Source organism: Pseudarthrobacter sp. rb (assembly GCF_056389225.1).
In genome coordinates, this window is sequence record NZ_JBWJAR010000004.1 from 57,194 (window position 1) to 114,864 (window position 57,671).

General features: G+C 66.4%; 49 protein-coding genes (1 of these 49 cut by a window edge). 20 read left to right on the forward strand and 29 right to left on the reverse strand.

Annotated features, from left to right (window positions below):
* Window positions 1-177: the 5' end (the start) of a glycerol-3-phosphate dehydrogenase/oxidase gene (locus ACWRN3_RS07025; RefSeq protein ID WP_324642567.1), read on the reverse strand. It extends 1,563 nt beyond the left edge of the window; 177 of the gene's 1,740 nt are visible here — the first part of the coding sequence; the start codon lies at window positions 175-177; its stop codon lies beyond the left edge, outside the window.
* Window positions 178-282: 105 nt separating this feature from the next.
* Complete coding sequence (locus ACWRN3_RS07030; protein ID WP_159631434.1) at window positions 283-1,419, reverse strand: GuaB3 family IMP dehydrogenase-related protein; 1,137 nt, start codon at window positions 1,417-1,419, stop codon at window positions 283-285.
* Window positions 1,420-1,582: 163 nt separating this feature from the next.
* On the opposite strand from ACWRN3_RS07030, the gene ACWRN3_RS07035 reads away from it, so the two are divergent.
* From ACWRN3_RS07035 to ACWRN3_RS07060, 6 genes are all read left to right on the forward strand, one after another.
* Window positions 1,583-2,497: a WXG100 family type VII secretion target gene (locus tag ACWRN3_RS07035; RefSeq protein WP_476740215.1), complete on the forward strand. Its 915-nt coding sequence runs from the start codon at window positions 1,583-1,585 to the stop codon at window positions 2,495-2,497.
* Window positions 2,498-2,532: 35 nt separating this feature from the next.
* On the forward strand, window positions 2,533-3,165 hold the full coding sequence (locus ACWRN3_RS07040) for a hypothetical protein (RefSeq protein WP_255172778.1): 633 nt from the start codon (window positions 2,533-2,535) through the stop codon (window positions 3,163-3,165).
* Complete coding sequence (locus tag ACWRN3_RS07045) at window positions 3,162-3,809, forward strand: hypothetical protein (protein ID WP_476740216.1); 648 nt, start codon at window positions 3,162-3,164, stop codon at window positions 3,807-3,809. The genes ACWRN3_RS07040 and ACWRN3_RS07045 overlap by 4 nt, the downstream gene beginning before the upstream one ends.
* Window positions 3,810-3,838: 29 nt before the next feature.
* Complete coding sequence (locus ACWRN3_RS07050; protein WP_476740217.1) at window positions 3,839-4,456, forward strand: hypothetical protein; 618 nt, start codon at window positions 3,839-3,841, stop codon at window positions 4,454-4,456.
* Between the two features lie 69 nt (window positions 4,457-4,525).
* A complete protein-coding gene (locus tag ACWRN3_RS07055; RefSeq protein ID WP_476740218.1) occupies window positions 4,526-5,092 on the forward strand; it encodes a hypothetical protein in 567 nt (188 codons plus the stop codon).
* 8 nt (window positions 5,093-5,100) lie between these two features.
* A complete protein-coding gene (locus ACWRN3_RS07060) occupies window positions 5,101-5,604 on the forward strand; it encodes a hypothetical protein (protein WP_476740219.1) in 504 nt (167 codons plus the stop codon).
* A gap of 35 nt (window positions 5,605-5,639) precedes the next feature.
* On the opposite strand, the gene ACWRN3_RS07065 is transcribed toward ACWRN3_RS07060, so the two are convergent.
* The 4 genes from ACWRN3_RS07065 to ACWRN3_RS07080 form a co-directional block, all read right to left on the reverse strand.
* Complete coding sequence (locus tag ACWRN3_RS07065; protein ID WP_476740220.1) at window positions 5,640-7,499, reverse strand: ABC transporter ATP-binding protein; 1,860 nt, start codon at window positions 7,497-7,499, stop codon at window positions 5,640-5,642.
* A 27-nt stretch (window positions 7,500-7,526) separates the two neighbouring features.
* Entirely contained in the window at window positions 7,527-9,044 is a 1,518-nt protein-coding gene (locus ACWRN3_RS07070) for an HNH endonuclease signature motif containing protein (protein WP_476740221.1), read from the reverse strand.
* A gap of 128 nt (window positions 9,045-9,172) precedes the next feature.
* Window positions 9,173-10,684, reverse strand: a complete 1,512-nt coding sequence (gene guaB, locus ACWRN3_RS07075; protein ID WP_159631427.1) for an IMP dehydrogenase — start codon at window positions 10,682-10,684, stop codon at window positions 9,173-9,175.
* Between the two features lie 223 nt (window positions 10,685-10,907).
* Complete coding sequence (locus ACWRN3_RS07080; protein ID WP_476740341.1) at window positions 10,908-12,980, reverse strand: acyltransferase family protein; 2,073 nt, start codon at window positions 12,978-12,980, stop codon at window positions 10,908-10,910.
* Between the two features lie 124 nt (window positions 12,981-13,104).
* Between ACWRN3_RS07080 and ACWRN3_RS07085 the strand changes: the two genes are divergently transcribed.
* Entirely contained in the window at window positions 13,105-14,073 is a 969-nt protein-coding gene (locus ACWRN3_RS07085; RefSeq protein WP_324642573.1) for a DUF389 domain-containing protein, read from the forward strand.
* Between the two features lie 9 nt (window positions 14,074-14,082).
* Here the strand turns inward: ACWRN3_RS07085 and ACWRN3_RS07090 are convergent, their stop codons facing one another.
* Window positions 14,083-15,606, reverse strand: coding sequence for an ATP-dependent DNA ligase (locus ACWRN3_RS07090; protein ID WP_476740222.1), 1,524 nt, complete (start codon window positions 15,604-15,606; stop codon window positions 14,083-14,085).
* A gap of 70 nt (window positions 15,607-15,676) precedes the next feature.
* Between ACWRN3_RS07090 and ACWRN3_RS07095 the strand changes: the two genes are divergently transcribed.
* A complete protein-coding gene (locus ACWRN3_RS07095; protein WP_476740342.1) occupies window positions 15,677-16,279 on the forward strand; it encodes a dihydrofolate reductase family protein in 603 nt (200 codons plus the stop codon).
* Window positions 16,280-16,423: 144 nt separating this feature from the next.
* On the opposite strand, the gene groL is transcribed toward ACWRN3_RS07095, so the two are convergent.
* From groL to ACWRN3_RS07110, 3 genes are all read right to left on the reverse strand, one after another.
* A complete protein-coding gene (gene groL, locus ACWRN3_RS07100; protein WP_255172786.1) occupies window positions 16,424-18,034 on the reverse strand; it encodes a chaperonin GroEL in 1,611 nt (536 codons plus the stop codon).
* A gap of 79 nt (window positions 18,035-18,113) precedes the next feature.
* On the reverse strand, window positions 18,114-18,407 hold the full coding sequence (gene groES / locus ACWRN3_RS07105) for a co-chaperone GroES (protein WP_003805290.1): 294 nt from the start codon (window positions 18,405-18,407) through the stop codon (window positions 18,114-18,116).
* Between the two features lie 254 nt (window positions 18,408-18,661).
* Complete coding sequence (locus ACWRN3_RS07110) at window positions 18,662-19,042, reverse strand: hypothetical protein (protein ID WP_476740223.1); 381 nt, start codon at window positions 19,040-19,042, stop codon at window positions 18,662-18,664.
* Window positions 19,043-19,096: 54 nt separating this feature from the next.
* Here ACWRN3_RS07110 and ACWRN3_RS07115 point away from each other — a divergent pair, with 54 nt between their 5' ends.
* Entirely contained in the window at window positions 19,097-20,335 is a 1,239-nt protein-coding gene (locus ACWRN3_RS07115; RefSeq protein WP_476740224.1) for a THUMP-like domain-containing protein, read from the forward strand.
* A gap of 6 nt (window positions 20,336-20,341) precedes the next feature.
* Here ACWRN3_RS07115 and ACWRN3_RS07120 read toward each other — a convergent pair whose 3' ends face one another.
* Window positions 20,342-21,160 (reverse strand): shikimate 5-dehydrogenase, encoded by an 819-nt coding sequence (locus ACWRN3_RS07120; protein WP_476740225.1) that lies wholly within the window; start codon window positions 21,158-21,160, stop codon window positions 20,342-20,344.
* Window positions 21,161-21,203: 43 nt separating this feature from the next.
* Window positions 21,204-22,652: a glycoside hydrolase family 3 N-terminal domain-containing protein gene (locus ACWRN3_RS07125; protein ID WP_476740343.1), complete on the reverse strand. Its 1,449-nt coding sequence runs from the start codon at window positions 22,650-22,652 to the stop codon at window positions 21,204-21,206.
* A gap of 374 nt (window positions 22,653-23,026) precedes the next feature.
* On the opposite strand from ACWRN3_RS07125, the gene ACWRN3_RS07130 reads away from it, so the two are divergent.
* Window positions 23,027-24,178, forward strand: a complete 1,152-nt coding sequence (locus tag ACWRN3_RS07130) for a glutamate--cysteine ligase (protein WP_324642580.1) — start codon at window positions 23,027-23,029, stop codon at window positions 24,176-24,178.
* 172 nt (window positions 24,179-24,350) lie between these two features.
* Window positions 24,351-25,028: a CPBP family intramembrane glutamic endopeptidase gene (locus tag ACWRN3_RS07135; protein WP_476740226.1), complete on the forward strand. Its 678-nt coding sequence runs from the start codon at window positions 24,351-24,353 to the stop codon at window positions 25,026-25,028.
* An 11-nt stretch (window positions 25,029-25,039) separates the two neighbouring features.
* Here the strand turns inward: ACWRN3_RS07135 and tsaD are convergent, their stop codons facing one another.
* From tsaD to ACWRN3_RS07165, 6 genes are read right to left on the reverse strand one after another with little or no spacing between them, the layout of a single operon-like run.
* On the reverse strand, window positions 25,040-26,131 hold the full coding sequence (tsaD, locus tag ACWRN3_RS07140; protein ID WP_476740227.1) for a tRNA (adenosine(37)-N6)-threonylcarbamoyltransferase complex transferase subunit TsaD: 1,092 nt from the start codon (window positions 26,129-26,131) through the stop codon (window positions 25,040-25,042).
* On the reverse strand, window positions 26,128-26,598 hold the full coding sequence (gene rimI / locus ACWRN3_RS07145) for a ribosomal protein S18-alanine N-acetyltransferase (RefSeq protein WP_476740344.1): 471 nt from the start codon (window positions 26,596-26,598) through the stop codon (window positions 26,128-26,130). The genes tsaD and rimI overlap by 4 nt, the downstream gene beginning before the upstream one ends.
* 44 nt (window positions 26,599-26,642) lie before the next feature.
* On the reverse strand, window positions 26,643-27,314 hold the full coding sequence (tsaB, locus tag ACWRN3_RS07150; protein WP_476740228.1) for a tRNA (adenosine(37)-N6)-threonylcarbamoyltransferase complex dimerization subunit type 1 TsaB: 672 nt from the start codon (window positions 27,312-27,314) through the stop codon (window positions 26,643-26,645).
* Window positions 27,308-27,895 (reverse strand): tRNA (adenosine(37)-N6)-threonylcarbamoyltransferase complex ATPase subunit type 1 TsaE, encoded by a 588-nt coding sequence (gene tsaE / locus ACWRN3_RS07155; RefSeq protein WP_476740229.1) that lies wholly within the window; start codon window positions 27,893-27,895, stop codon window positions 27,308-27,310. Before tsaE ends, tsaB begins: the two co-directional genes overlap by 7 nt.
* Window positions 27,892-29,130, reverse strand: a complete 1,239-nt coding sequence (gene alr, locus ACWRN3_RS07160) for an alanine racemase (RefSeq protein ID WP_159631416.1) — start codon at window positions 29,128-29,130, stop codon at window positions 27,892-27,894. The genes tsaE and alr overlap by 4 nt, the downstream gene beginning before the upstream one ends.
* Before the next feature lie 55 nt (window positions 29,131-29,185).
* The gene (locus tag ACWRN3_RS07165; protein ID WP_255172795.1) at window positions 29,186-30,277 is read right to left on the reverse strand and encodes a carbohydrate kinase family protein; all 1,092 of its coding nucleotides are present in this window, start codon (window positions 30,275-30,277) and stop codon (window positions 29,186-29,188) included.
* A 91-nt stretch (window positions 30,278-30,368) separates the two neighbouring features.
* Here ACWRN3_RS07165 and ACWRN3_RS07170 point away from each other — a divergent pair, with 91 nt between their 5' ends.
* The 4 genes from ACWRN3_RS07170 (at window position 30,369) to ACWRN3_RS07185 (ending at window position 35,960) form a co-directional block, all read left to right on the forward strand.
* Window positions 30,369-31,781, forward strand: a complete 1,413-nt coding sequence (locus ACWRN3_RS07170; protein WP_476740230.1) for a family 4 glycosyl hydrolase — start codon at window positions 30,369-30,371, stop codon at window positions 31,779-31,781.
* Between the two features lie 76 nt (window positions 31,782-31,857).
* A complete protein-coding gene (gene mshA / locus ACWRN3_RS07175) occupies window positions 31,858-33,123 on the forward strand; it encodes a D-inositol-3-phosphate glycosyltransferase (RefSeq protein WP_476740231.1) in 1,266 nt (421 codons plus the stop codon).
* Window positions 33,124-33,240: 117 nt separating this feature from the next.
* Entirely contained in the window at window positions 33,241-34,917 is a 1,677-nt protein-coding gene (locus ACWRN3_RS07180) for a formate--tetrahydrofolate ligase (RefSeq protein WP_476740232.1), read from the forward strand.
* A 461-nt stretch (window positions 34,918-35,378) separates the two neighbouring features.
* Window positions 35,379-35,960, forward strand: a complete 582-nt coding sequence (locus ACWRN3_RS07185) for an endonuclease domain-containing protein (protein WP_476740233.1) — start codon at window positions 35,379-35,381, stop codon at window positions 35,958-35,960.
* 83 nt (window positions 35,961-36,043) lie between these two features.
* On the opposite strand, the gene ACWRN3_RS07190 is transcribed toward ACWRN3_RS07185, so the two are convergent.
* The 8 genes from ACWRN3_RS07190 to glmS form a co-directional block, all read right to left on the reverse strand.
* Window positions 36,044-37,129 carry an inositol-3-phosphate synthase gene (locus ACWRN3_RS07190; protein WP_141159814.1) on the reverse strand — a complete coding sequence of 362 codons (1,086 nt, stop codon included), beginning with the start codon at window positions 37,127-37,129 and terminating at the stop codon, window positions 36,044-36,046.
* Window positions 37,130-37,291: 162 nt separating this feature from the next.
* Window positions 37,292-38,332: an L-glyceraldehyde 3-phosphate reductase gene (mgrA, locus tag ACWRN3_RS07195; protein WP_476740234.1), complete on the reverse strand. Its 1,041-nt coding sequence runs from the start codon at window positions 38,330-38,332 to the stop codon at window positions 37,292-37,294.
* Entirely contained in the window at window positions 38,329-40,119 is a 1,791-nt protein-coding gene (gene treZ, locus ACWRN3_RS07200) for a malto-oligosyltrehalose trehalohydrolase (RefSeq protein ID WP_476740235.1), read from the reverse strand. Before treZ ends, mgrA begins: the two co-directional genes overlap by 4 nt.
* Window positions 40,116-42,443, reverse strand: a complete 2,328-nt coding sequence (gene treY, locus ACWRN3_RS07205) for a malto-oligosyltrehalose synthase (RefSeq protein WP_476740236.1) — start codon at window positions 42,441-42,443, stop codon at window positions 40,116-40,118. The genes treZ and treY overlap by 4 nt, the downstream gene beginning before the upstream one ends.
* Entirely contained in the window at window positions 42,440-44,698 is a 2,259-nt protein-coding gene (gene glgX / locus ACWRN3_RS07210; RefSeq protein WP_476740237.1) for a glycogen debranching protein GlgX, read from the reverse strand. The genes treY and glgX overlap by 4 nt, the downstream gene beginning before the upstream one ends.
* 69 nt (window positions 44,699-44,767) lie before the next feature.
* Window positions 44,768-46,351: an NAD(P)H-hydrate epimerase gene (locus tag ACWRN3_RS07215; RefSeq protein WP_476740238.1), complete on the reverse strand. Its 1,584-nt coding sequence runs from the start codon at window positions 46,349-46,351 to the stop codon at window positions 44,768-44,770.
* Window positions 46,352-46,366: 15 nt separating this feature from the next.
* Window positions 46,367-46,714 (reverse strand): holo-ACP synthase, encoded by a 348-nt coding sequence (locus ACWRN3_RS07220; protein ID WP_159631405.1) that lies wholly within the window; start codon window positions 46,712-46,714, stop codon window positions 46,367-46,369.
* Between the two features lie 241 nt (window positions 46,715-46,955).
* Window positions 46,956-48,848, reverse strand: a complete 1,893-nt coding sequence (gene glmS, locus ACWRN3_RS07225; protein ID WP_476740239.1) for a glutamine--fructose-6-phosphate transaminase (isomerizing) — start codon at window positions 48,846-48,848, stop codon at window positions 46,956-46,958.
* Window positions 48,849-48,953: 105 nt separating this feature from the next.
* On the opposite strand from glmS, the gene coaA reads away from it, so the two are divergent.
* From coaA to mscL, 3 genes are read left to right on the forward strand one after another with little or no spacing between them, the layout of a single operon-like run.
* On the forward strand, window positions 48,954-49,949 hold the full coding sequence (coaA, locus tag ACWRN3_RS07230) for a type I pantothenate kinase (protein WP_255172805.1): 996 nt from the start codon (window positions 48,954-48,956) through the stop codon (window positions 49,947-49,949).
* Window positions 49,950-49,954: 5 nt separating this feature from the next.
* Window positions 49,955-50,812, forward strand: coding sequence for a M15 family metallopeptidase (locus ACWRN3_RS07235; protein WP_476740240.1), 858 nt, complete (start codon window positions 49,955-49,957; stop codon window positions 50,810-50,812).
* Window positions 50,813-50,836: 24 nt separating this feature from the next.
* Window positions 50,837-51,241, forward strand: coding sequence for a large conductance mechanosensitive channel protein MscL (gene mscL, locus ACWRN3_RS07240; protein WP_255172807.1), 405 nt, complete (start codon window positions 50,837-50,839; stop codon window positions 51,239-51,241).
* Window positions 51,242-51,303: 62 nt separating this feature from the next.
* Here mscL and glmM read toward each other — a convergent pair whose 3' ends face one another.
* Complete coding sequence (glmM, locus tag ACWRN3_RS07245; RefSeq protein WP_476740241.1) at window positions 51,304-52,665, reverse strand: phosphoglucosamine mutase; 1,362 nt, start codon at window positions 52,663-52,665, stop codon at window positions 51,304-51,306.
* Window positions 52,666-52,848: 183 nt separating this feature from the next.
* On the opposite strand from glmM, the gene ACWRN3_RS07250 reads away from it, so the two are divergent.
* Both ACWRN3_RS07250 and ACWRN3_RS07255 read left to right on the forward strand, forming a co-directional pair.
* Window positions 52,849-54,084 (forward strand): bifunctional glycosyltransferase family 2/GtrA family protein, encoded by a 1,236-nt coding sequence (locus ACWRN3_RS07250; RefSeq protein WP_476740242.1) that lies wholly within the window; start codon window positions 52,849-52,851, stop codon window positions 54,082-54,084.
* Between the two features lie 209 nt (window positions 54,085-54,293).
* Window positions 54,294-56,000 (forward strand): glycosyltransferase family 39 protein, encoded by a 1,707-nt coding sequence (locus ACWRN3_RS07255; RefSeq protein ID WP_476740243.1) that lies wholly within the window; start codon window positions 54,294-54,296, stop codon window positions 55,998-56,000.
* 417 nt (window positions 56,001-56,417) lie between these two features.
* Here the strand turns inward: ACWRN3_RS07255 and rpsI are convergent, their stop codons facing one another.
* Window positions 56,418-56,921 carry a 30S ribosomal protein S9 gene (gene rpsI, locus ACWRN3_RS07260; protein ID WP_159631395.1) on the reverse strand — a complete coding sequence of 168 codons (504 nt, stop codon included), beginning with the start codon at window positions 56,919-56,921 and terminating at the stop codon, window positions 56,418-56,420.
* Window positions 56,922-56,959: 38 nt separating this feature from the next.
* A complete protein-coding gene (rplM, locus tag ACWRN3_RS07265) occupies window positions 56,960-57,403 on the reverse strand; it encodes a 50S ribosomal protein L13 (protein ID WP_015937805.1) in 444 nt (147 codons plus the stop codon).
* Between the last annotated feature and the right edge of the window lie 268 nt (window positions 57,404-57,671).

The following is a 57,671-nucleotide window of genomic DNA, read 5'->3' on the forward strand; positions in this document are numbered from 1 at the left end:
GCCAACGCTCAGCCCGCGGGTCACGGCGTCAAGCGCAGCCCCCGTGCCAACGATGCCGCCGCCGACGATCAGGATGTCAAGTTCCTGGCCCGGTTCGGTGGTGGCGCGCAGCCGCTGGATGGATGCTTCCCTGGCTTCCGGGCCAAGGACCCCGCCGTTTGCAGGAACACTCTTCATTGAACGCCTCCAGTGCCTCTAGTGCCGGTAGTAAACCCACACTACTTGCTAGGGGCGTGCTTTGGGCAGGGCGGGAGGGCGTCCGCCCCGCCCTGCCGGGGCGTGTCAGTTCCCTGCGTACGGCGACACGACGACGTCGACCCGCTGGAATTCCTTCAGGTCCGAGTAGCCGGTGGTGGCCATGGAGCGCCGCAGGGCGCCGATGAGGTTGGATGTGCCGTTGGTGTGGTGGCCGGGTCCGAAGAGGACTTCCTCCAGCGGGCCGACGGTGCCGACGTTGGCGCGGTCTCCCCGGGGCAGCTCGGTGTGATGGGCCTCCTGGCCCCAGTGCCAGCCCTTGCCGGGGGCTTCTTCTGCCCTGGCCAGGGCGCTGCCCAGCATGACGGCGTCGGCGCCCATGGCGATCGCCTTGACGATGTCACCTGAGGTGCCCATGCCGCCGTCGGCAATGACGTGGACGTAGCGTCCGCCAGACTCGTCCATGTAGTCCCGGCGGGCGGCGGCGACGTCGGAGATGGCTGAGGCCATGGGCGAGTGGATGCCCAGGGCACGGCGCGTGGTGGTGGTTGCACCGCCGCCGAAGCCAACCAGTACGCCCGCAGCGCCGGTGCGCATGAGGTGCAGCGCCGGAGTGTAGCCGGCAGCGCCTCCGACGATGACGGGGACGTCGAGTTCGTAGATGAACTGCTTGAGGTTCAGCGGTTCGTGGTCCTTGGAGACATGCTCCGCCGACACGGTGGTGCCGCGGATCACGAAGATGTCGACGCCGGCCGCGAGGACCGTCTTGTAGTGCTCCTGGGTGCGCTGCGGGGTGAGGGACCCGGCAACGGTGACGCCGGCGTCACGCATTTCGGCGAGCCGGGACGTGATGAGCTCGGGCTGGATGGGTGCCTGGTACAGCTCCTGCATGCGCGTGGTGACGGCCGGGCTGTTGGTTTCATCCTGGAGCGCCGCGATCTCATCGAGGATGGACTGCGGATCCTCATACCGGGTCCAGAGGCCTTCCAGGTCCAGCACGCCGAGGCCGCCCAGCTTGCCCAGGGCGATAGCGGTGGCCGGTGACATGGCCGAGTCCATGGGGGCCGCGATCACCGGCATCTCGAACTGGTACGCATCGATCTGCCAGGAGACGGAGACGTCCTTGGGGTCGCGGGTGCGACGGTTGGGGACGATTGCTATGTCATCCAGGGAGTAGGCACGACGCCCACGCTTGCCACGGCCGATCTCGATCTCATAAGTCACTGCTCTAGGTTATCCCAGTGGCTTCGGTGGCTTTGCCTGGGCCGTCCCTGGCCGTGTGCAGATGGGCAGGGGTGCCCATGGCAGGGCAGTCGGACGACACGTAGCCTAAGGGCCGGGGGCATCGGTGAACGCTCCCGTGCCGATCTTCCGAGGAGAACCAACCATGGCCCCTGGCCTCTACGGCGCTGACATTGAGCAGTTGCGTTCCCTGTCCAAATCCATGGACCGTTCCGGGTCCCGCCTGATGGATACGGAACGCCAGATCACCAGCCTGGTAGCAAGCATCGAGTGGAAGGGCAACGACGGCGGGCGCTTCCGGCGCGAGTGGAGTGACACCTGGCGCCCCATGATGAGGCAAACGTCCCAGTCTCTGCTGGACGCTTCGAAGACGCTCCTCACGCAGGCTGACGAGCAGGAACAGGCCAGCACCGGCCGGGCCGGACCATCTGGGGGTCCCGTGGGCCCCTCAACCCCCGGAGTGCCGGGCACCGCGGCGCCCGGGCCGTTGGACGCCGTGCTCGGCGTTGCCGCAAGTCCCGGGTGGTGGGGAGCCAACACTGCGGTGACCACGGCTGGGCTTTATACGGACGATCTTATGGCCACCATGGCCAAGGGCGGCCTTCTCACAAAACTGACCGACTGGCCTTGGCTCACCGCGCAGTACGCCCAGGTTCGGGGCATTGGATACGTCCGCGGAACACAAGTCCTCAACGGCACGTCCATGCTCGGACGCCTGTCGGGCGGGCTGGGGATTGTCACGGGTGGGGTCCAACTGCTGCAGGGTATGGAGACCCGCAATACCGGCATGGCGGTCGACGGCGGCATCTCCGCCGTCCTTGCCGCCGGAAGCTTTTTTCCAGGGGCCGGCCCGTTCTTCACCGTGGCCGGCATCGCCTGGGGCGGCCTGGGCCTGCTCGCCTCGAACCTCGGTTACGGCTCGGCCTCCGAAATGGTGGCAGATGCGGCCACAAAGACCGTTGATGCGGTGGCCGACGGCGCCAAAAAGACCGTCGATGCCGTTGCAGACGGAGCTAAGAAGGTGTGGGGCTTGGCTCACCTGACATCCAGGCTTCCCTAGACTAAAACCCGAGACCTGTCGACCCTAAGGCTGCTGTGACTACCCAAGAAGACGCACCCCTGCTCATCACCGAACACGAACTGATCGCCCTGATTGCCCTGGCCGGAACCACCGGCGCCCTGAAATGCCAGAGTCTTTTCCGGCTTGACCAATCCGCCGGGGCACCGCTTGAACAGGCCGGGGTGGCCACCCTCCTGGAACGCGGGCTCATGACCATCGAAGCGGAAAGCCTGGTACCCGCAGGGCCGGCAATCGGTGTGGCGGGAGTCCTGGCGGATTCCGATGCGTGGCTGGAGGTGGCCCTGGTGACGCCCAAGGCTGAACACGTCTATTTCCTGTTCGGGTCAGGCAACGGGGCTTTGGTCCTCAGCCTCAGCAAGTACGGTGTCCATGAACTGCGCCCCGTGACCGACGCTGACGGAATGTTCACCACCGCCATCGAAATGGTCCGTTTCTATCTGGGCACGGCGCCGGACGGGCTGCCCGCGGCCGGCACGCTCCGCCGGCACCTCGCGGACGGCACCTTCCACGCCGTCCACGTCAAGGCGGCGGCGGACGGTTCCCTGGAGATCGTCATCGGCGATGACGCACAGCCTGCCCCCGCGGCGCTGGGCGCGGAGGACCTCAGGGACCGGCTGCGCCAGGGACTGGGCCTGCTCCCGGCATGACACAGCACATTCCTTACCCCGCCGATTTGCCCGTGCATTCGCTCGACTACTGGCTCTCCCCCGAACTGGCCAGGATCAGCCCGCCGGATGCCCCCTCCCGGCTCCGCGAGCTGGCCGATGCCCAGGGCACCCTGGCCGCCGGCTGGAGCGGGGCGATCGCCGGCGGCCCCGTCCTGGCCCTGGCAGGCGCCTTCACCTCCGTGATGTCGGGGAATCCCGCGGCAGCGCTTGTCTTGGTCCCGCTGGGGGCCATCCTGGTGCTGCTGGGCCTCTTCGGGTGGAAACGGGTCCGATCCGTCCTGCCCCGGACTGACAAGGCCCTGATCACCCGTGGCCCCGGATCTGCCCGCGGCGGCATCGGCATGGTGTCGTTCCTGGCTGTCGTTCTCGGCGGGATCATTTACCTGTACCTGCCCTCCGCCATGGCAAAGGGTGCCGGTGAGGTCACAATCGTGGTGGGCATCTACGTGCTCCTCCTGGCCCTGCTGGTCGCGTGCATCATCGTCCCGTCCGCGGTCCTGGGCCGGGCCCGGGAGTCATTCCGCGTGCGGGTGCAGACCAACCCGGGCCTTCGAAGGGCAGTCGAGGAGGACCTGGCAGTCTGGCGCGATCCGTACGGCAACGCCGCCTACGGGCCGCTGTGAGGCGCCGCGCTTCCGGTTACAGTGGCGTGGTGAGCAGCCGCTGGACATTTGACGGGCACATCGCCGGGATTGGCACCGCCACCGGGCTGCGCGCCGTGGTGGGCATGTGGCAGGACTCCCCCTTTGGGTCGTTCGCCGATGTCATGGTGCAACAGCCTTCCGGGCACCGCCTGCTGCTGGCACCCACACCCGACGTGGCCGGCTTTATCGCCGCCACCTACAGCTTTGACGAGGTGCAGGTGGTTGACGTCGCCGCCTCGCTCGACCGCCACAACTTGACGATCGACGCCGGCCCGCTGGCGATCCGGGCCATCACCGGCGCGAGGACCCTGCTGGGAACAGCGCTGCGGGCAGTGCCCCGGCGCCTTGCAGTCCATCCCCGCTGGCTCGCCGCGGTAAACCCGATCGCTGCCCTCGCCGCACCCGGTGCCCGCACCTATGGAACTGCCGGCAGCGGGAGGGCGGAGTTCTATGGGGTGACGGACCTGCACCACGTGACGTCCGCCGTCGTCCGCTGGAATGGTGCCGATGCCGGAGCGCTGGCACCCATCCGGCCAGCCGTCACGTTCGGCTTCAGCAGCGTCCCTCCCCGCCCGAGCATCGCCCGCGTGCGAACCACCGTGGTGGACGGCAGGCACGGAGGATAGATCCGCCCATCGCTGCATGCGCGGGCCTGTATTAGCCTTGGCACCGGAAAAGTGATTTGGGGGAACAGCGTGGCACCAGGCGATGACTCAAGGGCATCGGCTCCTTTCGGTTCCGGCATCAGGGATCTGGGAGGGGTGCCGGACGCGACGGCTTACGGCTACCCCCAGCGCCGGTCCTGGATCTTTTTCGCCTGGTGGTACCCGGCAGTGCTGGCCATCGCCGGCCTGCTCTACGCCGTGCTCGCGCTGGCACTGGGCCAGAGCGCCGAAACCGGCATCGTTATGGCCGTTCTGGGGGCAGTGCTGGCTTCCACGGGTTGGGCCTTGACCGCCTGGCTCCGGTTCACCCGCAGGCCGCTGCGCCCCGCTTCCGACCTTCTGCGGGTGGAGCGGGGGATCCGGGGCACCCCAGTGATGGTCTGGACTATTCTGGTCGCCACCACGGCCGCCGTCGTGGCCTTGATCCTGTTCACCCCCAACGGCGCCTCTCCGGAAAATTTGCCGCTGCTCGGGCTGCTGGTCACGGTTCCCCTCGGCTCGGCCGCCGGCCTGCTGCACACCCGCCGCCTGATGTGCAACAGCGCCGGACTCTACGCCCGCTGGCTCGAACGCCGTTCCCTGACGGAGCATTCATGAGGGGTGGCGTGGCTTCGCCCAGCACTGAGGACGCACCGCAACTAGCCCTGGGCCACGCCCACCGGCGGGTCCGCGTCTTCTGGTTTTGGTGGATGGGTATGGACTTCGCCGTACCCGGCGCGGTTCAGGCGATTATATTGGCCGGCACTGGCCAGAATCCCGGGAATGGACTCGTGACGGGATTCCTGGGCTTGGCCATCTCGGGCGCAGGCTGGCTACTGGCTGTGGGGCCACGCTTTACGCGCAGTGCACCCCGCCCGGCCAACGACGCTAACCGGGCCGAGCAGTACATCCGAATTGTTCCCGGAGCCGTGATCGGCATGGTGGTGGCGATGCTGGTGATGGTTTCACTCCTGATGGTGGCCACGCCGCGCGGAACCTCACCCGACGTCCTGCCCATCCTTGCGTTCCTGGTTGCGTTTCCCCTGGCAATTGGAGCAGGGATGCTGTACTCGCGGCACCTGCATCAGCACAGGGACCGTCTATATACCGCCTGGTTGCGGCGCCGCTGACGCAACCACGCGGCTCACAGTCTCCTGCAGCCGTATCAGACTCCTTCAGGTTCCTCCACGGAAAGCTGGGACTCGAACATCCTGAAGTACCGGCCGCGCAGGGCCACCAGTTCCTGATGGGTGCCTTTCTCCACAATGCAGCCATCCTCCAGCATGTACACCACGTCCGCCTTCTCGATCGTGGCGAGCCGGTGGCTGATGGCGATGATGGTGCTGCTGCGGTCCGCGAAGAGACGCGTGAAGATACGATGCTCCGCCAGGGCATCAATGGCCGAAGTGGGCTCATCCATCACCATGAAGGACGCGTCCCGGTAGAAGTTCCGGGCCATCGCCAACCGCTGCCACTGGCCGCCGGACAGGCCGCTTCCCTTCCGTCCCCGAGGATCCTCCATCCAGTTGCTCACGTGGTTGTCCAGGCCGTTGGGCAGTTTGTTGATGAATTCGAGCGCTTCGGCGTCGGCTGCAGCCTTGCGGACGCGGGCGTCGTCGCGCGGCGAATCAACGTCGCCGAAGTAGATGTTGTCGGCCGCAGTGGCGAACTCGTACTTCAGGAACTCCTGGCTGAGCACGGCAAGGTGGCGGTGCCAGGAGGTGACGTCGACGGCGGCGAGATCCACGCCGTCGAGCAGTACCTGGCCTGAGTCGGGCCGGTAGAGCCCGGCGAGGATCCGGATCAGCGTGGACTTGCCTGCACCGTTCTCCCCCACGATGGCGATGTGCTGGCCTTGGCGGATGGTGAGGCTGATGCCCTTGATCACCTCGATCTCGCTGCCTGTGTACGTGAAGCGGATATTCTTCAGCTCCACTTCCCTGGGTGCCTCCAGGAGGGGCGGGGCATGTTCCGAGTGCACGGGCATGGCCATGAACAGCTCGTAGTCCTTCAGGTTGGCCAGGTCTTCATCAATAGAGCTGAGCGAGGACACGAGGTTGTTTGCGGTGGACAGGGCACGGCTGACGATCTGCTGGACGTAGAGGAACTGGCCCACCGGGGCTGCGCGGGCAATAATCCGGCCCACCACCCAGATCAGGGACACCACTTCGGCACCGTACTGCAGCGCGTCCGCCGCCAGCTGTTTGGGGATGTACCGACGCTGGTAGTCGAGGCGACGGCGTTCGTCCGCGTCCCGGAGCCGGGAACGTAGCTCCATGAGGAAACCGACGATGCCGTAGAGCCTCATTTCGGCAATGTGCTGCGGGCGGAGGAGGTTGGTCTCGATCATGCGGCGCTGGCGGCGCGAGTCCACCTGCGTGTTCCAGTGCGCAATCTGTTCCCTGGACAGCTTGAACTGCAGGTACACGCTGGGCACGATGGCCACCAGGACGATGACGGCGATCCACCAGCTGACCAGCAGCAGGGCGCCTACAGCCAGGATGACCGAAACAAGCTGGGTGAAGATCGCGGCAATCCGGTCCAGGACGCGGGCGTAGGAGTCGGAGAACCGTTTGGCGCGGTCGTAAAGGTCCACCGTCTCCTTGTCGTCGTAGCGCCAGAACTCCAGGGAGAGGAAGCGCTCGTACATCTGGTCCCCCACGATGGCGCCTACTTTGAAACTCATCAACTGCTGGATGTAACGGTCCACGCTGTTGAAGGCGCCCCAGAACAGACCCAGCGCGGCAGTGACGATGACGTAGACGATGGCAAGGCGCCCCGCTCCGCCGTCGCCCGCGTACGCTGCCGCCAATGCTGTGGTGGTGAGGGACGCGTAGAAAGTGGTGACCAGCGGCAACACAGCGGAGATCAGGGAACCGAGCACCTTCATGACCACCGCGCCCGGGGAGGCACGGAAGCTCACCCGGAGCACTTGGGCCACGGCCTCGGCATAGGGGCGCAGGGCAAGCCGCTTTTGCGGGTCGCGTTTAGGGGTCAGTTCCGCCGGATGGCGCGGTTGGGACATGGAATCAGCCTAGTGCCGGGCGGTCCGTCATGATGTGGAATGGAGACAGCGCAGCAGGGCATCTTCGCCTGGCGAGTGTGCCATGTAGTGGAAGTCCGGCCGCCCACCAACCAACCGATGTGCTCCCCCGCTGTAGATTGCCGCTCTCATCCACTCCGGGCCCAGCCATTGTGGCCAGTGGGTTGGTTCGGCATCCTGGTGTTCGGGCTTGTAGTGCCTGCCTGTGGGTGACGTCCAGCCGGGCGGATTGTTTTCGGTTGCGGGGTCGGGTGTCCATTGGCCGTGGTGTTTGAGCCGGTGGTGCTTGGGGCAGAGCTGTGCCAGGTTGCTGACGTTGGTGGTGCCGCCGTGTTCCCAGGCGGTGAGGTGGTCGGTGTCGTTGTCGGGGGTCTTGTTGGTGCAGCCGGGGAAGGTGCATTTGGCATCGCGCATCCTGATCCAGCGTTTGATGGTTTCGGTGAGCCGGTAGTTTTTCCTGCCGATTTCCAAGGGTGCCCCGTCCCGGGGGTCGACCAGGACCCGGTAGAAGGAGTCAGCCCCGTCCGAGACGAGATTGCGTGCCACGGATGCCGGGATCGGCCCGAAACCATCCAGTACGGCGGGTTCATCGGTCTGGCCGAGGAGGGAGAGCACGGGCACGGTGACCAGGACGTCGGCCCGCGGGGTGGGGACCTGTCCGACCTCCATGGGTTTCCCGGTTTGTGTGGTATGCCCGGCGCCGAGGAGGAGGGATGCTGCGATGTCGGGGCGGAGTTGGGTGAGGGTGCGGGGTTCGTCCGGGCCTTGGAGGCCGCGTGCGGTGGCGGTGGTCCGGTTCCAGATGGCACAGGCGGTGTCCCCGGGGAGGTAGAGGGAGACCCAGGCCATGCCGTCCCGGTCGGGGGTGTATTCCATCCGCCGGTCCGCCGCACCCTTTTCATGGCGTTTCTCGATGGAGTCGGGATGGTGGCGTTCCCGCCACCCACGGACCTTGGCCCGGAACCGTGACGGGACGAGCTCACCGGGGGCGGCAGCGCGGGCGGGGTGGGGTGCGTCGGGGTCGAAGAAGTGCGCCACCAACCCGGCGGCACCAGCGGCATCGAGGCTTTCGGTTTCGTCGGCGATGATCTTTGCGTGCTGCCAGGACATCACGCCGGCGGCCAGTGCGTCCATGACGGGTGGCAGGGAACAGACCCTGCGGGATTGGTCCACGAACGCGGCCGCGGCCGCGGAACTGATGGTCAGGACCCCGGCGATCTCCTCCATCACCGACATCCCGGCGTAGGTGCGGTCCTGCACGGAGGCGTCCGGCGGTGTCATGGCCTGCTGGAACTCCACTGCCTCGGCAGCGTCCTGTGCCTGCCCGGCCGCGAGTTGCGCCGTGAGCCGGGACCGGAGTTCCATCCTTTCCAGCCGGATCTCATACCGGCGCTGCAGCACATCAACACCGGAACCCGCACCCACTCTGGCAGCTATAAATGCGTCTTCACGGTCCAGCGCATCCAGGGCATCAATAGAGGCACGAACACCCTCCAAAACCACCCCAACCCCACCGCTGGATTCCATATGGACATCATGCAGCGGGGGTCCGACATTCAGGCCGACAGCACCCTCCGGTACCCAACAACAAGAGGAGGCGGGAAAATCCCGCCTCCTCTTTCAAACGCCTCAGCGTGAATAAAACCCTTCGCCGTTTAGCGCGAGCCGTAGTTCGGCGCCTCGACGGTCATCTGGATGTCGTGCGGGTGCGATTCCTTCAGGCCGGCGGAGGTGATCCGGACGAACTTGCCGCGGACCTTCAGCTCGGGAATGGTGGGCGCTCCGGTGTAGAACATGGTCTGGCGCAGGCCGCCCACCAGCTGGTACGCCACTGAGGACAACGGGCCACGGTATGCCACGCGGCCTTCGATGCCTTCGGGGATCAGCTTGTCGTCACCGGAGACGTCGGCCTGGAAGTAGCGGTCCTTGGAGTAGGAGGTGTTCTTGCCCCGCGACTGCATGGCGCCCAGGGAGCCCATGCCGCGGTAGGACTTGAACTGCTTGCCGTTGACGAAGATCAGGTCGCCCGGAGACTCGTCGCAGCCAGCCAGGAGGGAGCCCAGCATGACTGTGTCGGCGCCGGCCACCAGGGCCTTGCCGATGTCGCCCGAGTACTGGAGGCCGCCGTCGGCGATCAGCGGCACGCCGGCCGGAATGGCAGCCTTGGCGGATTCGTAGATGGCCGTGATCTGCGGGACGCCCACGCCCGCCACCACACGGGTGGTGCAGATGGAGCCGGGACCAACGCCCACCTTGATGCCGTCGGCGCCGGCGTCAATCAGTGCCTGGGCACCTTCACGGGTGGCAGCCTGGCCGCCGATAACGTCCACGTGCGCAGCGACGGGATCGGACTTCAGCCTGCGGATCATGTCAAGGACACCCTGGGAGTGGCCGTTGGCGGTGTCCACGAACAGTGCGTCCACGCCGGCGTCCACCAGGGTCATGGCGCGCTCCCAGCCGTCGCCAAAGAAGCCGATGGCGGCACCCACCCGGAGGCGGCCTTCATCGTCCTTGGTGGCCAGGGGGTACTGCTCGGCCTTGGTGAAGTCCTTGGTGGTGATCAGGCCCTTGAGCCGGCCCTGCTCGTCCACGAGCGGGAGTTTTTCGATCTTGTTGGTGGCCAGCTTGTGCGAGGCTTCCTCGCGGCTGATGCCCACGTGCCCGGTGACCAGGGGCATCTTGGTCATGACGTCGCTGACCAGCCGCAGCGGGAAATCGGACTCCGGCACAAAACGGGTGTCGCGGTTGGTGACGATGCCCAGAAGGCGGTTGTCCTCATCCACCACGGGGAGGCCGGACACGCGGTAATGGGCGCAGAGATCATCGAGTTCGCGCAGCGTTGCCTCGGGGCGGATGGTCAGCGGGTTGGTGATCATCCCGGACTCGCTCCGCTTGACCCGGTCCACCTGGTCCGCCTGATCGGCGATGGACAGGTTGCGGTGCACCACGCCCAGGCCGCCCTGGCGGGCCATGGCGATGGCCATGCGGGACTCGGTGACCGTGTCCATCGCCGCGGAGAGCAGCGGGGTCTGAACGGTGATGCGCTTGGAAATTCGTGAGGACGTGTCTGCCTCGGACGGGATGACGTCGGTGTGGCCCGGCAGGAGCAGGACGTCGTCATAGGTCAGGCCGATGAAGCCAAAGGGGTTGTGTTCGGGCTCGGTCATGAGTGCGCCTCTTACCTTGGTTGCTGGGTCACGGGTAGGGGTTGCAGCCGATGACCAGCCCGTAATTACGGAACTGGCCTGTGCAGACGATCCTGCGGGAGCGCCGTGCAGCACGGCGTTCCGGGGGCAGAAAGTGTTGAGTAAATATTAGAACCTCGGCGCCAATCCCCCTATTCCACGCCGGCAATGTGAGCAACCCCACGGGCCCGGCAGGCGGAATGGTTCAGCTCCAGCCGGTGGCGGCCAGCAGCCGCTGCTCGAACATCGGGATCATGGTTTCCACATAGGTCCTGGTGAGGTGGTTGTCGTCCTTGTAGACGTACACGTTTCCCACCACGGCCGGGCAGACGCCGCGCGCGCAGATGAAGTCGCTCATGTCCATCAGGTGCAGCCCCGGCAGTTTGCCGCGGTAGTTCTCCAGCGGTGACGGCTCCACCAGGGACTCTGCCAGCGGCGGGTTGCAGGCAGGGGCGCTTGCCCCGTTTCGCTGGGCACACTGCGGCATGTTGAAGGTGAACCGGGGGTTGTCCCGGATGCCCACGATCTCGATTCCCGCATCAGCAAAGGGCCGGACGCCCTCGAGGTAGCCGGGCACTTCGGTCTCGAACGGGGCCTCCTCGTGGGTCAGTGAGGCCACGGTGAACACTGCGTCCGGCCGGTGTTCCAGGACATAGGCGGAGCTGGCGCGGTTGTAGGCGTTGCATTCGGCGTTCCTGGTGTCCGATTCGGCGCCGAAGCGGCAGGCAGGCATCAGCAGCGTTATCAGTTCCCAGCCACGGGCCGCTGCCACGGGCGCCAGGGCGGCGAGGTACTGCTGGGCGTGGGAGTCGCCCAGGACCACGATCCGCCGGGTGGCCGGTTCCTCCGGCAGCTCCTGCCGGCAGCCCTCAAGGACCGGATCGCCGGTGGCGTTGGCTCCTGTGCAGGGTGAATCGATGCCGGCCCAGTCGTTGTCGAGTGCGGTGGGTCCGGGGATGGTCCGCGCCCTTGGTGCGGGCGAGTTCTCGTTTTCCGGGGTGAGCACCAGGGCACCTGGCGTCAGCTCCCGCGGTTGGGCCGCCGTCGCGCTTTCCTCTGCGGTGAGCGTCGTCTGCCAAACCGCGACGGGCCCGGCCAGGACGGCGCCGCAGGCGACGATGACGACGGCGGTCCGCCAGGCGCGCAGCTTGGGCCAGTGCCAGTCGCGCAACGGCTTTTCCACGAAGCGCGTGGTCAGGACGGCAAGCACGATGGAGGCCCCGACGATGCCAAGACCCTGCTTGAGGTTCGGCGCTTCGACGCCGGTGGCGGCCAACACCAGCACGAGCACCGGCCAGTGCCAGAGGTACAGGGCGTAGGAGTTGTCCCCCAGCGCGACGGCGGGCCGACTGCTGAGGAGGCGGTCCACCCCGAACCGGCTGCCCGACTGGCCCGCGACGATGATCGCTGCTGCCGCAAGGGTCGGCCACAGGGCCACATATCCGGGGAAGGAACGGTCAACGGTGAGGACCAGCCCGCAGGAGACCATGGCGGCCAGGCCGGCCCATCCCAACGCCACGCGCAGGACGCGGCCGGGCTTGAGGTACGGCAGCGCCAATGCCAGCAGGGACCCCAGCGCAAACTCCCAAAGGCGGGCCCGGGTATCGAAGTAGGCGTACGCCTGGTTGGTGGCGGTCTGGTCAATGGAGTAGGCCAGGGACACCGCAAAGACCGTGCCGAACACCAGCGCCAGCAGGCCCCGGTACGTCAGCCATTGCAGGCGGGGCACCCTGCGGAGCCCGGCCAGCACGGCTGCCGTGGCGGCAAAGACCAGCGGCCACAGGATGAAGACCTGGCCCTGGATGGACAGCGACCAGAAGTGCTGCAGGGGGCTGGCACCGGCGTGGTCCTGCGCGTAATAGTCCACGGACAAATCGGCAAGGAGCCAGTTTTGGCGGTACAGCAGTGACGCCCAGGCCTGGTCGAGCACCTGCGGCCACCGGCCCTGCGGCAGGATCAGCCAGGTGCCGGCGAGCACTCCGAGAATCACCACGACGGCGGCTGGCAGCAGTCGCTTGAACAGGTGCAGCCAGTGCGCCAGGAGCCCGAAGGGTTTGCCTGATTCCGCCTTGCGGACGAAGGACAACGTGAGCAGGAAGGCCGAAACCAGCAGGAAGATGTCCACGCCGCCGGACACGCGGCCCAGCCAGACGTGGTAGATGACAACCATGAGGACGGCAAGGGCCCGGAGACCCTGGACCTCCGGCCGGAAAGTGGGCTTCCGCTGGCGGGGTGCGGCGCCGGGGCTGGGCTCGGGTGCCTTCGGGGTTTCCGTTATCGACACTAGAACCTCTCACAACGCCCGCCAGCCAAAACCCCAAGCCTAGCCAACGCGCTGTGCAACAGCCAATCACGCCGCCGGTTCCAGACTATGCTGGCCCCAGTCGTGGAAGGGAGCGGGCGTGGTTGTCCAGCTGCGGATTTGTGTGCCCGGGGAGCTGTCCGACGTGACCCGGCAGACCTGCTGCGACCAGCGCGGAACGGCAGAAGTCGCTGTGGTCCGGGGCGCCTCCGTGGTGCCGGAGGGCGATGTCATTGAAGTCCTGATCGCCCGGGAATCAGTGGAGGAACTTCTCGAAAAGCTGGAGATCCTCAAGGTCCGGGACCTGGGTTCCATCGCCATGGCCACACCGGAATTCGTCCTGTCCCGGAACGCTGACCGGGCCGAGCGCGCCGCCCCGGGCGAGGGCGCGGACGCCGTGATCTGGGAGGATGTCACCCGCCAAACGGGCGAGGACTCCCGGTTGACCTGGAACTTCCTTGCCTTCCTGGTGCTGGCAACCCAGCTCGCCGGAATCGGCATTGTGACCGACTCCCCCATCGCGATCGTGGGCGCCATGGCAGTGGGCCCCGAGTTCGGACCGCTGGCCGCGCTCGCGGTTTCGATCGCCACCCGGAAGTGGAGGCTCGGCCGCCGGGCTGCGGTCGCCCTGGCCGTGGGCTTCCCGGTTGCCATGCTGCTGGCGGCGCTGACGGCGTGGCTCTCGATCCCGCTTGGCCTCTTCCCGCGCGATGCCCTGGACAAGGGATCCGCCGTCGAGTTCATCTACCATCCTGGGCCGTATTCGTTGATCGTTGCCATCCTGGCCGGAATCGCCGGAATGCTTTCCATCATCGGCCGCCGGTCCGCAGCACTGATCGGCGTGTTCATCTCCGTGACAACGGTGCCGGCCGCCGGGTACGTGGCGGTGGCTTTGGTGCTGGGCGAATACCAGAAGGCCGCCGGTTCCGCCCTCCAACTGCTGCTCAACCTCGTGGGCATCGTGGTGGCCGCCCTCGCGGTGCTGCTCTTTTACCGGGTGGTCGCACGGCGCCTGCCCGATGGGGTGGCGCGCAGCCTGAAGCGCCAGCGGACCGGGACGGGCCGCTGACCGCTTGCCCTAGGAACGCAGCAGGGCGCGCAGGGTTTGGATGGTGTCCGCTTCCGCCGGGGCCTTGTCGTCCCGGTAGCGTTTGACGCGCGCGAACCTCAAGGCGATCCCGCCCGGGTAGCGAGGCGACTGCTGCACGCCGTCGACGGCTATTTCGACGACGGTGACCGGTTCAACCCAAACAGTGCCTGCCGTGCGCCGCACCTCAAGCTCCTGGAACCGCTCCGTCTGCCAGCGCAGCAGTTCATCGGTGAGTCCCTTGAAGGTCTTGCCGACCATCACGTAGCCGCCGGGTTTGCCGAACTCCCCGGTGGGGTCAAGGGCACCCAGGTGCAGGTTGGAGAGCATTCCCGTGCGGCGTCCGGAGCCCCATTCGCAGGCGAGCACTACCAGGTCATAGGTGTGGACCGGTTTCACCTTCACCCAGTTGGATCCACGCCTCCCGGCGGCGTAGGTCGATTCGATCGCCTTCACCACCACGCCCTCGTGGCCCGCGGCGAGTGCATCCCGCGACACCCGTTCGGCAACGGCCGGATCAGCCGTGACCTCCCCGGGAATCCGGTGCGCGGGCGCAACGCGTTCCAGGACGTCGATGCGGGTGGACAGCGGTTCGTCCAGCAGGTCACGTCCGTCGATGTGCAGCACATCGAAAAACCAGGGATGGAGCAGCGTTTCCCGGACTGCATCAGCGCCGAAGCGGGACATCGTTTCCTGGAAGGGCCGCGGGGCGCCGTCCTCATCCAGGGCGAGTGTTTCGCCGTCGAGGATCACGTCCTGCACGGGCAGCCCGCGGACCAGGTCAACCACCTCGGGCAGCCGGTGCGTCACCTCCGCGAGGTTCCGGGTGTAGATGCGCACGTCGTTGCCGGAGCGATGCACCTGGATGCGGGCGCCGTCGAGCTTGTATTCCACCGAGGCCTCCCCCGTGGCTTCGAGGGCTGCCCCGGCACTGCCCGCGGTGGCGGCGAGCATGGGCTGCACCGGACGCCCCACCACCAGGCCGACGGCGTCAAGCTCATCCGGGGTGCCGGTGAGCGCCAGGAGGGCGGTCCCGCCGAGGTCCCCGGAAAGCATTGCCGCACGCCGTACCGCCTCGACGGACCTGTCTGCGGCGCGGGCAATGGCATCGGTCAGCACTCCTTCCAGGGCGCCGGTGCGCAGTTCCCCGAGCAGCACGCCGGCAATGAATGACTGCTCCGACGCGGTGGCCGCTCCCATCAGCGTCCCGAGGATGGACGCCCGCCCCGCACCCGACCCGCTACCCGCTGTTGCCAGGAGCCGGTCCAGCGCGGCATCAAAATCCGCCACGGTGAGGCTTGGCTCCGCGGCGGGTTCTTCCTTGGCCGCCGCCACGGCGCTCCAACCGACGCCAACCCGGCCCTGACGGGGCTTGGCACTGAGCAAACCCACCGCCGTCGGGATCTCCGCGGGTTCCAGCCGGCGCAGGAGGCGGGCCAAAGCATCCACTTTCGCGAGCCGGGACCGGGTCGATGCGACGGTTTTCGTGGTGTCCACGAGCTCAAGGAGCAGCATGGCACCATCCTGCCACGGGCACCGGACAGGGACACTGGACACAGCCCCGGTGCGGGTCCACAATGTGCGCGTGGGGATCATCGTGGCGAACCTGTTCATCACCCTCGACGGCGTTTACCAGGCGCCGGGCGGCCGTGAAGAAGACCCCGAAGGCGAATTCGCGTTCGGCGGCTGGCAGGCGCCGGTGTCCGACGACGAGGCCGGCGCGTCGATAGCGGACGAGATCAGTCGGATGGATGCCCTCCTCCTCGGCCGGAAGACCTATGAAATCTTTGCGTCCTACTGGCCGCACCAGTCCGGTGACATTGCCGATGCCCTCAACCGAGTGCCCAAGTTCGTTGTCTCCGGCACGCTGGCGGACCCGGACTGGGCCGGCGCCACTGTCCTGCCGGATGCCGCGGCCGCGGGCGGCCTCCGGGACGGGTTCGGGCAGCTGCACATGTTCGGCAGCGGGGTCCTGATCCGGTCCCTCATGGCGGCAGGAGTGCTGGACCGGCTCCACCTCTGGCTGTACCCGCTGGTCCTGGGCCAGGGAAAGCGTCTGTTCGATGAGGGAACGGTGCCCTCCACCTTCACGCTGGCCGAGCCGGCCCGCAGTTTTCCGAAGGGGGCGGTGTCGCTGGTGTACGAGCGCGCGGGAGAAGTGGAGACGCAGGAGATGGCGGCCACCTAGTCCCCACCGTCCCCTAACCTCGCTTCGCTCGGCCAGGGAGCCCTGGCGGCGTGGGCCCACCCACCGTCCCAGACAACAACGCAAAAGGCTGGCCCGGCAGATGCCGGACCAGCCTTTTCAGCGGTAAGCCGCCAGGGCGCAGCGTTAGTGGCTGTGGCCTGCGTGCTCGTCCTCTTCGGCCGGCTTCTCCACGACCAGGGTCTCGGTGGTGAGAACCAGGGCGGCGATGGAGGCCGCGTTACGGAGGGCTGCACGGGTGACCTTGACGGGGTCGATGACGCCGGCGCCGATCAGGTCCTCGTACTCGCCGGACTTGGCGTTGAACCCGTTGTTGGTCTCGAGGTCTGCAACCTTGGAGGTGACGACGTAGCCGTCGAAACCAGCGTTCTGGGCGATCCAGCGCAGCGGCTGCACCAGTGCGCGGCGGACGATGCCCACAGCAGCGGCGGCGTCGCCTTCGAGGGCCTTGACGGAAGCGTCCTCATCCAGTGCCTTGAGGGCGTGGATCAGGGCGGAGCCGCCGCCGGCAACGATGCCTTCTTCGAGGGCAGCGCGGGTGGAGGACACAGCGTCCTCGATGCGGTGCTTCTTTTCCTTGAGCTCAACCTCGGTGGCAGCGCCGACCTTGATGACTCCGATGCCGCCGGCAAGCTTGGCCAGGCGTTCCTGGAGCTTTTCGCGGTCCCAGTCGGAATCGGTGCGGGTCAGCTCGGCGCGCAGCTGCGCAACGCGTGCAGCGACGTCCTCGGCAGAACCGGCGCCGTCCACGATGGTGGTGTTGTCCTTGGTGACGGTGATGCGGCGGGCGGTACCCAGCACCTCCAGGCCCACGGAGTCCAGGCTGAGGCCCAGTTCCGGGGAGACAACCTGCGCACCGGTGAGGGTGGCGATGTCCTGCAGCATGGCCTTGCGGCGGTCGCCGAAGCCGGGAGCCTTGACTGCTACGACGTTCAGGGTGCCGCGGATGCGGTTGACGATCAGCGTGGACAGGGCCTCGCCCTCAACGTCCTCGGCGATGATGAACAGCGGCTTGGAGCTCTGCAGTGCCTTCTCGAGCAGCGGCAGGAATTCCTGGATCGAGGAGATCTTGCCCTGGTTGATCAGGATGAGCGCGTCCTCGAGGACTGCTTCCTGGCGCTCCGCGTCGGTGACGAAGTACGGGGACAGGTAGCCCTTGTCGAACTGCATGCCCTCGGTGAGGACCAGTTCGGTCTGGGTGGTGGAGGACTCTTCGATGGTGATGACGCCATCCTTGCCCACCTTGCCGAAGGCCTCGGCGAGCAGCTCGCCGATTTCGTCGCTCTGCGCCGAAATCGCCGCAACGTTGGCCACCTGGGTGCCCTCGACCGGGCGGGCGTTTTCCAGCAGGCGGGCAGCCACGGCCTCAACCGCGACCTCGATGCCACGCTTGATCTGGCCGGGGGCAGCGCCGGCTGCAACGTTGCGCAGGCCTTCCTTGACCAGGGCCTGTGCCAGGACCGTGGCGGTGGTGGTGCCGTCGCCGGCAACGTCGTTGGTCTTGGTGGCTACTTCCTTGGCCAGCTGGGCGCCAAGGTTCTCGTAGGGATCGTCCAGTTCCACTTCGCGGGCGATGGTGACGCCGTCGTTCGTGATGGTGGGGGCACCCCACTTCTTGTCCAGGACGACGTTGCGGCCGCGGGGGCCGAGCGTCACCTTGACGGTGTTCGCGAGCTTATCGATGCCGGCCTCAAGGGACCGGCGGGCAGCGTCGTTAAACGCAAGCTGCTTTGCCATGGTTTTGTCCTTTCAAAGACAGAAACCCCGCACTGCCGGCCAGCGTGAGCATGGCCGGCAGCACGGGGATCCGGAAGAATTACTTGACGACGATTGCCAGGACGTCGCGGGCGGACAGCACGAGGTACTCGGTGCCGCCGGTCTTGACTTCGGTTCCGCCGTACTTGGAGTAGATGACGACGTCGCCAACTGCTACGTCAACGGGAACGCGGTTGCCATCTTCGAAGCGGCCGGGGCCTACTGCGACAACTTCGCCTTCCTGCGGCTTCTCCTGTGCGGAGTCCGGGATGACCAGGCCGGAAGCCGTGGTCTGCTCGGCTTCGAGCGGGCGAACAACAATACGATCCTCAAGAGGCTTAATAGAGACCGACACTCGGACCTCTCCTTTTCGTCAGCAAATTCGTGGACTGGAAAGCTTTCCGCCGTAGCTGGCAAACCGTCGTCGCGGTGCCGGCAGCAGCCTGGCTGGCAGCTCTTCATGTGTTAGCACCCTCCTAGGGAGAGTGCTAATGAAGACTCTATGTAAGGGTTAGCACTCGGTCAAGGTGAGTGCCAACGTTTCGTCATGGGCGTACAGCCTGGAGTGGACGACGGCGGGTAACCGGGGACCGAAAGGACGCTCTGTCGCTACCGGCCCAGGTCGTCGAAGTCCACGTCCTCGCCGCCCTCCGTGTCGCCGCCGCCCTGCTTCCGTCCCCGGAAGAGCACCCAGCCGGACACCGCTGCGGCGAGCAGCGCGGCAACGAGGAAGAAGATGCTCCCAGCCCGCGCGCCGTCGTACAGCCCGCGGATGTCCCGGGCCTCCTGGGTGTTGTCCTGGACGTCGTTGCCGCCCACGGAGTAGACGGTGGCGTTGAACGTATCCAGCAGGAAGATGAACACCAGCAACGCGATGGAGACCACGGCCACGACGGCGGCCGCGATCAGCACAGGACGGGCGAACCTGGCCGGATGGCGGTCGCCGGACTCGTGGTCGCCGGTCTCGCGGGGGGCTGCGCTCTCATCCATGGATTCAACACTATCCGCATCCCGGCCACGCGCTCCTCCACTAGGCTGGAACCCATGGCTCACGCTCCCCAGGACCAGATTGCACAGGACCAGATCGCACCATTGCTGACCCCCGAAGGCTGGGAGTTGCTGGCGTCCCTGGGCCCCTACCGGGACGAGGACTCGTTCGAGCTGAACTCCGCGCTCCGGAAAGCCGGGCACCCGCCCGCGCTCGTGTCCGCCGTCCTGACCCAGTCACGGCTGCGCACCAAGGCAGAGGGGAAATTCGGGGAGTTCGCCCGGCAGATGCTGTTCACCCAGGCGGGCCTGGAGCAGGCCACGCGCCTCAACGTCGCCGCCCACCACGCCCAGCGGTTCGCTGCCGCGGGGATCAGCCGCGTGGCGGACCTGGGGTGCGGCCTCGGCGCCGATTCCCTGGCGCTGGCCTCCCTGGACATCAACGTCACGGCCGTCGAAATGGACGAGACCACCGCGGCGTGCGCCACGGTGAACCTCATCCCGTTCCCCAACGCCACGGTGGTGCACGCCGATGCGGAATCGGTTCCGCTGGACGGGATGGACGGCGTCTGGCTGGACCCCGCCCGGCGGGTCACCTCCACCTCCGGCACCAAGCGGATCTGGGACCCTGAGGCATTCTCCCCGCCGTTGTCCTTTGTGGAATCACTGGCTGCCCAGGGCAAGGCCGTGGGAGTGAAAATGGGCCCGGGCATGCCGCACGAATCCGTGCCTGCGGGCTGTGAGGCGCAGTGGGTATCGGTGGCCGGGGACGTCACGGAGGTGACCCTGTGGTTCAACGCCGTGCGCAGGCCCGGGGTCCGGCGCGCTGCCCTGGTCCTGGGGCCGCAGTCTCCGGCGGAACTGACCAGTGCCGAGGACTTCGGCGCCGGCCCGTCAGCGCCGGTGGGCCCGGTGGAGGGATACCTGTACGAACCCGACGGCGCCGTGATCCGCGCGGGACTGGTGGCAGACGTGGCACTGCAGCTCGGCGGGCACCTGGTGGACGAACACATCGCCTACATCTGCGCTCCCGAACTCCTGGCCACCCCGTTCGCGCGGGCCTACAAGGTCCTGCAGGTCATGCCCTACAACGTGAAGGCGCTCAAGGCCTGGGTGAAGCAGGAGGGCATCACCGTGCTGGACATCAAGAAGCGCGGCACCGCGGTCACCCCCGAAGAGCTGCGGAAGCAGCTGCTGCACGGCGGAAAGAACGCCAGGAAGGGCGGCAAAACGGCCACCTTGGTCCTGACGCGCCTCGGTGAGGACCGGGTGGCCATCGTGGTGGAACCCGCCTAGCTTCACCTACTGGGCGCGCATGAACTCCTCGGCCGCCCGCACCTGGTCAGGGGTGGGCCGGACGCCTGTGTACAGGACAAACTGCTCCAGTGCCTGGATGGTGGCCACCTCGGCCCCCGTGATCACCGGCTTGCCGGCGGCACGGGCGGCCCGGATGAGCGGCGTTTCGGCAGGCAGCGCCACCACGTCGAAAACCAGGCGGGCCGCCTCGATGGCCTCCACCGGGAAAGCCACGGTGTCCGCTTCCGTCCCGCCGGCCATCCCCAGCGGGGTGACGTTGATGATCAGGTCAGCCGTCCCGCCGTCGATCGCTGCACGCCATTGGAAGCCGTACTGGTCCGCGAGCGCGCGCCCCGCGGCCTCGTTCCGGGCCAGGACGGTGACGTCCGTGAATCCGGCGTCCCGGAGGGCGGCAACCGTGGCCTTGGCCATGCCGCCGGCGCCCTGCACCAGCACCGAATAGTCCGTGGGGACTGCATTGGTGGCGAGGAGTTGCTCGATCGCGGTGTAGTCGGTGTTGTACGCCTTGAGGTGCCCGTCCGTGTTCACGATGGTGTTCACCGAGTCGATGGCCTTGGCGGAAGGGTCCATCTCGTCCACCAGGGCGATGACGTCTTCCTTGTACGGCATGGAGATGGCGCAGCCACGGATGCCCAGCCCGCGGACGCCGGCGATGGCCTGTTCGAGGTTGGTGGGCGCGAAGGCCTTGTAGATCCAGTTCAGGTCCAGCTGTCCGTAAAGGTGGTTGTGGAACCGGGTCCCGTTGTTGCTGGGACGGGCCGAGAGCGAGATGCAGAGGGTCATGTCTTTATTCAGAATGGGCACCAGACCATTAAACGCGTTCCAGCCGGCGTGGGCGTCCAGGGACTTAGGGGCAGCCGGTTCCCGCGGGGAAAGGCCCGACGGCGGCGGGCAGCTTCCCCGGAGCGGGCGCCTTCCCTGCCAGCACGGCGGCCAGCGCGTCGAAGGCGGCGTCGGTGCGGCCATAGAGTGCCACCTTCACCGGCGCACTGGACCCCTGGAGCGGCCACGGAGCGTCGAGGGACACGGCGATGTCCCCACCGGCCGGTTTTCCACCAAACCCGATGAGGTTGACCAGCGGCCCTGATCCTACGGTGAGCCCGGCGCGCGCTGCGGCGGCTTCGAAGCGCTCCCGGTCCCCCGGTCCCCCGCCGGCCACCCGCACGGAACCGGGCACCAGGGGTCCGCTGCAGGGACCGGATACAACGGTGACGGCCGACGCCGAGACCTGGGCGGACAGGGCTGCCCCGCTTCCGGCCGGTGCACCTGCGCCCGCTGTTCCGGCAGGCGGGGTGGTCCGGGCATGCCAGATCATCATGGTGGCCACGCGCTGCGCTGCCTCATCCAGGCGTGCGGCGGGAAGTGTGCCGGCAGCCAGGGCCTGGACGATGGCGGCGTGCGCCTGCTCCACGTCCGAAGGCATCAGCAGCAGGTCGGCACCGGCGGCCAGTGCCTTCACTGCAGCCGCGCCGGACGGGTACTGCTTGTCAACGGCACCCATGTTGAGGGCGTCGGTTACGGCCACGCCCTTGAAGCCCAGGCCCCTGAGCGCCGCGTAGCTCGGCGCCGAGAGCGACGCCGGCACACCAGGTTCCAGCGCGGGTACGGCAATGTGCCCGGTCATGACAATAGGGAGGCCCGCGGCGACGGCAGCTTCGAAGGGTTTCCAGTCCCGGCCCCTGAGCACGTCGATGCCTGCCGGCTGGACGGGGAGGCTGAGGTGGGAATCCGCCGTCACCGAGCCGTGCCCGGGAAAGTGCTTGACGGTGGGGAGCACGCCGGCGTCCAGCATGCCTTGGGAGAAGGCGGCGCCCTGGGCCGCCGCCGCGGCAGGGTCGCCGGACATGGAACGCGCCCCGATGGTGGGGTCTGTAGGACCGACGGTCACATCCGCGTCCGGGGCGAAGTCGAGGTCGAAGCCCAGCGGCACCAACTCACTTGCCAGGCCCTTGCCGGCCGTGCGCGTCAGGTTCAGGTTGCCGGCGGCCCCGTAGCTCATGGGAGCGGGCCACTCGGTGAGGGGCGGCCCCAGGCGTGCCACCGAGCCGCCTTCCTGGTCCACGCTCATGATCCCCGGCCAGCGCCGTCCGTCGGCGGCAACAGCCTGCTGCAGCCGCTGGTTTACGGCGGCCATGGCGGCCACGTCCACCTTTCCCTGCGGGTCGCGCGGCACATTGTCGCCCATGATGATCGATCCGGCCAGGTGCAGGCGCTGGATAAGCGCCGCATGGGCTTCCACCTGGTTGCCCTTGAAGAACGGAAGCAGGACCTGCCCGGCTTTCTGCTCAGGCGACATCGCCGCAACGGCCGCAACGGCGGCGTCCTGGTCCCGCTGCTCCGGGCCCCACCCCAAAGGCCGGGAACCCGGGTCAGGCGACGGGGAAGCCGCAGGAGGTGCCGGCGTCGTACTTGCTGATGCGGTGGGGGACGCCCCGGCGGGCGGGGCGGAGGATGAGGGCGGTGCGGCGCTTGGGGCGGCTGAACAGGAGGCCAGCGCCATTACGGACAAGGCCAGGAGGAGAGGGAAGGATTTGGCAGGACTGTGACGCAGGGGGAACGGTGCCATCAGTACGATGCTACCCCTGCACTAGACTTGAACCACCCGTTCGCCTGCCGGCTGCAGCCTGTGAGCGGCATCAGCCAGCGGCAAACCGGACAGTAAGGAAACGTGTGAAGATCGACTTCGCGTCATCGAGGCAATCCACCCTCGGTGTTGAGTGGGAGCTTGCCCTGGTGGACGGGAAGACGGGCGAACTCGCTTCCGTGGCCAACCAGGTGCTCCGCGGCGTGGCGTCGCGCCACCCCGAACTCAACGAAGACGACGAACATCCGCACATCAAGCAGGAACTGCTGCTGAATACGGTGGAACTGGTCACGGGCATCTGCGAAACGGCAGCCGAGGCCAAGGAGGACCTCAGCCGGTCCGTCGCGGCCGTCCGTGAAATCACCGATCCCATGGGCGTGGAGCTGTTTTGCGCCGGCAGCCACCCGTTCAGCCCTCCGCAGCTGCAGCCGGTGACGGACAAGGCACGCTACGCCAAGCTCATTGACCGGACCCAGTGGTGGGGCCGGCAGATGGTCATCTACGGCGTCCATGTCCACGTGGGGCTGGACCGCCGGGACAAAGCGCTCCCCGTCCTGGACGGCCTGGTCAACTACTTCCCGCACTTCCAGGCGCTCTCCGCGTCCAGCCCGTTCTGGGGCGGTGAGGACACCGGGTATGCCTCGCAGCGGGCCCTGATGTTCCAGCAGCTTCCCACCGCGGGGCTGCCCTTCCAGTTCAAGTCCTGGGAGGAATACGAGTCCTACGTCCAGGACATGTTCACCACGGGCGTCATCGACACCATCTCGGAAATCCGGTGGGACATCCGGCCGGTGCCCGCCCTGGGCACCATCGAGATGCGGATCTGTGACGGCCTGGCCACGCTGGAGGAAGTCGGGGCCATCGCGGCGCTCACCCAGTGCCTGGTGGATGAGTTCTCCACCACCCTGGACAACGGCGGAACCATCCCCACCATGCCGCCGTGGCACGTCCAGGAGAACAAGTGGCGCGCTGCCCGGTATGGCCTGGACGCCATCATCATCCTCGACGCCGCGGGCAAGGAGCAGCTGGTCACCGACCACCTGCTGGAGACCCTGAACCGGCTTGAACCGGTTGCGGCCAAGCTGGGGTGCCCCGACGAGCTGGCCGACGTCGAGAAGATCATCCGCCGCGGTGCGGGCTACCAACGCCAGCGCCGGGTGGCTGCCGAGAACGGCGGAAACCTTCAGGCTGTGGTGCTGGACCTGGTCAAGCAGATGCGCAACGGCCCCACTGCCTGACCCGCCCCCCTTACTTGCTCCATCAGATATGGCTCCTAAACCGGCGGTTTAGGAGCCATATCTGATGGAGCATCGCAGGGATTGACGGAGGACTTAGGACCCTGCCAAGACCTGCAGCGCGGGGTGATCCTTGTCCCGTAGTCGTGTGGGTTTCGGCGGGAAGGAAGGCCGGATGTCGACCGCTCCTGCCGAGGTTAAGCGTCCCCGCCGGGTCTTGCCACTTTTTGCCGTGCTGCTGGTCCTGTTCGCGGTGGCGGCACTCTGGCCCGTTGTGGGTCGTGTCACCGGCAACGCAGAACTGCCCGTACAAGTCGCCGCGAATCTGGCGCCGTTCGCAGTCTTCTTTGGTGCCGTAGCCTTGGCGGCCCGGTTTGAGGGCATCTCCCTGGCCGCCGCCGTCGGGTTCTCGACGCGGCATGCCGTGCGGCAGCTTCTCACCGCCCTGGCGCTCTTGGCCGCCACACTGGCCCTAACCGTCGCTTCGGCAGCCCTGGGCTTCCGTATGTTCGGCGAAGGGGAGGCCGGGCTGCTGTTCTTCCTGTACGCGGCCTTCCGCAGTTTCCTGCTGGTGGGCTTTGGGGAGGAGCTCATCTGGCGGGGCTACGTTCTGGGCGCAATGCGCCGAAACATGCACTCCGATGCGGCCGCTGTCCTGCTGTCTTCGGTGCTCTTCGGGGTGTGGCACTACCCTGGCGGACAGGACGTGCTCCAGGTGCTGATGACCATGCTCTTCGGCGTGCTGTGGGGCATGGCCCGCCTAAGGATCCGGCATTGCTCAACGTTCTCCACCGGAACCGCCCACGGGCTGCATGACCTGGCGTTGCTCGTCATCGCCACTCTCACCGCCTGAGTTGCCCGAGGTCAGGCCGGAAGCGACACCGAGGTGACGGGCATCGAGGAGTCCGGGGCGAATTCGATGCCGCTGGGTTCGGCACCGGCCATCACCAGCTGGGCGCCAAGCGCGGCCACCATGGCGCCGTTGTCCGTGCACAGGTCCAGCGGGGGAACGTGCAGCCGGATGCCGGCGGAGGCGCAGCGTTGCCCGGTCAGTTCACGAAGGCGGGAGTTTGCCGCCACGCCGCCGCCCAGCAGGACATCCTTGATGCCCTGCTCGCGGCAGGCCAGGACCGCCTTGGAGGAGATCACATCCACCACAGCCTCCTGGAACGCTGCGGCAATGTCGGCCACCGGAATCTCTTCGCCACGGGCCTCGAACTGCTCCACGCACCGGGCCACGGCCGTCTTCAGGCCGCTGAAGGACCAGTCGTACCGGTGGGGGCCGGGTTCATCGGCCGTGCCCATGTACTTGGGCTGGGTCAGGCCTCGGGGGAAGCGGATTGCCTTGGGGTTGCCGGTACGGGCCATCTTGTCGATGGCCGGTCCGCCGGGGTAGCCAAGTCCCAGGATGCGGGCCACTTTGTCGTAGGCCTCGCCCGCGGCGTCGTCAATGGTGGAGCCCAGGAGCTCCACATCGCTGGTGATGCTGTTGATGCGCAGGATTTCGGTGTGGCCGCCCGAGACCAGCAGGGCGCCCAGGTTCTCCGGCAGCTCCTGCCTGCGGCCCGTGGCGCGGTCGTCCAGGAGCCCCACGCCCACATGCGCCACCAGGTGGTTGATGGCGTAAAGCGGCTTTCCGGTGGCCACGGCAAGCGCCTTGGCAGCACACACACCCACCATCAGCGCGCCGGCAAGCCCGGGCCCGGAGGTGACGGCGATCGCGTCCACCTGGTCCAGGGTGACGCCGGCGTCCGCGAGGGCCTGTTCCAGGGTGGGAACAAAGGCGTCGAGGTGGGCGCGGGAAGCGATCTCGGGGATGACTCCACCGAAGCGGACGTGCTCGTCCATGGAGGAAGAGACCGTGTTGGTCAGGAGGGTGGTGCCGCGGACGAGGCCGACGCCGGTTTCGTCGCAGGATGATTCGATGCCCAGTACCAGGGGCTGCGTACGGTTCATGCCTGGCCTGCCTCCGTTGCTTCGTGTCCTTCAGGGTGTGCCGCGGGCAGCTGGAGCCGCATGATGAGGGCATCCACGCCGTCCCGGTAGTAGCGCGGGCGGACGTGGATCTGTTCGAAGCCGAACCGCAGGTAGAGCTGTTGTGCCCGGGGGTTGTCGGCGCGGACCTCGAGCAGGACGTCGGCGGCGCCGCGGTGCCGGGCCTCGTCGATCAGCTGCGTGAGCAGCGTGCTGCCGATGCCGCGGCCTTCGTAGTCGGGGACGACGGCGATGGTCTGGACGTCCGCGATGGGTTCGATGCACATCAGGCCGGCGTAGCCCACGATGCCGCCGCTGGTCTCCGCCACCAGGTAGCGGCGGGTCTCCGGCTGGGAGAGCTCATCCAGGAACATCTGCACGGGCCACGCATCAATGGGAAAGAGCTTGTGTTCCAGTGCACCGACGGCAGGCACATCATCCAGCGTCATGTCGCGGACGGTGACGTCCGCCGCGCGTGGGTCCGGAGTGCTGCTCACAATGCCCGCTTCCGTGGTCCGGGGACCTGCGCGTCGGATTCCCGCAGGTACAGGGGGGTGGAGTCCAGCAGGGTGTGTCCTGCCGCCAGCCGTGCCAGGGCGAACTGGCCAAGGTACAGGGCGTCCGGTTGCTCCGCGGCGAAATCCGGGTGGGCCTGGAGCACGCTGGCGTAGAGTCCCGCGCCGGCGCCGAACGCAGGCAGGGCAGGGAGGTCAGATGCGAACCCGACGTGGGGGCCATCCTCCAGCACGGGCAGCTGGCCGTCACCCAGGCTGTACCGGGCCCAATAGACCTCTTTGCGGCGTGCGTCCGTCACCACCAGGAACTCGGATACGGCGGCGGTGGACTCCGCAACTTCCAGGGCCATCGCGTCCAGGCTCACCAGGCCATGCAACGGTTTGCCCCACACGAAGGCCAGGGTGCGGGCGGTGGCAATGCCGGAGCGCAGCCCGGTGAAGGGGCCCGGACCAACGCCCACCACCAGGGCGTCCACGTCCTGCCCGGTCACGCCCGCTGATGCCAGCATGGCGTGGATTCCGGGGGCAAGCACCTCAGCGTGGCTGCGGGTGTCCTCCGTGGCGAAGCTGGCCAGCACGCTTTCCGGGGCATCATCGGTGACCAGCGCAGCGCTGGCCACCGCCGACGTGTCAATAGCGAGGATCAGCATGCCGCTCCCCCGTCGGGTCCGGCCAGTTCGGGAACGGCGGCCCACCGCGGCCCGTACCCGCGCATCACGATGGTGCGGGGCTCATCGGTGTCTTCGGCGTCGAAGTCCAGGCTTGCGGAGGTGCCCGCCGCGGCGCTGCCCAGGCCAATCGCACGGTGCAGGTCGATCTCCAGCCGGCTGTCGCTCAGGTGCTCCACGCGCTCATGTCCCCACTCCACCACCGTCACCGAGGAATCCATGGTGTTTTCGAGGTCGATGTCATCAATCTCCGCCGCCGAGCCCAGCCGGTAGGCGTCCACGTGCACCAGGTCCGGACCGCCCGGACGCGGGCCGTCCGGCAGATTGGGATGGATCCGGACCAGGACGAACGTCGGAGAGATGATGCCCGGGCGGACACCCAGGCCTTCGCCCAGGCCCTGGGTGAAGGTGGTTTTCCCGGCACCCAGCTCGCCGGACAGCACCAGCAGGTCCCCGGCCTGCAGTACCTCCGCCAGGCGTGCGCCGAAAGCGTGCGTCTGTTCCGCCGTCGTCGCCGTGAAGGTCTTTTCCCAGTTGGCGGGCAGTTCTTCGGGCGTGCTCATGCCGCTCCCGCCTTGCCGGGGACGCCCGCCAGGGTGTGGCCGGCTTCCGCGCGCTCGTCTTCGTTGATGAAGCGGCGGGGAACACGGGGACTGATCCTGGTCACGACCTCGTAGTTGATGGTCCCGGCGGCGCGTGCCCAGTCGTCAACCGTGGGTCCGCCGTCGGCCCCGTTACCGAACAGCTCCGCCTCCGCGCCCTGCAACGTGGCGCCCGATGCCTCCGGACCCAGGTCGATGACCATCTGGTCCATGGCGATCCGCCCTACTACGGGGTAGGTTTTCCCGGCCACGCGGACGGGGCCGCCGGTGGCGACGCGGGGGACGCCGTCGGCATAGCCCAGCGGAATCAGCGCCAGGGTGCTCGCCGTCCTGGTGCGGTAATGCAGCCCGTAGGAGACGCCCTGCCCCTCGGGCACCTCTTTGCACTGCGACACCAGGGTGCGCAGCGTCATGGCGGGGCGGAGGCCCAACTCCGCGGACGTCTGCCCGTCGAATGGCGAAAGCCCGTAGATGCCCAGGCCCACACGGACCATGTCGAAGTGGGTATCGGGCCGGGAAAGGGTGGCGGGGGTGTTGGCAAGGTGCCGGACCTCAGGATCCACGCCCGCGTCCTCGGCAATGGCCAGGGCCTCCCGGAATGCGGCCACTTGCTGGTCCGTCTCGGGCCGCTCCGGCTCATCAGCCACGGCCAGGTGCGAGAAGATGCCCACCACGCGCAGCAGCCCCTGGTCCTGGTACTCCACGGCCTCCCCCACCAGGCGGTCCCATGCCTCGGGCGTTGCGCCGTTGCGGCCCAGCCCGGTGTCCACCTTGAGGTGCACCCGTGCGGGACGTTCCTGTTCGCGGGCGGCGGCCACGATGCGTTCCAGCTCCCAGCCCGAGCAGCCGATGTCGACGCCGGCAGCCACGGCGGCGCCGAAGTTGCTGTCGGTGGTGTGCAGCCAGGCGAGGAGGGGCGCGTCGATGCCGGCGGCGCGGAGCGCGAGGGCCTCGGAAATGTGCGCCACGCCCAGCCAGGACGCGCCGGCCTGCAGGGCTGCACGGGCCACGGGGACCGCGCCGTGCCCGTACGCATCGGCCTTGACCACGGCCATGACTTTCGCGGGGGAAGCAGCGGCGGCAAGCCGGCGGACGTTGTGCCGGATGGCCTCCAGGTCGATCACGGCGGACCGCTCATGGCGGGGGTCCGGCCCGGAGGCAGCGCTGAATTCACCGGTTGTTGCGGGGTAGGTCACCCAACTGATTCTAGTGCGGGCACTTCGCGCCGAATAATCGGGCGTCCGGCGCTCCTCAGGCGTCCGACAGGTGCGCGATGGTGGCCGCCGCCCGGCGCTGGGCCGCCAGCGGCACGTCCTCGATGATGTCCGCGAGGAATCCGAAGCGCCGCAGCCATTGGCTCATCTGCCGTTCGGGGCGGGCGTTGGCGCGCTTCCACCAGTCAGCGATGTCCCCCCAGCCAGGGGCGGCCAGGGATCCGCCAACCTCCTGCACGGCCAGGGAGGCGCACAGGTTGGCAAACCGCAGCCTGTCCCCCAGCGGCCAACCGGCCAGGGTGCCCACGATGAACGCTGCGTCGAAGCAGTCACCGGCTCCCGTGGGGTCGTGCGCCTTGACCGGAAGCGACGGGACCCACTCCTCCTCCCCGGTTTCAGAGTCGACGGCCATGGCCCCCTGCGCTCCCAGGGTCACCACGGCCACCGGTACCCGGTCCGCGAGAGCGTAGAGCGCACTCCACGGATTGTCCTTGCCGGTGAACGCCATGGCCTCGCGCTGGTTGGGCAGGAAGGCGTAAAAGTACTGCAGGTTGTCGAGCCGCACGGGCGCCCACTCGCCGCTGGGATCCCACCCCACGTCCCCGAACAGCCTCACCCCGGCGGCATGGGCTGCCCGGGCCCACGGCTCAACCTCAAGGCCCACCTCGGCGATGCCGGCGCGCGCCTGGGGCGGGTCTCCAATCAGCTCGGAGTTTGTCACCGGCGCCGAGTGTCCGTGGGTTACCAGGGAACGGTCGCCGTCCACGCAGAGGGACACCGTCACCGGCGAGTGCCAGCCCGGGACGCGGCGGGAGAGGCTGAGGTCAACGTGCTCCTGGCCGGAGAGGATCTTCCAGTTGAAGTCGCCGTATCCGTCGTCCCCGAACGCCGCTGCCAGGCCGGTGCGCAGGCCCAGCCGCGCGGCGGCGATGGCCTGGTTGGCCACCCCTCCGGGACAGCTGCCCATGCCGTCACTCCAGATTTCCGTACCTGGTTCGGGCCCGTGCGGGAGGCCGGTAAAGATGATGTCCTGGAAAACGGTCCCGGCCAGCAGGAGATCGAATCCGGGTTCCCCCGGCGGGCGGACGGCAGCCAGAGGATCGAAGGGGCGGGCTGGCATCGCGTCCATAGTGCGCAGGATACGCCGCGCGGCAGTGCTCCGGTAGGGGCCTTGGACACGGTATGGACACGGTGTCGGAGGCTGGTCCTAGACTGCATCCATGCGGCTTCTGATTGCCGGCGGCGGGGGTTTCAGGGTGCCGCTCATCTACCGGGCGTTGGTGTCCGGGCCCTTTTCCGGCCTGGTCACGGAGCTGGTGCTGTACGACGTCGATCCCGCCCGCCTGGATGCCGTCACCGCCGTGCTGCGCAGCATGCCGGCAGGCCAGGGTGCACACCTTCCGGTGCATGGCACCACAGATCTTTCCGCTGCCCTCTCCGGCACCTCCATGGTCTTCGCCGCGATCCGGCCCGGCGGCACCGCGGGTCGTGTGGCCGATGAGAAGGTGGCACAGGACCTCGGGCTGCTGGGCCAGGAAACCACCGGGGCCGGCGGGATTTCCTACGCTTTGCGGACCATCCGGCACATGGTGGGCCTTGCCCTGCTGATGCGCGAGCACTGCCCGGACGCATGGCTGGTCAACTTCACCAATCCGGCCGGAATAGTCACCGAGGCCTTGCGCCCTGTCCTGGGGAACCGGGTCATCGGGATCTGCGACTCCGCGGGAGGGCTGGTGCACCGGGCGGCACGGGCTGCGGGTGTCCCGTTGCCGGAGGGACGGCTCGACGGCGTGGGCTACTACGGGTTGAACCACCTGGGCTGGCTGTACCGGCTGGAGTCCGGCGGACGGGACGTACTGCCCGGCCTGCTGGCTGACGCCGGGGCGCTCCAGTCGTTCGAGGAAGGCCGGCTCTTCCCGCAACCGTTCCTTGCCGGACTCAGCATGCTGCCCAACGAATACCTGTATTACTACTACCAGCGCGATTCGGCCCGGCAGGCAATGCAGGCCATGGCACGCACCCGCGGGCAGACCATCCACAACCAGCAGCAGGAGCTGTATCCGCGGCTGGCCGCCGCGGGCCCGGACGCATACCGGCTGTGGGAGGCGGCGCGGCGCTCCCGCGAAGAGGGGTACCTGGCCGAGGCCCGGCACGACGGCGAGCGCCGGAACGAGGAGGACCTGGCCGGCGGTGGCTACGAACGGGTGGCGCTGGCGGCGATGCAAGCACTGGCTGGCGGGGGCGATACCCAACTGATCCTCAACACTGTCAACGCTCTGCAGGCCCCGTCGGCACCCCCGCCACGCCCCGGCAACCGTGACCTGCTCCAACCCGCCATTCCCGGCCTGCCGTCGGACGCCGTCGTCGAAGTCCCCTGCACCGTCACCCCGGCCGGAGCCGTGCCGTTGCCCCAGCAGGAACCGCCGGAACCACAGCTGGGCCTGCTCCGGCAGGTCAAGGAGGTGGAACGGCTCGTTGTCCTGGCCGCGGGCACCGGCAACCGGGATGCCGCCGTCGAGGCCTTCGCCCGGCACCCGCTCGTGGATTCGGCGGACCTGGCCGCGAAGCTGATGGCCGGTTATCAGCGGGCGTTTCCGGTTTTGGGGAAGATGTGGGAGGGCGGTGGGCGTTAGGGGAAGGAGTAATGTTTTACCGGATGTGCACTGAGCCGGCTCCCCTGACACGCGCCGGCGGCCGGAAGGAGGTCCCGTGGCACTGATCCGCAGGGTCGCTTTGCTTTCCCTCCACACCTCCCCCATGGAACAGCCCGGCTCCGGTGATGCCGGCGGAATGAACGTCTACATCCGCGAGCTGGCCTCGGCACTGGCCGAGGCAGGCGTGGAAGTGGAGATCTTCACGCGGGCCACCTCAGCCGACCAGCCCGCCGTCGAGCATCCCGACCCCGGCGTGTGCGTGCACAACGTCCTGGCCGGGCCGCCCAGGAAGATCCCCAAGGAGGAACTTCCCGGGCTGCTGCACGCCATGGTCGCGGAAATTGAGCAGATCCGCCGCCGCCAGCCGCACGGCCGGTACGACGTCCTCCATTCCCACTACTGGGTGTCCGGGATAGCCGGGCTGGAGCTGTCCGAGCTGTGGGGCGTTCCGTTGGTCCACACCATGCACACCATGGCCAAGGTCAAGAACCTGTTGCTGGAGTCCGGTGAGCAGCCGGAGCCCCGGCGCCGCGAACTGGGCGAGCACCGCATCGTCGACGGCGCGGCCAGGCTTATTGCCAACACCAGCTCCGAGGCCGCCGAACTCGTGTCCCACTACGGCGCCACCTACGACCGCATCGACATCGCGCCACCCGGTGTGGACCTGGCCACGTTCACCCCCGCGTTCCGGGCACGGTCCAGGGCGGAGCACGGCGTCAGCCCCGACACGTTCCACCTGGTGTTCGCCGGCCGCATCCAGCGCCTGAAGGGCCCCCAGGTCCTGGTCAAAGCCGCGGCGCTGCTGCGGAAACGCCGCCCGGACATTGACCTGCGCGTCACCATCCTCGGTGCGTTGAGCGGCAACAAGGAATTCAACCTCCGCTGCCTGGTGGCTGAGGCGGGAATGGACGACGTCGTCACGCAGCTTCCGCCGGTGAAGGCACCTGAGCTGGCGTCCTGGTTCCGTGCGGCCGACGTCGTGGTCATGCCTTCCTTCAGTGAATCCTTCGGGCTCGTGGCACTCGAGGCCCAGGCCTGCGGGACGCCCGTGGTGGCCACCCGGGTTGGCGGGCTCTCCCGCGCCATCTTCCACGGCCGGACCGGGCTCCTGGTGGACGGCCACCATGCTGCGGACTGGGCCGATGCCCTGGAATCCCTGTACGACGACCCCGCCACCCGCGAGGACCTGGGCCGCGCCGCCGCCATCCGTGCCCAGAACTCAGGATGGCAGCGCACTGCCGCCATAACGCTGGAAAGCTACCATGCCGCCGTCGACAACTTTGTGGGCCGCCGCCTGGCCCCGGTGGTTCCGGCTTCCTGACGGTTCTTCGCAGGCCGCTGCTGGTATCGGGTGCCGTTGGAGCCGGGTGCTGTTAGCTTAGGGGCAGGTCTCCGGCGCCGGCCGGTGCAGGAAAAGACTGCGCAGGAAAGGACAAGGATGTCTGCTCTCCCCTCTGATCTGGAAATAGCCCGCGCCGCCCGCATCCGCCCTATCGGGGACATCGCGGCTGCGGCCGGGGTCAATGCCGATGCTCTGGAACAGTACGGGCGGTACAAGGCGAAAATCGATCCCGCCCGGCTTGCGGCCCCTGCTCCGCACGGCAGGGTGGTGCTGGTCTCGGCCATGTCGCCCACGCCGGCCGGCGAGGGCAAATCCACCACCACTGTGGGGCTGGCGGATTCACTGGCCCGCGCCGGCCACAAGGTGATGATCGCGCTGCGGGAACCGTCCCTGGGGCCGGTGTTGGGCATGAAGGGGGGCGCGACCGGCGGCGGCTACTCGCAGGTGCTGCCCATGGACGAGATCAACCTGCACTTCACCGGCGATTTCCATGCGATCACTTCGGCCAACAACGCCCTGATGGCACTGGTGGACAACCACATCTACCAAGGCAACGCGCTGAACATCGATCCGCGCAGGATGACGTTCAAACGCGTGCTGGACATGAACGACCGCTCCCTGCGGGAAGTGGTCATCGGACTGGGCGGACCGACGCAGGGCGTGCCGCGGCAGGACGGTTTCGACATCACCGTGGCTTCCGAAATCATGGCTGTCTTCTGCCTCGCCACGGACCTGGCGGACCTCCGCTCACGGCTGGGCCGGATCACGTTCGGCTACACCTACGACCGGGCACCGGTGACCGTGGCAGACCTCGGCGTGGAGGGGGCGCTGACGCTGCTCCTGAAGGAGGCGGTCAAGCCCAACCTGGTGCAGACCATCGCCGGCACCCCCGCCCTGGTCCACGGCGGCCCCTTCGCCAATATCGCCCACGGCTGCAATTCGCTCATTGCCACGCAGACCGCCCGGCGGCTGGCGGACATCGTGGTCACCGAAGCCGGCTTCGGGGCTGACCTGGGCGCCGAAAAGTTCATGGACATCAAGGCGCGGTACGGCGGCCTGGCCCCGTCCGCGGTCGTGGTGGTGGCAACGGTGCGCGCCCTGAAGATGCAGGGCGGGGTGGCCAAGGACCAGTTGGCCCGCCCGGATGTCGCTGCCCTGGAGGCCGGGGTGGTTAACCTGCGCCGGCACGTGCACAACGTGGAGAAGTTCGGAGTCACCCCCGTGGTGGCCATCAACAAGTTCTCTTCCGATGCGCCGGAGGAACTCGACTGGCTGCTGAAGTGGTGCGCAGCCGAGGGCGTGCGCGCCGCCGTCGCCGACGTGTGGGGCCGGGGCGGCGGGGGCGACGGCGGCGACGAACTCGCGGCCCTTGTTGCGCAGGCGGTGGAGGCTCCCAGCAGCTTCCGGCACCTGTATCCCCTGGAGCTGTCTGTGGAGGACAAGATCCGCACCATCGCACAGGAGATCTACGGAGCCGACGGCGTGGACTTCTCCGTGCCGGCGCTGAAGCGGCTTGCCGACATTGAGCGGAACGGCTGGGGTTCGATGCCCGTGTGCATGGCCAAGACCCAGTACTCGTTCACGGACGATGCCTCACGGCTGGGCGCCCCCAAAGGGTTCACCATCCACGTCCGCGACCTGCTGCCCAAGACCGGTGCGGGCTTCATCGTTGCCCTTACCGGGGCTGTCATGACGATGCCTGGCCTCCCGGCCGTCCCGGCTGCGCTGCGCATGGACGTGGACGCGGACGGCAACCCGGTCGGCCTCACCTAGCCCCAACTCGTTGCTCTATCAGATCTGGTCCCTAAAGCCCGGGTTTGGGAACCATATCTGATAGAGCAACGAGAGGTGTGGATAAGTTCTGCGAGATGACCGGCTGCCGGTAAACAATGATCCCCATGCGTCCTGTTTCGCCCCTGCCGGCCCACCTCGAAGCCATCCCCTTCACAGTCGCTGAGGCGCGGGCAGCCAGCCTCACCCGGGGTCGATTACGTTCTTCCGACCTGGCTTCGGCCGGACGCCTCCTGTATCTGCCGGCAGGCTGGGAGTTCGAACTTCCAGCAATGGCACGGGCCCTCTCCGCGGCTACTCCCGGAGCGTGGATATCCCACGTAACGGCCGCAAAACTGTTGGGGCTCTGGCTCCCGCCGTGGCTCCAGGACTGCCGGGACCTCCATCTCAGCAAACCCCGGGCACTGCCGCAGGTCCGGCGGGTCGGCGTCGTAGGGCACACCGTGCTGGCCCATCAGGATGAGACCATGGATTGGCAGGGCATCCGTATCTCGACACCCGCACGGACATGGCTGGACCTTTGCCGCCTGCTTCCCATGGAACATGCGGTGGCAATCGGCGACCAATTGGTCCGGCAGCCGCACGACGGACTCGAGCTTCGCACCAAGCCTTGGGCAACGATTCAAGACCTGCGGGAGATGCTGAAGCGGCACCCGAAGATGCAGGGCATTGTGAAGGCCCGCGCCGCCGTCGAACTGATCCGCGCAGGTGCGGATTCCGCACCCGAAACCTTTCTGCGTCTTGCTCTCGTTGACGCCGGATTGCCGGAGCCTGAACTTCAGGTTCGGATACTTGCCGATAATGCACACTCGCCGGCCGCGGACCTCGGCTACCGACGGCAAAGGATCGGCATCCAGTACGACGGCGGCCATCACCTCACCCGGGAGCAGCAGTCACGCGACAATCGGCGGGATGCGGTCTTTCACTCTGCAGGCTGGCGGTACTTCAAATTCAATGCCGACGATCTTGCCAGGGATTTCCGCTGGGCGGTGATTCAGATCCGCGCAGCACTGCGGGAGCCTTAAACACCAGTTGCTCTATCAGTTTTGGTCCCTAACCAAAAGGTTTAGGGACCAAAACTGATAGAGCAACCAGGGCTTTAAGGGGTTTAGCGTTCCAGGTCGCCGCGGATGAAGGCTTCGACCTTCTCGCGGGCGAGGTCGTCGTTGAACTGCTCCGGCGGGGACTTCATGAAGTAGCTGGAAGCGGAGAGCAGCGGGCCGCCGATGCCGCGGTCCAGGCCGATCTTGGCGGCACGGATCGCATCGATGATCACCCCTGCGGAGTTCGGCGAATCCCAAACCTCCAGCTTGTACTCCAGGGACACAGGGGCGTCGCCAAAGTTCCGGCCTTCAAGGCGCACGAAGGCCCACTTGCGGTCATCAAGCCACTGGACGTAATCGGACGGGCCAATGTGCACGTCCTTGGCAGCCAGCTCGGCCTCCACATTGGAGGTCACAGCCTGGGTCTTGGAAATCTTCTTGGACTCCAGCCGGTCACGCTCGAGCATGTTCTTGAAGTCCATGTTGCCGCCGACGTTCAGCTGGTACGTGCGGTCCAGGGTCACGCCGCGGTCTTCGAACAGCTTGGCCATGACGCGGTGCGTGATGGTGGCACCGATCTGGCTCTTGATGTCGTCGCCCACGATCGGAACACCGGCGGCGGTGAACTTGTCAGCCCACTCCTTGGTGCCGGCGATGAATACGGGCAGGGCGTTGACGAACGCTACGCCGGCGTCGATCGCAGCCTGGGCGTAGAACTCGGCAGCCTGCTGGGAACCCACGGGCAGGTAGCAGACCAGGACGTCAGCTTTGGCGTCCTTCAGGGCCTGGACCACGTCCACGGGCTCTTCGGTGGACTGCTCGATGGTCTCGAGGTAGTACTTGCCCAGGCCGTCCAGGGTGTGGCCGCGCTGGACCGTGACACCCGTGGGCGGAACATCGGCGATCTTGATGGTGTTGTTTTCGCTGGCCAGGATGGCATCGGACAGGTCAACGCCGACCTTCTTGCCGTCAACATCGAACGCGGCGACGAACTCGACGTCACCCACGTGGTACTGGCCAAACTCAACGTGCATCAGGCCCGGGATGGTTTCTGCCGGGTCGGCATCCTTGTAGTAGTGGACGCCCTGCACCAGCGAGGCGGCGCAGTTGCCCACGCCAACGATTGCAACACGAATGGGATGTGAAGACACAGAACTCCTTTGGGGACAAACGTCAGCCGGCCTGGTTGGCCTCCGAGGAATGGACGACGGCGGCCGGCTGGCTTGGCGCCGCGCGGCGCCTTTTCATACTACCCAACACAGCGGGACCGGCAGTTGTTCCGCCGGTCCCGCTGTGTAATGGAAACAAGCGCCTCAGGCGTTCTGCTTCCAGAGGTTGATATCGGATTCCACGGCGAATTCATCGATCGCCGTAAGCTCCCCATCAGTGAAGTTGAGGTTATTGATGGCGGACAGCGTGTCCTCCAGCTGCCGGACGCTTGAGGCTCCCACCAGGGCCGATGTGACGGGTGAACCCTTCGGCTGGTCGCGCAGGATCCAGGCAATGGCCATCTGGGCCAGGGACTGCCCGCGGCCCTCGGCGATCTCCCGCAATCCGCGGACCCGGTCCAGCTTCTCCTCCGTAATGGAGTCCTCGGAGAGAAAACGTGCCTTGGCTGCCCGGGAGTCTTCCGGGATGCCGTGAAGGTAGCGGTCCGTGAGCATCCCCTGTGCCAGGGGCGAGAAGGCGATCGACCCTGCGCCCACCTGGTCCAGCACCTCGTACAGGTTCGGCGAGCCATCCTCGGTCCAGCGGTTGAGCATGGAGTAGCTGGGCTGGTGGATCAGCAGCGGCGTACCGAGTTCCTTGAGAATCCGGGCAGCCTCAAGGGTCTGTTCCGGGGTGTAGGAGGAGATTCCCGCGTACAGTGCCTTGCCGGACCGGACAGCGTAGTCCAGGGCGCCCATGGTTTCTTCCATGGGCGTTTCGGGGTCCGGGCGGTGGCTGTAGAAGATGTCCACGTAGTCCAGGCCCATCCGTTGCAGCGACTGGTCCAGGCTGGAGATCAGGTACTTGCGGGAACCCCATTCTCCGTAGGGGCCGGGCCACATGTAATAGCCGGCCTTGGTGGAGATGACCAGTTCGTCGCGGTAGGGCTTGAAGTCGTCCCGCAGGTGCCGCCCGAAGTTCGTTTCCGCGGATCCGTCCGGAGGGCCGTAGTTGTTGGCGAGATCGAAGTGGTTTACGCCGAGGTCGAAGGCGCGGCGGAGGATGTCCCGCTGTTCCTCGAAGCGCTTGTCATCGCCGAAGTTGTGCCACAGGCCCAAGGAGATGGCCGGGAGCTTGAGGCCGCTGCGGCCCACCCGGCGGTAGGGCATGGTTTCATAGCGGTTGTCCGCTGCTGAATAGGTCATGCGTTCTGTCCTTCCTGTTGGGTTGCGATGATCGCTGCACTCCAGGGCGCCATGGCCAGGGCGTCACCGTCCAGCCCGGTTCCGTCGTCCGTGGCCAGCAGGACGCTGCCGGAGGGGCCGTCGAGCCGTACCTTCGAGTCGGAGAAGTTCACCAGCACCTCGACGGAACCGCGCCGGAAGCGCAGCCAGCCCGCGTCGTCGTCGAACGAAACGTCTGTCCCGTCAAAGCCAGGCCCGGCCAGGTCCGGATGGGAGCGGCGGAGCGCCGTCAAGGACCGGTACAGGTCCAGGAGCCGCGCATGGTCGCCCGTAGAGGCCTCGGCCCAGTCCAGCTTGGACCGGCGGAAGGTTTCCGGATCCTGGGGATCGGGCACGACGGCGGGATCCCACCCCATGCGCTCGAATTCCTTGATGCGCCCTTCCGCGGTGGCCTTTCCGAGCTCCGGTTCGGGGTGCGAGGTGAAGAACTGCCACGGTGTGGAGGCCCCGTATTCCTCGCCCATGAACAGCATGGGCGTGAACGGCGAGGTCAGCGTGAGCACCGCGGCGACGGCCAGCTGCCCGTAGGACAGCGACTGGGAGAGCCTGTCCCCCGTGGCGCGGTTGCCGATCTGGTCGTGGTTCTGGTTGCAGACCACCAGCGCCGCCGGGTGCACCAGCGAGGCGTTGATGGGGCGTCCGTGGTGCCGGCCGCGGAAGCTGGAATAGCTGCCGTCGTGGAGGAACCCGTCCTTGAGGACCTTGGCCAGCACGGCCAGGGATTCGAAGTCCGAGTAGTAGCCGGTGGTTTCGCCGCTGACGCTGACGTGGACGGCGTGGTGGAAGTCGTCGCTCCATTGCCCGGCCAGACCGTACCCGTTCACGTCCCGGGGGTAGATCAGGCGCGGGTTGTTGAGGTCCGATTCCGCAATAAGGGTTTTGGGCAGCCCGGTTTCGGCCGAAATGGCGTCGCCCAGGGCCCCCAGGTCCTCCAGGATGTGGATGGCCCGCTCGTCCCGCAGCGCGTGCACCGCATCGAGGCGGAGCCCGTCCACGTGGTAGTCGCGCAGCCACAGGGCGGCGTTGTCCAGGATGTATTCACGCACTACGTCCGAGCCGGGACCGTCCAGGTTTACCGAATCGCCCCACGTATTGGCGTCGCCCTGTTTCAGGTACGGGCCGAACTTGGGGAGGTAGTTGCCGCTGGGTCCCAGGTGGTTGTACACCACGTCCTGGATGACGCCCAGTCCTGCAGCGTGCGCGGCGTCAACGAACCGCTGGTAGCCGGCGGGCCCGCCGTAGCCTTCGTGCACGGCGTACCACTGGACGCCGTCGTAGCCCCAGTTGTGGGTGCCGTTGAAGCCGTTGACCGGCAACAGCTCCACGAAGTCGATGCCCAGGTCTGCCAGGTAGCCCAGCTTCTCCACGGCGGCGTCAAGGGTTCCTTCAGGGGTGAAGGTGCCCACGTGCAGTTCGTAAATGACAGCGCCCTGCAGGTCCTTGCCGCGCCAGCCGGAATCCCGCCACGCGTAGGCGGCGGGATCGTAGGTCCGGGACTGTTCGTGCACACCTGAGGGGAGCCGGCGGGACCGGGGGTCCGGAACAGGGGTTGCGTCCCCGTCCAGCAGGTAGCCGTAGTCCACATCCCCGTCGGCCGGGGCGTCAGGTGCAGTCCACCACCCTTCGGATCCGGGCGTCGTATCCTTCTTCCGCATGTGATATTGCCGGCCATCGGCCAGCAAAACCACCGATGAAACGTCCGGAGCCCACACATCGAAACGCTCGGGTCCTACGTTGACCAGGGTCATGCCTTTTCTCCATCCACAGGTACCAGCAGGGCCACGGGGTAGGTACCCAGGACCTCTGCCACCGAAACCTGGCCGGGGCCAAAGCTGGCTCCCGTGAGTTCGTCACGCATGGCAGTGGAAAGGTCGACGGCGGTGTCCCGCCACCCGCCGGCAGCTTCCAGCCCGGCGGGAAGCCGGGTGGCAAGCGTCAGGGCACCGGAGGTTGCATCGGTTCCGCGGGTGAACGCGAGCAGGTGCCCGGCTGCGGCACCGGTGGCGGCCACCGGCGTGTAGCCCTGGAACAGTTCCGGACGGTCCCGGCGCAGGCGCAGTGCCCGCGAGGTGACCAGCAGCTTGCTGGCCTCTGTGCCCGCGTCCGGCAACGCGCCGGCGTCGAGCTTTGCCAGCTCTGCCTGCCGTGCGGCGAAGTCCACGGGGCGGCGGTTGTCCGGGTCCGTGAGTGACCGTTCCCAGAACTCGCTGCCCTGATAGACATCCGGGACGCCCGGCATGGTCAGCTGGACCATCTTGGCGGACACCGAGTTGGCGGCCGAGTAGGCGTCGATGCGGGCCACGAAGTCCGCAACCACCTTGGCCACCTTGGCGTCGTCGAAGACCGCATCCACGGCAGCCTTGACCTTGGCCTCGAAGTCCTCGTTGGGCTCGGTCCACTTGGTGGAGTTGCCGGCCTCCCTGGCTGCCTTTTCCGCATAGCCCTGCAGCCGCTCCCGGCTTGCCGGCCACGCACCGACGATTGCCTGCCACAGCAGGTTCTCGTACGGACCGTCCGGAATCGGCGCCAGCCCGCGGAGGGTCTCCAGCGTTTCCGCCCACTCCTGCGGCAGTTCGGCGATGACCGAGATCCGCGCCCGGGCATCCTCGCTGCGCTTGGTGTCGTGGGTTGACAGGGTGGTCATGGACAGCGGCATCTCCTGCTGGCGCCGCTGCATCCGCTGGTGGAATTCCTCCGGCGCCACCGCGAACTCGGTGGGCTCGGCACCCACCTCGGTCAGGGTTCCCAGGCGGGTGTAGCGGTAGAACGCGGTGTCCTCCACGCCCTTGGCCATCACCATGCCGGAGGTCTGCTGGAACCGGACGGCGATGGGATTGGCAGGGTCCAGCAGCAGCGGCAGGAGGGTCCCCACCGCTACGTCCAGATCCGGCCGGTGCGCCGCGGCGGACTCGCAGGCTTCCTTGAGGACATCGGCGCCCACCGGCAGGTACGACCGGTAGACCGGGAAGGACGCGATGATCTCAGCGATGGCGTCGGCTGCCTGATCCACGGGGAGGCCGTAGGACTCGGGAACCAGCCGGGCCAGGCGCAGCACCTCCGAGCGCAGGATGCCGTCGGCGATCATGCGCTTGGTGCCACGGATCATCTCCGCGTAATCGGCGGGCCCGGACGTTCCCCGCAAGGACGCGTCCAGCGTGTCCAGGGCTCGCTGCCCGGCAGGGTCAACAAACACCCGGTCCACGTCAGCCAGTGCGTCGTAGCCGGTGGTGCCCTCGCAGGCAAAGTCCTGCGGAAGCACTTCGCCCGGTTCGAGGATTTTCTCCACCAGGACGTACGCACCACCGCTGAGGTCCTTGAGCCAGCGGAGATAGCCGGCGGGGTCAGCCAGCCCGTCCGGGTGGTCCACGCGGAGCCCGTCCACCAGGCCTTCGGTGAACCAGCGGCCCACCTCGGCATGGGCCTTCTCGAAGACCGACGGATCTTCCACCCGGATGCCGGCGAGGGTGGTGACCGCAAAGAAGCGCCGGTAGTTCAGCTCGGCGTCGGCACGGCGCCAGTCCATGAGCTGGTAGTGCTGGCGGCTGTGGACGTCCTGCGGGGAGTCACCCTCGCTGTACGTGCCCTCGGCCAGCGGGAACCGGTGGTCGTAGTAGTGCAGCTCGCCATCCTTGACCTCGAGCTTGTCCAGGTCGGCGTCCGAGCCGAGCATCGGCAGCCGTACCTTTCCGCCGCCCAGGTCCCAGTCGACGTCGAACGCTTCGGCGTACGGCGACCCGCGGCCTTCCTTGAGCAGCGACCACCACCACGGGTTCTGCACCGGAGTGGCCACGCCCACGTGGTTGGGCACGATGTCCACCAGGACGCCCATGCCGTGCTCGCGGGCTGCCTTGGAGAGTGCCAGCAGGCCTTCCGGGCCGCCGCGGTCCGGGTCCACCGCGGAAGGGTCGGTCACGTCGTAACCGTGGTCCGAGCCCTTCTCCGCCGTGAGGATGGGCGACAGGTACACCCAGTCCACGCCGAGGTCCTTCAGGTACGGAACCTTGGCGGCGGCGTCAAACAGGGTGAAGCTGCTGCGGATCTGCAAACGGTATGTGGAGACCGGAGTCCTCATGCTTTAGCTTTCTTGTCGGCGCCCGTTGCCCTCGCCTCGCTCGCTTCCGCGGCCTTAGTCTGGGCCTCCGCCATCTCCTCCTGGGCCTCCTCGTGCTCGGCCATGGAGGCCAGGGACGCAGCCGCGGACGTGTCCACTTCGGCTTCGGGGCCGGAGTAGGCGCGCAGCACCACCATGGACTTCGCGTCCAGCGTCAAAGTGGCGCCGGCCTTGAGCGGTTCGTAGGCGTCGGCCTGGGCGGCAGTGTCAATCAGGACTTCCCAGTACTGCGAGTACTCGTCGGACGGAACGCAGAAGTCCACCTCATCATCGTGGGCGTTGAAGGCCATGAGGAAGCTGTCGTCGGTGATCCGGCGGCCGCGTGAGTCCTGTTCCTGGATGCCGTCGCCGTTGTAGAACACGCCGATGGTCCGGCCGAAGCCGCTCCCCCAGTCTTCGGGCAGCATTTCGGTGCCATCGGTCTTGAGCCAGACGATGTCAGGCAGCTTCTCGCCTTCGCCACGGCGCACGGGGCGTCCGTCGAAGAAGCGGCTGCGGCGGAAGGTGGGGTGGTCGTGCCGGAGCTTGTTGACGAAGGCCGTGAACTCCACCAGCGGCTGGTCCATGGCTTCCCAGTGCACCCAGCTGAGCTCGGAGTCCTGGCAGTAGGTGTTGTTGTTGCCCTGCTGCGTCCGGCCGAGCTCGTCACCGTGGAGCAGCATGGGGACGCCCTGGGAGAGCAGGAGCGTGGCGATGAAGTTCCGCTGCTGCCGCGCACGGAGGGTCAGCACCTTCTCGTCGTCGGTGTCTCCCTCCACCCCGCAGTTCCAGGACCGGTTGTGGGATTCGCCGTCGTTGTTGCCTTCACCGTTGGCGTCGTTGTGCTTCTCGTTGTAGGAGACCAGGTCCCGCATGGTGAAGCCGTCGTGGGCGGTGACGAAGTTGATGGAGGCCACCGGCCGCCGGGCGGAGCTCTCGTACAGGTCCGCGGAACCGGTCAGGCGGGATGCGAACTCGCCCAGGGTGGAGGGTTCGCCGCGCCAGAAGTCACGGACAGTGTCGCGGTACTTGCCGTTCCATTCCGTCCACTGCGGCGGGAAGTTGCCCACCTGGTAGCCGCCGGGGCCAACGTCCCACGGCTCAGCGATCAGTTTGACCTGGGAGACTACCGGGTCCTGCTGGATGAGTTCGAAGAAGGTGGAGAGCTTGTCCACGTCGTAGAACTCGCGGGCCAGGGTGGAGGCGAGGTCGAAGCGGAAGCCGTCCACGTGCATCTCGGTGACCCAGTAGCGCAGGGAATCCATGAGCAGCTGCAGGGAGTGCGGGTGGCGCACGTTCAGCGAGTTGCCGGTGCCGGTGTAGTCCATGTAGTGCTTGAGGTCGTTGTCCACCAGGCGGTAGTAGGCCTGGTTGTCGATGCCCTTGAAGGACAGCGTGGGGCCCAGGTGGTTGCCTTCGGCCGTGTGGTTGTAGACGACGTCGAGGATCACTTCGATGCCGGCGCGGTGCAGGTCGCGGACCATGGCCTTGAATTCCTGGACCTGGTGCCCCACATCGCCCGTGGAGCTGTAGGTGTTCTGCGGCGCGAAGAAGCCGATGGTGTTGTAGCCCCAGTAGTTGTTGAGGCCCTTCTCTTCCAGGGTGCCGTCGTTGACGAACTGGTGCACGGGCATGAGCTCGATCGCGGTGACGCCGAGCTTCTTCATGTGGTCGATGACCGCAGGGTGGGAAACGCCGGCATAGGTGCCGCGCTGCTCTTCGGGGATCTCCGGGTGGAGTTCGGTGAGGCCCTTGACGTGGGCTTCGTAGATCACCGATTCGTGGTACGGGATCTTCAGCTGGCGGTCGCCGTCCCATTCGAAGAACGGGTTGATGACCACACCGTGCATGGTGTGCGGTGCCGAGTCGGCGTCATTTTGCGAATCGGGGTCGCCGAATTCGTAGGAGAACAGAGCGGGGTCCCAGTCGATCTGGCCCTGGATAGCCTTGGCGTACGGGTCCATCAGCAGCTTGTTCGGGTTGAAGCGGTTGCCGCCGGCGGGGTCGTACGGCCCGTGCACCCGGTAGCCGTACTTCTGGCCGGGCTGGATGTGGGGCAGGTAGCAGTGCCACACGTAGCCATCCACTTCGGTCAGCTCGATCCGGGTCTCGGTCAAGTCATCGGCCAGGAGGCAGAGTTCGACCCGCTCCGCCCGTTCGCTGAACAGGGCGAAATTGGTGCCGGTGCCGTCAAAGGTAGCTCCCAGCGGGTAGGCAGTTCCAGGCCAGACTTCCATCGTGCTCCTCATTTATTGGTCAGCAGCAGACGGCATTGGAACGCCCCTGCTGCTGGTGCGAACTAATGCCTACCGTAGTGGTTGGCTGTGACTATTACGTTTCCAGGCTTCATAGTTACTAAGCATGCTGACTTTACCCCAGGTTTCGGGTAGGGCATCTGCAATTCCGCCAGCGGCGATCGGCCCGCCGGACGCTGCCTCCGATGCCGCCCTCCCTGCCCTGCCGTGCAACGCGGCACCCAGCGCGGCGATGGCAGCCCACCGACTGTCCCCTACGATGCCCAGATCCCGGAAGCGGCCGACGTCGGACCCGTCCTGGGCGAGCAGCGCACCGATGACGCCGGCCAGGACGTCCCCGCTGCCGGCGGTGGCGAGCCAGGCCGTGCCGTCCGCCTGGCTGAAGGTGGTGCCCCAGGGAGCGGCAACGAGGGTTGTGGCACCTTTGAGCAGGACGGTGGCCCCGGTGCGAACAGCCGCCTGACGGACTGCGGCGAGCGTGCCTGCTTCCACAGCTTCCCTGTCCTCCCCGTGGCCCAGGCGCTGGAACAGCGACGCCAACTCACCGGCGTGCGGGGTCAGCACCACGTGCGGCGCGAGCATGGCAGGCAGGGCGGGCAGCGCACCGGCATCGGCCACAACGGGAAGGTCCGATGCAATAGCGTCCCGGGCGCGGGTCAGCTGTTCGTGGTCGTGCGGGCCCATCCCGGAGCCCACCAGCCAGGCCTGCACGCGGTTCTCCGCGACGGTTCCGGTGCTGCAGACCACCTCGGGACAGGACCGGCGGACCAGGTCGGCCACGGACGGCGGACCGAGGTACCGGACCATGCCCACTCCTGCTGCCAGTGCTCCCCGGCAGGCGAGGACCGCAGCGCCGGGGTAGTCCTCGGATCCGGCCACTACGCCCAGGACGCCGCGGGAGTACTTCTGGGCGCGCCGGGCGGGGCGCGGCAGGAGCCGGGCCATGTCGGCTTCCTCGAGCCGACGCAGGGAGGGTTCCGGCAGGTGCTCCTCAATCCCGATGGGCACAACCAGCACGCGGCCTGCGTGGTCGGCGCCGGGGTCGGCCAGCAGTCCGTTCTTCGCTCCCCCGAACGTGACAGTCAGGTCGGCCGGCAGGACGGGCGCGGCGGCCTCGCCGGTGTCCGCGTCGACGCCGCTGGGAAGGTCGCAGGCCACCACAAGGCCGCTGCGGCGTGCGTCGGTGAGGGCCTGGACCAGGTCCGCGGCGCTCCCCCGCAGGCCGCCCTTGGCGCCGGTTCCCAGCATCGCATCAATCACGACGTCGGCGCGGGCGGCTTCGGCCGCCAGTCCGGGCAGTGCTTCTTCGGAGAGCCGCAGCACCCGGCCGCCGGCACGCTCGAAGGCTGCCAGTCCGGCCGGATGGGCCGCATCCCCGGTGAGCACCGCCGTCGTTCGCATTCCCCGGGCGGCCAGGAAGGCGCCGGCGAACAGGCCGTCGCCGCCGTTGTTGCCCGTGCCGGCCAGCACCACCACCCGCGAGCCGTTCAGGCGGCTGCCGCGGGACTTGAGTTCATTGACGACGGCGGCGGCCAGCCCGTGTGCGGCGCGCTGCATGAGCACGTCCCCCTGGCCGGCCGCCAGGAGGGGTTCCTCGGCGGCCCGGACCTGCGTTCCGGTGTAGGCGCTGATCATGCGGCGGAGGCCTGGTCAGCCCTCGGCCAGCACCGTGGCGGTGGCGATGCCGCCGTCGTGGCTGATGGACAGGTGCCAGCGCTTGACGCCCTTGGCCTCGGCAACCGCAAGAACGGTGCCCTTCACCTGGACCGTGGGCCCATTCCGGTCGAGGCCGATCCAGCAGTCCTGCCAATTCATGCCGGCGGGCGCGCCAAGGACCTTGGCCACCGCTTCCTTGGCGGCGAACCGGGCAGCCAGGGAGCGGGTGTTCAGCTCACGTTCCGCAGGCACGAACAGGCGGTCCCTCAAGCCCGGCGTCCGTTCCAGCTGGCGGCCGAACCGCTCGATGTCTACTACGTCTACCCCAATGCCAACGATCATGGGTGCCATTCTACGGTGAGGCTCCCTGCGGGACGCGGGCGCGCGCCGGTCATTCGGGCTGTCCGCCATCAGCGGAAAAGCGTGACTTTCAAGCTGACCGCGCGGAGCGCACCCTGACATTCAGGGACTTCCGTGGCCGAGGCGGGTCAAAAGTTACGCAAACCGTTTCGACCGGAGGGCGTTAACGCTGAAGCCCCGGACCATGGTGGCCCGGGGCTTCCGTTGTCCTGCAGTGCGCCGGTTATTCGACGGTGACGCTCTTGGCGAGGTTGCGGGGCTGGTCCACGTCGTAGCCCTTGGCTGCGGCGAGTTCCGCGGCGAAGATCTGCAGCGGAACGGTGGTCAGCAGGGGCATCAGCAGGGTGGGGGTCTCGGGGACGTAGAAGACGAACTCGGCGTAGGCCTTCACGGCTTCGTCGCCTTCCTCGGCGATGACCAGGGTCCGGGCGCCGCGGGCACGGACTTCCTGGATGTTGGAGACCACCTTGGCGTGCAGCGAGTCACGCCCGCGCGGGGACGGGACCACCACGAACACGGGCTGGCCTTCATCGATCAGGGCGATCGGGCCGTGCTTGAGCTCACCGGCGGCGAAGCCTTCGGCGTGGATGTACGCGATTTCCTTGAGCTTCAAAGCGCCCTCGAGGGCCACGGGGTAGCCCACGTGCCGGCCCAGGAACAGCACGGACTTCTCGTTAGCCATGGACCGGGCCAGCTCGCGCAGCGGGCCTGCCTTGTCCAGGATGGTCTGGATCTTCGCGGGGATCTTGTTCAGGTCCGCCAGGACGTCCTTGATCTGGCCCGAGAAGATGTTCCCGCGCAGCTGCGCCAGATACAGGCCCAGCAGGTACGCGGCCGTGATCTGGGCCAGGAACGCCTTGGTCGAGGCCACCGCGATCTCCGGACCGGCGTGCGTGTAAAGCACGGCATCGGACTCACGCGGGATGGTGGAGCCGTTGGTGTTACAGATCGAGATGGTCTTCGCGCCCTGCTCCCGGGCATACCGGACAGCCATCAGGGTGTCCATGGTCTCCCCGGACTGGGAGATCGAGACCACCAGGGTCTTCTCGTCCAGGATCGGGTCCCGATAACGGAACTCGTGCGCGAGCTCCACCTCGGTGGGGATCCGGCACCAGTTCTCGATCGCGTACTTCGCCACCATGCCCGCATACGCGGCGGTACCGCAGGCCAGCACGATGATCTTGTTGACCTGCTTCAGCAGCTCCGGGTCGATCCGCAGCTCATCCAGGGTCAGCTTGCCGTCCAGATCCGACCGGCCCAGCAGGGTCTGCGCGACGGCGTCGGGCTGGTCATGGATTTCCTTCTCCATGAACGAGGAGAACCCACCCTTTTCGGCCGAAGCCGGGTCCCAGTCCACGTGGTATTCCTTGCCCTGGGCCGGGTTGCCAAAGAAATCGGTGATCGTGACGGTGTCGGCGGTGATCGTGACGATCTGGTCCTGGCCCAGCTCCACCGCGCGGCGGGTGTAATCGATGAACCCGGACACGTCCGAACCCAGGAAGTTCTCCCCCTCGCCCAGGCCCACCACCAGCGGTGAGTTACGTCGGGCGGCCACGACGACGTCGGGCTGGTCCGCGTGCACGGCCAGCAGCGTGAAAGCACCTTCAAGGCGCTGGCACGCCAGCTCCATGGCCCGGGTCAGGCCACCGTTGGCCGGGTCCCCGCCCAGCTGGTTGCGCAGGATGTCGGCCAGCAGCGCCGCGGCGACCTCCGTGTCCGTCTCGGACAGGAACGTCACACCCTTCTCCAGCAGCTCAAGTTTGAGCTCGGCGAAGTTTTCAATGATGCCGTTGTGGATCACGGCGAGCTTGCCGCCATCAGCCAGGTGCGGGTGCGCGTTGCGGTCCGTCGGGCCGCCGTGCGTCGCCCACCGCGTGTGGCCAATACCCGTCAGGGTCTCCGGCAACGGCCGGGCCTCCAGCTCACCAATCAGGTTGCTCAGCTTCCCGGACTTCTTCCGCGACTCGATAACCCCCTGGGACACCACAGCCACACCGGCAGAGTCATAACCGCGGTACTCCAGGCGCCGCAGCCCCTCCAGGACAACATCCAACGCACTGTGACCATTAATTGCACCGTCAACCGAACGGCCTACGTAACCCACGATTCCACACATAGGCACAAGACTATCGGCAGCGTGCCACTTGCTCTAAACCGGGAGGCCTCCGTGCGGCGTCTCCGTGATGGGTGCCGCCGCACTGAGCAGGGGCGTCATTTCGCGATGGGCCGGGAGCGGGGCAGAATCTTTAGCGTGACTTCGCAACGCAATGAAGCGAACGGGGAGGGTGCCTCGCCGTTCGTGGAGCTGGACAGGCATACCTGGTCCCGGCTCGCAGCCCAGATGGAACAGCCCCTTAATGAAGAGGATGTGCTGCGCCTTCGCGGGCTCGGCGACCCCCTGGACATCAACGAAGTCAGGGATGTCTACCTGCCGCTCTCACGGCTCCTGCACCTGTACGTGGAGGCTGCCGGGCAACTGCACGCGGCCACCACCACGTTCCTGGGCGAGCAGACCCAGCGCACCCCGTTCGTGATCGGCGTGGCCGGTTCGGTTGCCGTGGGCAAGTCCACCATCGCCCGCGTGCTGCGGGAGATGCTTCGCCGCTGGCCGGGCACCCCCAACGTAGAGCTCATCACCACCGACGGGTTCCTCTACCCCCTGGCCGAGCTCAAGCGCCGGCAGCTGCTGGACCGGAAGGGTTTTCCCGAGTCCTACGACCGCCGGGCGCTCCTGCGCTTCGTGAGTGAGATCAAGGGCGGCGCCGAGGAAGTGCGCGCGCCCTGGTACTCACACGTCACGTACGACATCGTGCCCGGCAAGGAAGTGGTGGTCCGCCGCCCGGACGTGCTGATCGTTGAGGGCCTGAACGTGCTGGCCCCTGCCCGCCCCCGGCATGACGGACGCCAGGGCCTGGCCCTGAGCGATTTCTTTGACTTCTCCATCTACGTGGACGCCAAGACCTCCTACATCGAGGAGTGGTACGTGGACCGGTTCCGGAAGCTGCGCAGCACCGCGTTCGCGCAGCCGGAGTCCTACTTCCACCGCTACGCCACGCTGTCCGACGAAGAGGCAGAGAACACCGCCAGGGACATCTGGAAGCGGATCAACGAGCCCAACCTGGAGGAGAACGTGCTGCCCACCCGCGGCCGGGCCCAGCTGGTGCTGACCAAAGAGGCGGACCACTCCATCCGCCGCATGCTGCTCCGGAAGGTGTAGCACAGGTGTGCTACCAATGCGTTTCTTCCAGCCGGCGCAGCTTCACGCGCTTCCTCGCGGCAGGGGCCGGACTGACCGTCCTGGCAGCCTGCACACCGGAGGCACCCAAGGCGGCGCCGCCGTCGTCCGCTGTTCCTTCCCCTTCCCCCTCCCCTACGGCCGCCACCGCGTCAGCGGGCCCGACGGCGGAAACGGCCACAGTGGGCCAGCCGCCTGAGGCACCGTCCCCTACACCGTCGCCATCGGCAGCTTTGGCGCGGCAGTTTTCACTCGATGATCCGGCAAGCCCCTGGGTCATCGTGAACAAGCACCGGCCCCTGAAGCCGGCGGACTATGTGCCGGCTGACCTGGTGCGTCCCGCCGTCGCCATCTCCGCTGCCGGTGAGGCGGCGCTGCTGAACAGCACCACGGCGGCAGCGGCTGAGGCGATGTTCGCCGCGGCCGCGCGGGACGGTGTGGCGATGGTCCTGGCCAGCGGCTACCGCTCGTACAGCACGCAGGTGACCACGTACAACGGGTACGTCGCGGCGCGGGGGCAGGCCGACGCCGACACCGCCAGTGCGCGGCCCGGGCACTCGGAGCACCAGACCGGGTGGGCGTTCGACATCGGGGACGGCGGGGGTGCCTGCAGCTTCCAGCCGTGCTTCGCGGAACAGCCGGCGGCCACCTGGGCGAAAGCGAACGGGCACCGGTTCGGGTTCGTGGTGCGGTACCCGTGGATGCTGCACCCCATCACGGGGTACTACTACGAGCCCTGGCACCTGCGGTACGTGGGGGTTGAGGCGGCAACGGACATGCTGAACCGCGGCATCGGGACGCTCGAGGAATACTTCGGCCTGGAAGCGGCACCGGCGTACCTGTAATGCCGGTGCGCTAGGTTGGTTCTCATGCTTAGTGGATTCAAGAACTTCATTATGAAGGGCAACGTTGTTGACCTTGCCGTGGCCGTCGTCATGGGTACCGCGTTCGGAGCGGTGGTCACGGCGCTGGTGAACAAGGTGCTGATGCCGTTCATCTCCGGCCTGGTGGGTGCACCCAATTTCGACAGTTTTGCGAAGGTAAACCTGAACGGCAACGCCATCGAATTCGGGGTGCTGCTGACTGCAATCGTGAACTTCCTGCTGATCGCGGCGGCCATCTACTTTGTGGTGGTGATGCCGATGAACATGATGATCGAGCGCCGCAACCGTCGGCTGGGGATCAACAAGGACGTGAAGAAGGATGCTGCCGAGGACCCGCAGGTTGCGCTGCTGACCGAGATCCGGGATGCGTTGAAGGAGCGCGCGCTCTGAGTTTTTTCCAAACGCAAGTGGCCCGTCTCCCTATGGGGAGGCGGGCCACTGTTTTGCTGCGTCTAGTTTGAGGCGAGCTCCAATGCGAGTTCGGTCCGGACCACCTGGGCCAGGTGTTCGCCGATGGACTGGGCAGTCTCTTCGTCGGCGGCCTCCACCATCACGCGGACCACCGGCTCGGTGCCGGAGGGACGGAGCAGGACCCGGCCGGTGTCGCCGAGGGCGGCTTCCGCCGCTGCCACGGCCTGGGCCAGTACGTCGCTGCTGCCCACGCGGCTGCGGTCGACACCCTTGACGTTGATAAGCACCTGCGGGAGCTTGGTCATGACAGTGGCGAGTTCCTTGAGCGGCCTGCCGGTCAGCGCCACCTGGGCGGCCAGCTGAAGCCCGGTGAGGAGGCCGTCGCCGGTGGTCGCGTGGTCGGAGAAGATCACGTGTCCGGACTGTTCGCCGCCCAGGTTGTAGCCGCCGTCGCGCATGCCCTCCAGGACGTAACGGTCCCCCACAGCGGTTTCCACGATGGTGATGCCAGCGTCGCGAAGAGCGATCTTCAGGCCGAGGTTGCTCATGACGGTGGCCACCAGGACGTCGTCCTTGAGCTTGCCGGACTTCTTGAGTGCGATGGCGAGGATGGCCATGATCTGGTCGCCGTCCACCTCGTTGCCCTCGTGATCCACGGCCAGGCAGCGGTCGGCGTCGCCGTCGTGGGCGATGCCCAGATTCGCGCCGTACTTGACCACGGCCTCCTTGAGGGGGCCCAGGTGGGTGGAGCCCACGCCGTCGTTGATGTTCAGGCCGTCAGGATCGGCGCCGATGACGATGACGTCGGCGCCGGCGTCCTTGAAGAGCTGGGGCGAGCAGCCGCTGGCGGCACCGTTGGCGCAGTCCAGCACCACGGTGAGGCCGTCCAGACGGTGCGGGAGGGTGCGGAGCAGGTGGACGATGTAGCGGTCCTCGGCGTCGGAGAACCGCTGGATGCGGCCGACGTCGGGCCCGGTGGGCCGGACGGCTTCCTTGGTCATCTGGGCCTCGATGGCGTCCTCGACGTCGTCCGGCAGCTTCTGGCCGCCGCGGGCGAAGAACTTGATGCCGTTGTCCGGCGCCGGGTTGTGGGACGCGGAGATCATGACGCCGAAGTCGGCGTCCAGGTCCGCGACCAGGTAGGCGGCGGCAGGAGTCGGCAGGACGCCGGCGTCATAGACGTCGATGCCTGAGCTGGAGAGCCCGGCTTCCACGGCGGCGGCGATGAATTCACCGCTGGCGCGCGGGTCGCGGGCCAGCACAGCGCGGGGCCGGGAGCCGTTGGAGTTGCGGTCGTGACCAAGCACGACGGCGGCCGCCTGGGCCAGCTGCAGGGCCAGCTCTGCTGTCAGCAGGCCGTTGGCCAGCCCCCGGACACCATCAGTTCCAAATAATCTAGACACCGGTCAAGTGTAGAGGATGGGTGCTGCCAAGATCTGCGTAGGCGGCGTTCCGCGGCTGGCCCTACTGTTGAGTACCTGCTCACGGTCTGGGCAGATTACTGGGACTACTTGGTTTTTTTCCTTGCTACCTGTCTTTACTCGAAACCCTCGCCACGCCTATTTGGCGGCCCCTACGATCCATGCATGACACCTAGCTATGGGGGCTTGGCGCTCGAAATTGTAGTACCGGTCTACAACGAAGAAGCGGTACTGGAACGCAGCATCACAAGGCTCGCCGAATATCTGACGAATGAAATGCCGTCGACGTGGAAAATCACCATCGCCGATAATGCAAGCACTGACCGGACACCGGTGATTGCCGCTCGACTTAGCGAGCACCTGCCAAACGTCGAGTATCGGCGCCTCGAGGTCAAAGGACGCGGGTACGCGCTAAAGGACGCCTGGTCTGCCTCCGATGCAAAAGTGCTGGCCTACCTGGACGTCGACCTCTCCACGGATCTGGCAGCGCTTCCACCTTTGGTGGCCCCCCTGCTGTCCGGGCATTCTGATATGTCCATCGGCACCCGTTTGGGCCAGAGTTCCAGGGTGAGCCGCGGTCCCAAACGGGAGTTTATTTCCAGGTCCTACAATTTCCTGCTGCGGCGCACGATGCAGGTCAGGTTTTCCGACGCCCAGTGCGGGTTCAAAGCCATTCGAGCCGACGTGGCAAAACGGTTGCTTCCTCATGTCGAGGACAACGGTTGGTTTTTTGACACGGAGCTTTTGATTATTGCTGAGCGTTCAGGGCTTCGCATTCACGAGATTCCTGTCGACTGGGTGGACGATCCGGACAGCCGGGTGGACATCAAGCAGACGGCTCTAGATGATCTCAGAGGGATGGTGCGCGTAGCCGGCTCCCTGGTAAATGGAGTGATTCCCGTTCAGGCTCTTTACGCTGAGCTCGGACGCCGACCGATCGTGCCCCTGGGCCGTCCAAGCTTCTTTGGTCAAGTACTCCGTTTCGGTCTTGTGGGGATTGCCTCCACCGTGGCTTTCGCGCTGCTCTACCTCATCTTGCAAGGCCCCTTTGGATCCCAGGAAGCGAACTTCCTGGCACTGCTGTTGACCGCCATTGGAAACACGGCAGCCAACAGGCGGTTCACGTTTGGCATCAGCGGACCGGAGAAGCTGTTCACCCAGCAATTCCAGGGCTTCATAGTGTTCCTCCTGGCATGGACGCTCACGTCGTCGTCATTGGCAATGCTTCACTCGATGCATGCCGATGCCGCCCCAAACCTGGAGCTTCTGGTCCTCACCGCCGCCAACGTACTCGCTACATTGATGAGGTTTGTTTTGCTGCGGGTTTGGGTCTTCAGGGCCCAGCGGGTCAGAAGTAATACACGCCGCGCTCTGCTCCCAGCTGGAAACACGGTCAGGTGAGTACCTCCATGACACAAATAGGGGTCAAACCGGTATCAGATCCGGCGCGTGCCCTGAGGGCGAGAGGACGCGTCCTCGCTCTCTTGAATTCAGGCAGGACTCCGTGGGAACGACCAGCGCTGCTGTCGCTGCTGCTGCTGACGGGGCTGTTGTATTGCTGGGGCCTGGACCTAAACGGGTGGGCAAATGCGTATTACTCTGCGGCCGTCATGTCCGGAGCACAGGATTGGACAGCCTTCTTCTACGGCTCTTCAGATCCCGCCAACGCCATTACCGTGGACAAGCCGCCTCTCAGCATCTGGGTCATGGCCCTCTCCGTTCGGCTGTTCGGCCTCAGCAGTTGGAGCATCCTCTTACCGCAGGCTCTCATGGGAGTCCTCACGGTATTCCTCCTGTACGTTCTGGTCCGCAGGTATGCAGGGGCATCTACCGGACTGCTGGCAGCAACTTTCATGGCCGTGACCCCTGTAAGCACGGTGATGTTTCGCTACAACAACCCAGACCCACTCTTGGTTCTACTTATGGTCCTAATCGCTTGGACGACGGTCAAGGCGATTGACCAACGCCGACCGATATGGATATTGGTTGCTGGTTTCCTTGTCGGCGCGGGCTTCCTTACGAAACAACTTCAAATAGGCCTAATAGTGCCCGCCCTAGCCATCACTTATGTTGGTTTCGCAACAACCCACCCCATCAGGAAGCTTCTTCACCTTCTTCTTGCCGCAGGCGGGGCCATCGCAATCGGCGGATCGTGGCTTCTTGCCGTTCAGTTGACTGATCCCGGCATCCGTCCCTATATTGGTGGGTCAATTAGGAATAGTGCGCTAGAACTTGCCTTAGGCTATAACGGTTTGGACAGGCTAAGCGGGGCGGCAGCAAATGGGGCGCTCCCCATAGAAGGAGCTGAGGAACGTTCCGCAAGCGGCCCGCTGCGATTGTTCGAGCCAAGCTTTATAGGACAGTGCGGGTGGTTCCTCCCTCTTGCGCTAGCGGGCCTTGTCATCGTCGCTTCGCGCCTGCCGAATAAACTAATCAACCGGAAGATCAGCGCGCTCAGCGCGTTCGCAGGGATCTGGTTTTGTACCTCAGCGCTCGTTCTATCCAGCATGGGTGGAATTGTGCACCCCTACTACTCCTTGACGATGGTACCGCCACTCAGCATCCTTGCAGCAATAGCAGTCATATATTTTAGAGATAACCATAAAAGCTTTCCTAAAAGACTACTCTTCGCCGCAATATTGCTGCAGTGCCTAGTCATCGCGATAATTGCCGCCGTTGGCTCTTCAGCCGAGCTTCCCGGCCTCGCCCAGGGACTTCTCTATTTTGGTATCTTCGCCATATCAATGCAGATAATTCCCCAAGGAAACGACAGAAGAAAAGCAATCAATACATTATTTCTTGTCTTATCTCTTGCCGTAGGACCTGTCATTTGGTGCTTTAACACGATAACGCACCCACATGTTGGCGCTGGTGTACTGGCAGGCCCCAGCATTGGTAGCATCCGTGGAGATCATCCCTCTAGAAACCAACTTGGCATTGACGTCCCGGGGGGCTTCGTCTCCCTCATGATGGGGGATGAAGCTCTCCCATCAGTCACGGACAAAATCAACCGAATCACAGAAAATTCCGAATGGGCAAGCGCGATGGTGGGGTCAGAAACAGCGGCTAACTATCAGCTAGAGCTTGGAAAACCTGTGATGGCAATCGGCGGCTTCAACGGAACCGATCCTTTTCCCACCCTGGGCCAGTTCCAGGAGTATGTAGCAAAGAAAGAGGTTGCCTCAGTAGTCATCCAGAACGTTCCAATCAGCGTCGGTCCAGATACGGAAGCAAGCCGTATCATCCAATGGGTGCGCTCTCACTATGAGCCGTACATCACAGACGGGGCGGAACTTTACGATTTGTCCAGTTTCTGAAGACCAGGGCTCGTGCCGCCACTTCAAACTGGCGGCTTCGTGCGTTGGACGCTTCCACGGAGGCTTTCATGAAAAGTTCCATTAACGACGGTCTACGCGAGGCGAAACGAAAGCGCACTCGGTCACTCGGACTCTGTGTCACTGTAGCGTGACGAAGTACAGGCATGCCGACACCATTAGGTGTCAGACACGTTGGGTAAATGGCTACTCGACGCGCGTCTGCCGTTTGCGAAGCCTTCGACTCGTACCCCGCGAATCCCTGCAGTAACGAAACTCATGCTCCGGGGAGCATTCCACTGTGACCTGGACACCTAGTCATCAGCCGTGTTCGGCGCTCGTCTACTTTTCCCAAGCCTTAGCACGTCATGCAAAAACCCGCCCCACCGAACGGTGGGGCGGGCTTCTGTACAAGCGGATTTAGCGCTTGGAGTACTGCTGAGCCTTGCGGGCCTTCTTGAGACCGGCCTTCTTACGCTCGATGACACGGGCGTCACGGGACAAGTAACCGGCCTTCTTCAGCGTCGGGCGGTTGTTCTCGACATCGATCTCGTTCAGCGAACGGGCGATGCCGAGGCGCAGGGCGCCGGCCTGGCCGGAGATGCCGCCACCGTGGATGCGGGCGATAACGTCGTAGGCGCCTTCAAGATCGAGGATCTTGAAGGGCTCGTTGACGTCCTGCTGGTGCAGCTTGTTCGGAAAGTAGTTGGCCAGCTCGCGGCCGTTGATGGTCCACTTGCCGGAGCCGGGCACAACGCGGACGCGTGCAACGGCTTCCTTGCGGCGGCCCACAGCTGCGCCGGCAACAGTCAGGGCCGGACGCTCCTTCTTGGGAGCAGCTTCAGCAGCTGAGCTCTCAGAGGTGTAGCTGGTCAGGTTTTCCTCGGCCTCGACGACCTCGGTGGTCTCTTCGTTCTGAGCCACGATTCTCCTTGTATAGATAAGTTGTTTGGTGGCCAGGACTACTGGGCGACCTGGGTGATTTCGAACGTCTTGGGCTGCTGGGCGGCGTGGGGGTGCTCCGCACCCCGGTACACCTTCAGCTTGCCGAGCTGCTGGGCAGCGAGGGAGTTCTTGGGGAGCATGCCCTTGATGGCCTTCTCAACGGCGCGGACCGGGTTGGATTCCAGCAGTTCCGCGTAGTTGACAGAGGTCAGGCCGCCCGGGTAGCCGGAGTGGCGGTATGCGCGCTTTTGCTCCAGCTTGGCGCCGGTCAGGGCTACCTTTTCAGCGTTGATGATGATGACAAAGTCGCCCATGTCCATGTGGGATGCGAAAGTGGCCTTGTGCTTGCCGCGCAGCAGGATTGCGGTCTGGCTTGCAAGACGACCAAGGACAACGTCGGTGGCGTCAATGACGTGCCACTGGCGGTTGATATCGCCGGGCTTCGGGGTGTACGTACGCACGGTGTTTGCCTCGTTCTTGTTCTGGCGTTCTTGTTTAGGTGTCGCTAGCTCGCGCACCTACTGTCTGCGCGCTACCGGAACAGAGGTGAGGGCTCCATGTAACCAGTCATCCTGAAGTTCCGAATGTGCACGTTGAGTAGTTATCCTGCAACCGGATCCTCAAGCGGGCACGCACCATCGGAATAGGACACGCACAACGACTACCAAGATTAGCGCGTCAGGTGGTTCGGGGTCAAAATGGGGTAGCCGGAGGCCGCTGGGGCCACGC

Coding starts and splice junctions, on each gene's coding strand:
- ACWRN3_RS07035 (WP_476740215.1), top strand. CDS start 1,583: ATGGCCCCTGGCCTCTACGGCGCTGACATTGAGCAGTTGCGTTCCCTG.
- ACWRN3_RS07045 (WP_476740216.1), top strand. CDS start 3,162: ATGACACAGCACATTCCTTACCCCGCCGATTTGCCCGTGCATTCGCTC.
- ACWRN3_RS07065 (WP_476740220.1), bottom strand. CDS start 7,499: ATGTCCCAACCGCGCCATCCGGCGGAACTGACCCCTAAACGCGACCCG.
- ACWRN3_RS07070 (WP_476740221.1), bottom strand. CDS start 9,044: ATGGAATCCAGCGGTGGGGTTGGGGTGGTTTTGGAGGGTGTTCGTGCC.
- guaB (WP_159631427.1), bottom strand. CDS start 10,684: ATGACCGAGCCCGAACACAACCCCTTTGGCTTCATCGGCCTGACCTAT.
- ACWRN3_RS07090 (WP_476740222.1), bottom strand. CDS start 15,606: ATGCTGCTCCTTGAGCTCGTGGACACCACGAAAACCGTCGCATCGACC.
- groL (WP_255172786.1), bottom strand. CDS start 18,034: ATGGCAAAGCAGCTTGCGTTTAACGACGCTGCCCGCCGGTCCCTTGAG.
- ACWRN3_RS07110 (WP_476740223.1), bottom strand. CDS start 19,042: ATGGATGAGAGCGCAGCCCCCCGCGAGACCGGCGACCACGAGTCCGGC.
- ACWRN3_RS07115 (WP_476740224.1), top strand. CDS start 19,097: ATGGCTCACGCTCCCCAGGACCAGATTGCACAGGACCAGATCGCACCA.
- ACWRN3_RS07125 (WP_476740343.1), bottom strand. CDS start 22,652: ATGTCGCCTGAGCAGAAAGCCGGGCAGGTCCTGCTTCCGTTCTTCAAG.
- ACWRN3_RS07135 (WP_476740226.1), top strand. CDS start 24,351: ATGTCGACCGCTCCTGCCGAGGTTAAGCGTCCCCGCCGGGTCTTGCCA.
- tsaD (WP_476740227.1), bottom strand. CDS start 26,131: ATGAACCGTACGCAGCCCCTGGTACTGGGCATCGAATCATCCTGCGAC.
- rimI (WP_476740344.1), bottom strand. CDS start 26,598: ATGACGCTGGATGATGTGCCTGCCGTCGGTGCACTGGAACACAAGCTC.
- tsaB (WP_476740228.1), bottom strand. CDS start 27,314: ATGCTGATCCTCGCTATTGACACGTCGGCGGTGGCCAGCGCTGCGCTG.
- tsaE (WP_476740229.1), bottom strand. CDS start 27,895: ATGAGCACGCCCGAAGAACTGCCCGCCAACTGGGAAAAGACCTTCACG.
- ACWRN3_RS07165 (WP_255172795.1), bottom strand. CDS start 30,277: ATGGACGCGATGCCAGCCCGCCCCTTCGATCCTCTGGCTGCCGTCCGC.
- ACWRN3_RS07170 (WP_476740230.1), top strand. CDS start 30,369: ATGCGGCTTCTGATTGCCGGCGGCGGGGGTTTCAGGGTGCCGCTCATC.
- ACWRN3_RS07180 (WP_476740232.1), top strand. CDS start 33,241: ATGTCTGCTCTCCCCTCTGATCTGGAAATAGCCCGCGCCGCCCGCATC.
- mgrA (WP_476740234.1), bottom strand. CDS start 38,332: ATGACCTATTCAGCAGCGGACAACCGCTATGAAACCATGCCCTACCGC.
- treZ (WP_476740235.1), bottom strand. CDS start 40,119: ATGACCCTGGTCAACGTAGGACCCGAGCGTTTCGATGTGTGGGCTCCG.
- treY (WP_476740236.1), bottom strand. CDS start 42,443: ATGAGGACTCCGGTCTCCACATACCGTTTGCAGATCCGCAGCAGCTTC.
- glgX (WP_476740237.1), bottom strand. CDS start 44,698: ATGGAAGTCTGGCCTGGAACTGCCTACCCGCTGGGAGCTACCTTTGAC.
- ACWRN3_RS07215 (WP_476740238.1), bottom strand. CDS start 46,351: ATGATCAGCGCCTACACCGGAACGCAGGTCCGGGCCGCCGAGGAACCC.
- ACWRN3_RS07220 (WP_159631405.1), bottom strand. CDS start 46,714: ATGATCGTTGGCATTGGGGTAGACGTAGTAGACATCGAGCGGTTCGGC.
- glmS (WP_476740239.1), bottom strand. CDS start 48,848: ATGTGTGGAATCGTGGGTTACGTAGGCCGTTCGGTTGACGGTGCAATT.
- coaA (WP_255172805.1), top strand. CDS start 48,954: ATGGGCCGGGAGCGGGGCAGAATCTTTAGCGTGACTTCGCAACGCAAT.
- mscL (WP_255172807.1), top strand. CDS start 50,837: ATGCTTAGTGGATTCAAGAACTTCATTATGAAGGGCAACGTTGTTGAC.
- ACWRN3_RS07250 (WP_476740242.1), top strand. CDS start 52,849: ATGACACCTAGCTATGGGGGCTTGGCGCTCGAAATTGTAGTACCGGTC.
- ACWRN3_RS07255 (WP_476740243.1), top strand. CDS start 54,294: ATGTCCGGAGCACAGGATTGGACAGCCTTCTTCTACGGCTCTTCAGAT.